General features: G+C 66.8%; 45 protein-coding genes and 1 pseudogene. 30 read left to right on the top strand and 16 right to left on the bottom strand.

Going from position 1 to position 57,671, the window contains the following annotated elements:
* Nucleotides 1-92 precede the first annotated feature (92 nt).
* Nucleotides 93-1,997, bottom strand: coding sequence for a hypothetical protein (locus ACX80I_RS15590; RefSeq protein WP_459346019.1), 1,905 nt, complete (start codon nt 1,995-1,997; stop codon nt 93-95).
* A 139-nt stretch (nt 1,998-2,136) separates the two neighbouring features.
* Nucleotides 2,137-2,340, bottom strand: coding sequence for a hypothetical protein (locus tag ACX80I_RS15585; protein ID WP_459346018.1), 204 nt, complete (start codon nt 2,338-2,340; stop codon nt 2,137-2,139).
* A gap of 195 nt (nt 2,341-2,535) precedes the next feature.
* On the opposite strand from ACX80I_RS15585, the gene ACX80I_RS15580 reads away from it, so the two are divergent.
* From ACX80I_RS15580 to ACX80I_RS15565, 4 genes are read left to right on the top strand one after another with little or no spacing between them, the layout of a single operon-like run.
* A complete protein-coding gene (locus tag ACX80I_RS15580) occupies nt 2,536-3,006 on the top strand; it encodes a hypothetical protein (RefSeq protein WP_459346017.1) in 471 nt (156 codons plus the stop codon).
* Nucleotides 3,003-4,010, top strand: a complete 1,008-nt coding sequence (locus ACX80I_RS15575) for a hypothetical protein (RefSeq protein ID WP_459346016.1) — start codon at nt 3,003-3,005, stop codon at nt 4,008-4,010. The genes ACX80I_RS15580 and ACX80I_RS15575 overlap by 4 nt, the downstream gene beginning before the upstream one ends.
* The gene (locus ACX80I_RS15570) at nt 4,007-5,164 is read left to right on the top strand and encodes an alpha/beta hydrolase family protein (RefSeq protein ID WP_459346015.1); all 1,158 of its coding nucleotides are present in this window, start codon (nt 4,007-4,009) and stop codon (nt 5,162-5,164) included. The genes ACX80I_RS15575 and ACX80I_RS15570 overlap by 4 nt, the downstream gene beginning before the upstream one ends.
* A 2-nt stretch (nt 5,165-5,166) precedes the next feature.
* Nucleotides 5,167-5,598, top strand: coding sequence for a hypothetical protein (locus ACX80I_RS15565; protein ID WP_459346014.1), 432 nt, complete (start codon nt 5,167-5,169; stop codon nt 5,596-5,598).
* Nucleotides 5,599-5,733: 135 nt separating this feature from the next.
* On the opposite strand, the gene ACX80I_RS15560 is transcribed toward ACX80I_RS15565, so the two are convergent.
* The gene (locus ACX80I_RS15560; protein ID WP_459346013.1) at nt 5,734-6,051 is read right to left on the bottom strand and encodes an ArsR/SmtB family transcription factor; all 318 of its coding nucleotides are present in this window, start codon (nt 6,049-6,051) and stop codon (nt 5,734-5,736) included.
* Nucleotides 6,052-6,465: 414 nt separating this feature from the next.
* On the opposite strand from ACX80I_RS15560, the gene ACX80I_RS15555 reads away from it, so the two are divergent.
* The 11 genes from ACX80I_RS15555 to ACX80I_RS15505 all read left to right on the top strand — a co-directional run bounded on the left by ACX80I_RS15555 (nt 6,466) and on the right by ACX80I_RS15505 (nt 18,945).
* A complete protein-coding gene (locus ACX80I_RS15555; RefSeq protein ID WP_459346012.1) occupies nt 6,466-7,566 on the top strand; it encodes a transglycosylase SLT domain-containing protein in 1,101 nt (366 codons plus the stop codon).
* The gene (locus tag ACX80I_RS15550) at nt 7,563-8,198 is read left to right on the top strand and encodes a hypothetical protein (RefSeq protein ID WP_459346070.1); all 636 of its coding nucleotides are present in this window, start codon (nt 7,563-7,565) and stop codon (nt 8,196-8,198) included. The genes ACX80I_RS15555 and ACX80I_RS15550 overlap by 4 nt, the downstream gene beginning before the upstream one ends.
* Before the next feature lie 65 nt (nt 8,199-8,263).
* The gene (locus ACX80I_RS15545; protein ID WP_459346011.1) at nt 8,264-9,814 is read left to right on the top strand and encodes a hypothetical protein; all 1,551 of its coding nucleotides are present in this window, start codon (nt 8,264-8,266) and stop codon (nt 9,812-9,814) included.
* Nucleotides 9,792-10,799 (top strand): DUF6668 family protein, encoded by a 1,008-nt coding sequence (locus ACX80I_RS15540; RefSeq protein WP_459346010.1) that lies wholly within the window; start codon nt 9,792-9,794, stop codon nt 10,797-10,799. Before ACX80I_RS15545 ends, ACX80I_RS15540 begins: the two co-directional genes overlap by 23 nt.
* Nucleotides 10,800-10,815: 16 nt before the next feature.
* A complete protein-coding gene (locus tag ACX80I_RS15535; RefSeq protein WP_459346009.1) occupies nt 10,816-11,121 on the top strand; it encodes a hypothetical protein in 306 nt (101 codons plus the stop codon).
* A gap of 42 nt (nt 11,122-11,163) precedes the next feature.
* Entirely contained in the window at nt 11,164-11,985 is an 822-nt protein-coding gene (locus tag ACX80I_RS15530) for a DUF8175 domain-containg protein (protein ID WP_459346008.1), read from the top strand.
* Nucleotides 11,986-11,993: 8 nt separating this feature from the next.
* On the top strand, nt 11,994-13,769 hold the full coding sequence (locus tag ACX80I_RS15525) for a hypothetical protein (RefSeq protein WP_459346007.1): 1,776 nt from the start codon (nt 11,994-11,996) through the stop codon (nt 13,767-13,769).
* The gene (locus ACX80I_RS15520; protein WP_459346006.1) at nt 13,766-15,298 is read left to right on the top strand and encodes an SCO6880 family protein; all 1,533 of its coding nucleotides are present in this window, start codon (nt 13,766-13,768) and stop codon (nt 15,296-15,298) included. The genes ACX80I_RS15525 and ACX80I_RS15520 overlap by 4 nt, the downstream gene beginning before the upstream one ends.
* Nucleotides 15,298-16,839, top strand: a complete 1,542-nt coding sequence (locus tag ACX80I_RS15515; RefSeq protein WP_459346005.1) for a putative type IV secretion/conjugal transfer ATPase — start codon at nt 15,298-15,300, stop codon at nt 16,837-16,839. The genes ACX80I_RS15520 and ACX80I_RS15515 overlap by 1 nt, the downstream gene beginning before the upstream one ends.
* A 13-nt stretch (nt 16,840-16,852) precedes the next feature.
* Complete coding sequence (locus ACX80I_RS15510; RefSeq protein WP_459346004.1) at nt 16,853-18,550, top strand: type IV secretory system conjugative DNA transfer family protein; 1,698 nt, start codon at nt 16,853-16,855, stop codon at nt 18,548-18,550.
* Nucleotides 18,547-18,945 carry a DUF4913 domain-containing protein gene (locus ACX80I_RS15505; RefSeq protein WP_459346003.1) on the top strand — a complete coding sequence of 133 codons (399 nt, stop codon included), beginning with the start codon at nt 18,547-18,549 and terminating at the stop codon, nt 18,943-18,945. The genes ACX80I_RS15510 and ACX80I_RS15505 overlap by 4 nt, the downstream gene beginning before the upstream one ends.
* A 415-nt stretch (nt 18,946-19,360) precedes the next feature.
* On the opposite strand, the gene ACX80I_RS15500 is transcribed toward ACX80I_RS15505, so the two are convergent.
* The 11 genes and pseudogenes from ACX80I_RS15500 to ACX80I_RS15450 form a co-directional block, all read right to left on the bottom strand.
* Complete coding sequence (locus ACX80I_RS15500) at nt 19,361-22,369, bottom strand: glycosyl hydrolase (protein ID WP_459346002.1); 3,009 nt, start codon at nt 22,367-22,369, stop codon at nt 19,361-19,363.
* A gap of 962 nt (nt 22,370-23,331) precedes the next feature.
* Nucleotides 23,332-24,018, bottom strand: a pseudogene (locus tag ACX80I_RS15495) (3-oxoacid CoA-transferase subunit B); the annotation flags it as partial.
* Nucleotide 24,019: 1 nt separating this feature from the next.
* Nucleotides 24,020-24,706 (bottom strand): 3-oxoacid CoA-transferase subunit A, encoded by a 687-nt coding sequence (locus ACX80I_RS15490; RefSeq protein WP_459346001.1) that lies wholly within the window; start codon nt 24,704-24,706, stop codon nt 24,020-24,022.
* A 3-nt stretch (nt 24,707-24,709) separates the two neighbouring features.
* On the bottom strand, nt 24,710-25,942 hold the full coding sequence (locus tag ACX80I_RS15485) for a thiolase family protein (RefSeq protein ID WP_459346000.1): 1,233 nt from the start codon (nt 25,940-25,942) through the stop codon (nt 24,710-24,712).
* Nucleotides 25,939-26,403, bottom strand: a complete 465-nt coding sequence (gene pcaC / locus ACX80I_RS15480; RefSeq protein WP_459345999.1) for a 4-carboxymuconolactone decarboxylase — start codon at nt 26,401-26,403, stop codon at nt 25,939-25,941. Before pcaC ends, ACX80I_RS15485 begins: the two co-directional genes overlap by 4 nt.
* On the bottom strand, nt 26,400-27,242 hold the full coding sequence (locus ACX80I_RS15475) for an alpha/beta fold hydrolase (RefSeq protein ID WP_459345998.1): 843 nt from the start codon (nt 27,240-27,242) through the stop codon (nt 26,400-26,402). Before ACX80I_RS15475 ends, pcaC begins: the two co-directional genes overlap by 4 nt.
* A complete protein-coding gene (locus ACX80I_RS15470; RefSeq protein ID WP_459346069.1) occupies nt 27,235-28,755 on the bottom strand; it encodes a lyase family protein in 1,521 nt (506 codons plus the stop codon). Before ACX80I_RS15470 ends, ACX80I_RS15475 begins: the two co-directional genes overlap by 8 nt.
* A 29-nt stretch (nt 28,756-28,784) precedes the next feature.
* Nucleotides 28,785-29,351: a protocatechuate 3,4-dioxygenase subunit alpha gene (pcaG, locus tag ACX80I_RS15465; RefSeq protein ID WP_459345997.1), complete on the bottom strand. Its 567-nt coding sequence runs from the start codon at nt 29,349-29,351 to the stop codon at nt 28,785-28,787.
* A 6-nt stretch (nt 29,352-29,357) separates the two neighbouring features.
* Nucleotides 29,358-30,224 (bottom strand): protocatechuate 3,4-dioxygenase subunit beta, encoded by an 867-nt coding sequence (gene pcaH / locus ACX80I_RS15460; RefSeq protein ID WP_459345996.1) that lies wholly within the window; start codon nt 30,222-30,224, stop codon nt 29,358-29,360.
* A gap of 49 nt (nt 30,225-30,273) precedes the next feature.
* Nucleotides 30,274-31,464, bottom strand: a complete 1,191-nt coding sequence (locus ACX80I_RS15455) for a 4-hydroxybenzoate 3-monooxygenase (RefSeq protein WP_459345995.1) — start codon at nt 31,462-31,464, stop codon at nt 30,274-30,276.
* A 468-nt stretch (nt 31,465-31,932) separates the two neighbouring features.
* Complete coding sequence (locus ACX80I_RS15450) at nt 31,933-33,219, bottom strand: glycoside hydrolase family 1 protein (RefSeq protein WP_459345994.1); 1,287 nt, start codon at nt 33,217-33,219, stop codon at nt 31,933-31,935.
* A 219-nt stretch (nt 33,220-33,438) separates the two neighbouring features.
* On the opposite strand from ACX80I_RS15450, the gene ACX80I_RS15445 reads away from it, so the two are divergent.
* The 6 genes from ACX80I_RS15445 to ACX80I_RS15420 are packed head-to-tail and all read left to right on the top strand — an operon-like array spanning nt 33,439 to nt 42,389.
* Nucleotides 33,439-34,995, top strand: coding sequence for an ABC transporter substrate-binding protein (locus ACX80I_RS15445; protein ID WP_459345993.1), 1,557 nt, complete (start codon nt 33,439-33,441; stop codon nt 34,993-34,995).
* Between the two features lie 56 nt (nt 34,996-35,051).
* Nucleotides 35,052-36,005: an ABC transporter permease gene (locus tag ACX80I_RS15440; protein ID WP_459345992.1), complete on the top strand. Its 954-nt coding sequence runs from the start codon at nt 35,052-35,054 to the stop codon at nt 36,003-36,005.
* Complete coding sequence (locus ACX80I_RS15435; protein ID WP_459345991.1) at nt 36,002-38,158, top strand: dipeptide/oligopeptide/nickel ABC transporter permease/ATP-binding protein; 2,157 nt, start codon at nt 36,002-36,004, stop codon at nt 38,156-38,158. The genes ACX80I_RS15440 and ACX80I_RS15435 overlap by 4 nt, the downstream gene beginning before the upstream one ends.
* Entirely contained in the window at nt 38,155-39,165 is a 1,011-nt protein-coding gene (locus ACX80I_RS15430; RefSeq protein WP_459345990.1) for an oligopeptide/dipeptide ABC transporter ATP-binding protein, read from the top strand. Before ACX80I_RS15435 ends, ACX80I_RS15430 begins: the two co-directional genes overlap by 4 nt.
* A gap of 59 nt (nt 39,166-39,224) precedes the next feature.
* Complete coding sequence (locus tag ACX80I_RS15425; protein ID WP_459345989.1) at nt 39,225-41,507, top strand: family 78 glycoside hydrolase catalytic domain; 2,283 nt, start codon at nt 39,225-39,227, stop codon at nt 41,505-41,507.
* Nucleotides 41,508-41,567: 60 nt separating this feature from the next.
* Complete coding sequence (locus tag ACX80I_RS15420; RefSeq protein ID WP_459345988.1) at nt 41,568-42,389, top strand: nucleoside hydrolase; 822 nt, start codon at nt 41,568-41,570, stop codon at nt 42,387-42,389.
* An 11-nt stretch (nt 42,390-42,400) separates the two neighbouring features.
* Here the strand turns inward: ACX80I_RS15420 and ACX80I_RS15415 are convergent, their stop codons facing one another.
* Nucleotides 42,401-43,231: an IclR family transcriptional regulator gene (locus ACX80I_RS15415; RefSeq protein WP_459345987.1), complete on the bottom strand. Its 831-nt coding sequence runs from the start codon at nt 43,229-43,231 to the stop codon at nt 42,401-42,403.
* 136 nt (nt 43,232-43,367) lie between these two features.
* Between ACX80I_RS15415 and ACX80I_RS15410 the strand changes: the two genes are divergently transcribed.
* The 9 genes from ACX80I_RS15410 to ACX80I_RS15370 all read left to right on the top strand — a co-directional run bounded on the left by ACX80I_RS15410 (nt 43,368) and on the right by ACX80I_RS15370 (nt 55,987).
* Nucleotides 43,368-46,088, top strand: coding sequence for an alpha-L-rhamnosidase (locus ACX80I_RS15410; protein ID WP_459345986.1), 2,721 nt, complete (start codon nt 43,368-43,370; stop codon nt 46,086-46,088).
* A complete protein-coding gene (locus ACX80I_RS15405) occupies nt 46,085-47,071 on the top strand; it encodes an alpha/beta hydrolase fold domain-containing protein (RefSeq protein WP_459345985.1) in 987 nt (328 codons plus the stop codon). Before ACX80I_RS15410 ends, ACX80I_RS15405 begins: the two co-directional genes overlap by 4 nt.
* Nucleotides 47,068-48,027, top strand: a complete 960-nt coding sequence (locus ACX80I_RS15400; RefSeq protein ID WP_459345984.1) for an alpha/beta hydrolase — start codon at nt 47,068-47,070, stop codon at nt 48,025-48,027. Before ACX80I_RS15405 ends, ACX80I_RS15400 begins: the two co-directional genes overlap by 4 nt.
* Entirely contained in the window at nt 48,024-49,568 is a 1,545-nt protein-coding gene (locus ACX80I_RS15395; protein ID WP_459345983.1) for a glycoside hydrolase family 43 protein, read from the top strand. The genes ACX80I_RS15400 and ACX80I_RS15395 overlap by 4 nt, the downstream gene beginning before the upstream one ends.
* Before the next feature lie 103 nt (nt 49,569-49,671).
* Nucleotides 49,672-50,583, top strand: a complete 912-nt coding sequence (locus ACX80I_RS15390) for an alpha/beta hydrolase fold domain-containing protein (protein ID WP_459345982.1) — start codon at nt 49,672-49,674, stop codon at nt 50,581-50,583.
* 48 nt (nt 50,584-50,631) lie between these two features.
* Nucleotides 50,632-51,498, top strand: coding sequence for a fumarylacetoacetate hydrolase family protein (locus ACX80I_RS15385; RefSeq protein ID WP_459345981.1), 867 nt, complete (start codon nt 50,632-50,634; stop codon nt 51,496-51,498).
* Nucleotides 51,498-53,225, top strand: coding sequence for an FAD-dependent monooxygenase (locus tag ACX80I_RS15380; RefSeq protein WP_459345980.1), 1,728 nt, complete (start codon nt 51,498-51,500; stop codon nt 53,223-53,225). The genes ACX80I_RS15385 and ACX80I_RS15380 overlap by 1 nt, the downstream gene beginning before the upstream one ends.
* The gene (locus tag ACX80I_RS15375; RefSeq protein ID WP_459345979.1) at nt 53,203-54,447 is read left to right on the top strand and encodes a DUF3500 domain-containing protein; all 1,245 of its coding nucleotides are present in this window, start codon (nt 53,203-53,205) and stop codon (nt 54,445-54,447) included. The genes ACX80I_RS15380 and ACX80I_RS15375 overlap by 23 nt, the downstream gene beginning before the upstream one ends.
* A gap of 7 nt (nt 54,448-54,454) precedes the next feature.
* Nucleotides 54,455-55,987: a carboxylesterase/lipase family protein gene (locus ACX80I_RS15370; protein WP_459345978.1), complete on the top strand. Its 1,533-nt coding sequence runs from the start codon at nt 54,455-54,457 to the stop codon at nt 55,985-55,987.
* Between the two features lie 131 nt (nt 55,988-56,118).
* Here ACX80I_RS15370 and ACX80I_RS15365 read toward each other — a convergent pair whose 3' ends face one another.
* On the bottom strand, nt 56,119-57,189 hold the full coding sequence (locus ACX80I_RS15365) for a quercetin 2,3-dioxygenase (protein ID WP_459345977.1): 1,071 nt from the start codon (nt 57,187-57,189) through the stop codon (nt 56,119-56,121).
* Nucleotides 57,190-57,671 lie beyond the last annotated feature (482 nt).

Below are 57,671 nucleotides of genomic sequence, written 5' to 3'. Positions count from 1 at the left end.
CTCCGTAACTCCGTCGAGACAGAGTCGGGAGCAAGGCGAAGCAGCATCGAGGCGGGCGCTCTCTGCGCGATGCGAAACAATTCTTTGAAGGCTCACGCAGCTTGCCATAGCGAGCGTTGATACTCGTATTCGTGCTCAGTGGGGGGTAACCAGTATTCGTCGGTGTCCTGGTCGTAGAGCTCGTGTTCCTCGAGCTGGGGGAGTAGGTGCCGGTCGAGCCATGCGTGCCAGGCGGCGCGTTGTTTGCGGTAGCGGGTGATCTGTTCCTGGCGGTCATCGGTGGCTCCGAGTCGGTCTGCGAGGTCCAGCAACCCGGTCGTCGTCTGGATTGTCCATCGTCCGTGGTCCCGCCGGATCATCTGCAGGGCCTCCATGCGTGCGAGGTGGTCGATGAGTGCGCGACGCGAGATGCCGGTGGTGTGGACGAGGTCGGTGGTGGTGGGGGAGTGGCGTCCGCGCTCGATGGCCTCGTAGGTAAGGGCTGCGACGTCGCCCAGGACCCGGAATACCGGGCGAATTGCGTGGATCTTGCCCTTACGCCAGGTGAGGTCGCGGGCGAGCTGCTCGAACTCGGCTGGCAGCTGGACGAGGTAGGTGTCTGCGTTGCGCCCGCGGCCCCGGTCGACGCGGGTGAGGATCCCTGCTGATGCTGCCTCGAGGGCCGGCAGGAGGCGGGCGATGGTGACGTGGTCCTTGCCTAGTGCGACGGCGAATGAGCGGCACCCGATATCGAGCATGTTCGTCTGGTTGGTGCGCATGTAGGCCAGCACCGCCCGGATGAGGAACCTCAGGCTGATCCCTGCCCGCCCAAGGGCTTTGAACCTGGGGTCAAGGACTGCGTAGAGGACATTCTCCAGATCGTTCACGAGCTGGTGGATGGCCTGCTGACTGGGGTTTGGTGTGCCCCCCGTGAGTTGAGGACGGCTTGTGTTGTAGTTGTGCGCAGTCTTTCTCCCGTGGCGGGTGGCGGGTTTCGCGGCTGTCCAGGCCTGGGCTTTGGCCCATTCCAGGGGCAGGAGCCGTTCGGCTTTGTCGCCGTACAGGGAGGCGAGGCCGGCATAGGGACCGGTCATGCCGGCCTGGACCTGGTCGGCGGTCCAGTTGCAGGCGGCGAAGTGGTTCAGGACCGCCATGCGGGCCTCTGAGTCGCTGGCGTACTTGGCTGTGTCGTACAGCCCGGTCCGCGCCACTACCCGCAGCGGAGATTCACGACGACCCAGGAGCCCGTCTGGCTGATTCGTTGGTCCGCTGTCGGGCGCTGCGGGATTCTGGAAAGCCACTGCACCGGCTGGTGTTCCGGTTGTTCTGCTGGCTGCTGCGCTGGCTTGTGTGCGGGCCTGGATGCGCCGCTTCTTTTGTTCCAGCCGGTACAACTCGGGTGCGAGGGCTTTCCGCAGGGCGGCCAGTGCCGGAGCAGGGTTGCGACGGGTGAGGATGCCGTAGGCGTCCGTCAGGGGCGTCACCAGTCTCTGGTGGCCGCCGGATTTGTGCGCGGATCCGGGCACGCGGATACACCCGTCGGTGACGTTCTGGTGCGGACTGGGGTCCAGGCTTGGCGCCCGGAGCGTGAGCGCTTCCACCAGCTGGCGTGCCTCGGCCCCCGTAATGGCTTCCTGCAGGGGCACATACAGGTGCCGGCCGCCGCTGGGGGAGGAGTCCTCCACATGGGAGAGGCCCGCCGCACCGAGAATGCCGGCTAGCCGCACAGCATCCTGGTCAACGACCGCTTTGCGGGCCTTGGACGTATCCAGGTCCAGGCACAGGGTGCGGACAGTGCCGTCCACGTCATGGATCAGGACGGCCGCCGGTGCCTTCGGGACAGTGCCGGTGATGCGCAGTGGTGTCCGGGGGCGCGGGTACTGGAATCGATCGCCGATCCAACGACCGGCCCGGTACACGGGCTGGCCCGCGATCAGCGGTGCAAGGACCCATACCGCATCGCAGTGGGAATCGTCACGGCGTGGCGCGGCATTAAGAGCTGGAGGTGCTTGGAGCACGCGGTGTACACTTTCAACTAAGGGTACGACCTGAAAAGGACGCACTCGGTAGAGCTCCTCACCGGTGATCTTGCCGGAACGACGGTGTGGAGCTTGGAAACTTGAATATGAGAAGGCCCGCTACGGCGGGCCTTCTTTTTTACGAGGCTCTACTAAACTGCAGCTCCTCCTGGCTTGTGAGGTCGTCTAGGTCAATGGTTTCGAGGTAACTGTGGACGAGACGAGCGACGAGGTCGCTCCGGTTCTCGTCGGTAGCTGCAACGACGGCAGCGAGCTTTCGAGCATCAGTCATCGGCAGTCGAGCTGTGATGACGTGGCGTTCACCCTTGCTGCGCTGTGCCATGATTCCTCCTCCGGTTGAACCTACAAGACTGATCAAACCTGAATCAGATTGCATTAAGTGGGATGGTTGCGGCGTGTCGGACTCCTGTCTTTGACCCACCGGTACCTATTTTGTCGGCCTGTGCTTCTCCAAGCTACATCATCGGAACATGTTCCGAACTAGACTGGAGATCCCACTACCCGGTAGGAGACGTCTATGAACGGGCACCTGCGCTCCACTGCCTACGGAGCGTTTGAGCACTTGGACCTCCCCACCCACCTGACGATCGACCTCCTCGTCGAACACATCACTACCCTGCGCGGCCGACGGATCGTCATAGTGGAGACTCCGGAGCTGACTGGTAAGAAGATCTGCGGTTTATGGATACCTCGTGATGACGTAGACGTGATCTACCACTCGGCGACTCGAGGTCCGCTCCACAAGCAGCAAATGATTCTGCATGAGCTCTCCCACATGATCTTGCGGCATGACGAACTTGATGGCGCTACTTGGCAAGGAGTCAAGATTTTTCAACAGCTATCCGGGGAGGTGGTTGCGAAAGCACTGGCGCGTGGTGACTTTCGTTCTGAGCTTGAAGCCACTGCTGAGCTCTTGGCGGATTTGCTTGCGTCGGCGCTCCGAGGCTCCAGCGAAGAGATTTTGAACTACGAGGACTACTTCGAATGATTGCCTTTGTGGTGGCCATGTTCATGTGGGCACTGGTTTTCATACTTGCGTTGCGGGCGCGTGCTCGCCCCGACAACACCATGCTTCGAGCAGCAACCCTCATCGCCGCCTCGCTCACAACCAACATCAACGAGGTTTATCTTTGGGCCAATAATCAGCTGCCATGGTCCAATGCCCTCGACTTGACATCCAATCTCCTGCTTATCGGCGGAATCTACTACCTCTCCATTGCAATCACTCGGGGGGCCACTAGGGTAGCCGCGCTACGTGAACGTGGAACCGTCTGGATGCGCAGAGCTGCACAGTCAACGGCCGCCGTGATGGTAGTTAGCTTTGCCCTAATCGACGACCCCCAGCCCTCGACACGCTTCATGCTTGACTATGGCCATCAGCCGTCAGCTGCCATCTACTCGACCGTGCAGTATGCCTACATCTTCTCCGTGATGACCGGAACTCTCCTCACTTGCATCAAGAACGTACCGAGGATGCGTCGTCCACGCTTCCGGATTGGTTTCAGCATCATCGGGACGGGATGTTTCGTCGCGCTTCTCCTGTGTGTGACAGTGATCGCAATGGATGTGGCGAACGTCTTGGGCGCTGCTGGTTTCCTGGAGTCGGTCAGCGCCCTGTACGACGTGCTCTATCTCGCCACGGTCCTACTCCTTTGCGTTGGCCTAGCAATACCTCCAGTAGGGCGCTTGGTGGCCTCGTTGGCTCTCAAAAGACAGCTGAAAGCAATTGAGCCGGAAATTCGCCGTGTGTGGCTCACCACTGTCGCCCGATCACCAGGCGTGAGCCTGGTGGGTACGACTCCGCGAGATGTTGAGGGTCGGAGGAGTGCGGCCGGCCGGCAGAGCGTCGAGACTGTGCACCGCCTTGTCATCGAGATTCATGACTGGCTCAACGTGGAAAATGGTCCAAGTTTTGAGTTGCCCGCGCGACAAAGGAAGATTTTGGAGCGTGCGGAAAAGCTGTGCTTGCGGCAAGGGCGTGCATCTAGATGAAATTCCTACCGACTGTTGCCGCTGCCGCTGCCATCGCGGCTGCAAGCGTAGTGGTAGCTCTACCTTGGCATGTACGCCGCACTGTGACTGATGCCAGAGCCCAGCGCCGTATCGTCAAAATTCTTGAGTGCGGGTCGGACTCTATTGGCGAGTACGTATCGTTTGTCGGCGGAACTTTCGCGGACCACCCAGGGCAGTTGAGCGTGCGTGCCGAATCGGGTGGGCCGTTGGTGATACTGGGGCCACCGATACTCGGTACCAGAACCCGACGGTATGTCACGGCAGGTGACCTCCAAATGATTCGACGGGACCTGCGGGGGCAGTTCTCAGGCTTCCTTGGTGAAGACCCGTCCGATTTCGGCCTAAGCTACCGTGCTGTCGACATTGATGGCCTCCCTGCTTGGGAGATACCACCAGGGACACCGGGGCGTAGCGTATGGGTCATTCATGTACACGGACTTGGAAGCTCGAGGCAACAGTGTCTTCGTGGAGTTGCTGCCTTCGAACGCATGGGATTCACGTCGCTAATTGCTACGTACAGGTCGTCTTTGGACCTCGGCAAGCATGCCGCGACTCGCAGTGACCTGGGCCTTTCCGAGTGGCATGACATTGCTGCAGCCGCCGACTACGCCGTCAGGCACGGGGCGTCATCCGTCATTTTTGTAGGCTGGTCATTGGGCGCGTCGATAGTCCTCCGTGCCGCCAACGAAGCACCCACGATCCCCGTAGTTGGCGCTGTGCTCGTCTCCCCGGCTCTCGATTGGCCAACCATTATTGATGCTGCGCTGCGTCGAAGCGGCGTTCCGAGATGGCTGCGCCGTTGGGCAGTAATGGCCTTCGACCTGTTCAAAGATCCTGCGTCACAAAGGATCAGATGGGAGAACATGCCAGCGACGTCCTCCTTCACCGACCCGCCCTTCCCCACACTTGTATTTCACGGGTCCGCCGACCAGTCAGTGCCTGTCGATTGTTCACGGGGCTACTCAGCAAGGCATAGTCAGAAAGTTCGCTACTACGAGTTTGAAGATGCTCATCACACGTTGGAGTGGAACGCCGCTCCATCCACCTGGGAGCAGGCAGTACAGGACTGGTGCCGTTCCATCGGTCTTGTGCAGGACAATAGACCGACCGTTCATGCTTTGGAGGGGAAGTAAACGTGGCCGATGAAAGCACTGCACAACGAAACCTGAGGGAGTCTCAGGTTCTCAGCAGAAAGATCGACCTGCTGCTGGACGTCGTGGTCACTTCAGAAGGCAAGCCGTTTGAGTTCAGCGACATAGCCGCCCAGCTTGCTAGCCGCGGAGTGAAGTTGTCGCGCACCAGGTGGCACCACATCAAGGCCGGGGACTCAACCGTGAAGCACCCCTCCGAACTCATTACTGCCCTTGCACACTTTTTCCAGGTAGACCCGGATTACCTCTTGAAAGTTGATGGTGAGGTACCGGCACGGATTCAACACGAACTCGAACTGCTCGCTGCGATGCGTCGAGCAAAGGTCAAGGAGTTTGCAACCCGGACGCTAGCCGAGGTGGACAACGAAACGCTTGATGCCATCGCCGCACTGCTTGACGACTCCAAAAAGTACTAGGTTGTGCCATCCGATGCTACGGAACATGTTTGGAACATGTTCCGAAAAGCGCTAGACTGAAGGGACGCAGGGCATCACCCTGACATCGGCTTAGTAAGGACATCGGCGATGCGGTCTCAGTGTACGAGCGACACCTCAATCGCCGCCCGCCACATAAGCAAGACACTGGTCTACAAGCGTGCGCAACTTCCGCAGATTGGCCGCGTACAACACGGTCTTGCCGTGCCGGGCGCCCTTAGCGGGGTCGCCTACGATCAGGCCTACCGCCTCAAGCGACACCAAATGTTTGTTGAGGCTGGGTCGGCTCATTTTGACATGGCCCGACAGCGCGCCAATGGTGCTCGGCCCTTCAATGGCCAGGGCTCGCAGGATAGCCACCTGCGCCCGATTCCCCATGAACGCGACAGTAACCTCAACCTCCTCTGGGAGGTTGGGCTGAATTAGGCGCGGCATGCCTCTATCTTGCCCGATGCCCTCACCTTCGAGCCCATCTCACCACAACACTCTCATTAAGTTATAGAGTTGGATCGAGCGGTATCAGATTTCGGTCTAATACCTTCGCAGCCAACGGAAGAACTCATGTCACAGATGCCAGTTTTCACGGTCGGGCAGCACGACCGGGCCCTCGATCGGCTTCGCCTTAATCGCATGCAGATTTCCTCGTTGTTGTGGTGGCCTTACGGCTTATCGGTTCCCGTATTGCAGGGCGTATCGGCATCGCCTTGGGCAACTACAAATCGTTCCGGGATCCAGTTCACCCTCTCCAAAAGCTCTCGCCCTCACACCCCTGCTGGGTTGAGGCCTGCTGGGCTCGCGACTCGAGAGCAGACTCACCATCACGCAGGAACGGCTCAGGAGGAAATGTAGGTGGACGACGAGCGAAACTCCGGACCCTGGATGATCCTAGCCGTGCTCATTCCAATCCTCGCTGGCTTGCCGCTGTTGGGAATAGGTGCCGCTGCAGCCCTGACCCTGACAAAAGAGAGGTCCACGGCCTGCTCGTCCACGAGGACGGAAGTACTGGCGGGAACACCTGTCATTCCGAATGGGTGGGGTGGCTTGGTGGATGCTGCGGCGAAGACCGCTGGCCTGCCGACGAGCGTGGTTGCAGCGCAGTTGAAGCAGGAATCAAACTGGAACGAAGATGCACGGAGCCCTGCAGGGGCGCAGGGTGTGGCTCAGTTCATTCCCGGCACGTGGGCGTTGTATGGCGAGGGCGGTGATCCGTTCTCGGCGGAGGACGCGATCCCTGCCTACGGCCGCTACATGGCGGCCCTGAAAGAGCAGGTGCAGCCGCTGGCCGCCGATGATGCCGACCTGCTCGTGCGCCTGACCCTCGCGGCCTACAACGCCGGCCCAGGCGCCGTTCAGGACGCGAGGGGAATCCCGGCGTTCACGGAGACCCAGCAGTACGTGGAGAAGGTCCTGGCGTCTGGGCAGGGCGAGTTCTCCGCTGACTGCACGGCCCCGGCGGGGACGGTTGCGTGGGATGGCGACCTGGGTGACGGCGAGTGGACCACCCCGCTGCCGGGCGGGGTTTTCACCTCCGGCTATGGGCACCGCGATGTTCCGGGTCTGCCTGCGTGGGCGCAGGACCACGTGGGGGTGGACCTTTCGACCCCGGGCGCCGGTTACGGCAACGGTGGCCCGGTGATCGCGCCGACTGACCTGCGGGTCACGGGGTTCAACGACAAGGACGGGTGCGTGATTGCCAAGGAGGACGGAGACGATCCTGATTTCGGGTTCGCGTTCTGCCACCTCAACGCCTACAGCGTGGCGGTGGGGGACAGGTTGAAGCGCGGCGACGTCGTCGGCACTGAGGGCAACAGGGCCGGCCTCGGGCTGGTCGCCACGCACCTGCACGTGGAGATTTACAAGCCGGAAGCGCCGGCAGTGGTCTACCCGTACCAGGGCTGGAACCTCGACCCGGAACCGATTCTGAAAGAGAAAGGAGCGTGGGTGCGATGACCTGTCGCTCACGCACACCATTCACCGCGGCTGCGGCCTGCCTGCTGGTGTTCACCGGTTGTGCCGCTGGCGCGCCGGCGTCCGAGGGCGAGGTTGCACCCCTCTCCGCGCCGACCACCATTTACGAAGGCTCCTACACCTCTGCCCCTGCCGAGGACATCCTGGGCGCGAACACGTTCCCCTCACCGGAAGATGCCGACCGGTCCGACGTCGACTCAACCGCGCGGGTCGCGGCGCTGATGCTGCATTCCTGGTACACGACCGTCGATCGGACGGAGACGGCGGCCGCAGTCCGCGCCAAATCTCTGATGTCGGAAGAGTGGGCGGCGGACCAGGTGGAGCCCGAGCGGAACGCGAGCAACGGAGAGTGGCTGGAACCGGCCGAGCATGGCGCCTACAGCGTGCCCCGGGTGGTTCCGGCGATCGGTGACGCCGGCCATGACGTCGCCGCGGACAGGGCCATTCGGGTGCTCGACGTGACGTGGCGCTGGGTCGCCCGGGACGAGACCCCTTTGACAACCGGCGGCCACCGTCAGGTGACCGTGTACCTCGAAAAGACAGAGGACCAATGGGACATCGTCGGGCACCAGACCCGCGACATGACCGCCTCAATCACGGGGGAGGGCAAGTGACTCCGGCAGTTCATTCTTGGCCGGTCATCCGCCTTACGTTCGGGGACGGCGAGATTGTCGCTGATGTGAACGGTGACGTACTGACTTACCCGGTACTCGACGAAGCGTCCGCGGCCGACGTCGCTGCCGACGCGGCAGCCGAAGCGTGCCGCCGTCTTGGTCTGGCGGCCTGCCGGGTGCAGGGCCACACCGAGGGCGGCGAGGTGTACGAGATGGTCGTCGACGCCGACCTCGGCACCCTCGAAGAACGGGAAGAGAGCACCCCTGCCGTTGCTACCGGCACTGGCACTGCCCGTACCGGGTCGAGGACCCGATCCGGTACAAGGCGCCGGACTCCTCCACGCCGGAGGGCGATGCTGTGGGGGAGTGCGGGCGTCCTGGCGGTCACGGTCGGGTTCACTACCGTCTCCACGCTGCAGGACAGCGCGGCCGAACCCGTGGCGACGGTTTTCACGCCTCCTCCCGCGCAGCTGCCGGTCCCGGCTCCTGCCGGGTGGGACACCTACGGGGACTGGACGACGCCGATGACCGGATCCACCGCGAAGGCGATCCTGGACCCCTCGGGGCAGCCGGTGAGCGTGGACGGATCCAAACTGGTCGGCCATGACCCCCGGACGGGTGTGGAGCGATGGACGCGCACCGCACCGTTCACGGTCGCGCAGCTGGCTTTGTTCACCCTCGATGGGCAGTCGCGGGTCGCGGCCGCCGCGGCCCGCGAGCTGGTGCTGTTCGGCGACGGGGCGGCGCCGATCCGCGTCGATGTCCCCACGGACGGGACGGTCGTCCTGGATGGGGGGACGGCTCCGCGGGTGGATCTGCCGGACAAGCGGTCCCTGATCGTCGCGGCCGACGGCAGCCTATCGGCGCGTGTGGTCCCGGCGGCCGCCGAGCCCATGGAAGCCCTCGGGGATGACCTGGTGGCCGCCAATGTGCGAGCCGGACGGATCTGGCGCATCGCACAGGACTCCGCGGCCCTGCCCGCTCCCGCGACACTGCCCAAACCGTCCACGGGAGCCGACCTGATCGCGGTCCTCGGATCTGTGAATGGGCGCGTCGTCGCTGCCTGGAAGAACGGCGACGGGACCACCATTGGCTTCTACGACCTCGGTGATGCCACCGATGCCACGGAAGCCACGCAGGTCGGCCTGGCCGAGCTTGAGGGAACGGACGCCCCCATGTCCGGCATCCAAATCGACCGGGAGCACGCGTTACTGGTGGCCGGCACCGTCCTCGTCGACGTCAACGCAATGCAGGCCCACCGCCTGCCGGGGGCCGGGAAACTCGCCGCCGGCTACGCCTGGGTTGTCACAGGGGACGAGCAACTGAGGATCAACGCACGCGGCGTCACCGAGGCGACCACCGACGCGGCCCGCGCCGCGATCCCCGACGTCATTACCGGTGACGGCAAGGCGATCACCCGGGCCGAAGGCTCCTCCTCGGGCCTGCTGTACGCGCTGACGCAGGTCGCCCCCCGGCCCACGAAGGTACCCACTCCCACACACTCCCCGGGCTCTCCTCCGACTTCTACTGCGACCTCTACTGCGACTTCTACGGAGAGCCCGGGCCCGACTATTTCCCCGAAGGAGAACGCTGATGAAAATGACCGCCGTCATTGATCCGACCGGCACCCTCGAGCTGGATCTGGAGGGCGAGAAGACCACCTCCCCGTACCCCTCGGTCATGGACGCGCGACGCTCCGTGATGAGCGTGGCGACGGAGCTCGCCTCCGAGACGAGCACCGCCACCGAACTGCACATCAAGGACCCCTCCGGCACCCGGACGATCATCGTGCACACCGACGGAGACGTTCTCGAGCAATCAACGACCGAGGTTTTGGGCGGGCAGGACCAGCTTTCCGCCGAGCAGACACCACCGGTGCCGGCGGTCGAACGTGCGGTCGAGCCCGTGATGCAGCCACCCGAGGCTATGACCCCAGCGGCTGCTCCTGCTCCTGCTCGAGTGGTGCCCCAGGGCAATCCTTTCGTCAGGAAACCGGAGGTGCAGCCGGAGGAAGACCCGATCGACGACGATCCGATCCTCGGGCACCACGAGTCGATCAGGGGCCCCCGGAACATCCAGCAAGCCCTCGCCCGCGAGCCAGTCAACCCCCATGTCGACGAACCAGTCATCGAACTCGTTGGCGGGGAAGCCGAAGCTGCTGCACCCGTTCCGGTGACCAGCACGACCCTGTGGCTGGTCGGCGCGTCCGGCGGGGTCGGCACGAGCACGCTGGCGGGCCTGTGTTCGGAGAACGTCGTGGATGCATCCGAACGGCACCCGGCCTGGGCGGGACGAGCCTTGCTGATGTGCTCCAGCAGTGCGTCCTCCCTCGAGGCCGCGCAGCAGCTGGCCCGCAAGTCAGCGTCCGGGCAGCTGCCCTATGCACTGGTCGGACTGGTAATCGTCCACGACCGGCCCAGGAACCGCCTGACGAAACCGACCCGGGACTTCGCCCGCGGGGTTGCCCGGATGTTCCCGGTAGCCATGACGGCACCGTATGAACCGTCCTGGCGCGAGGTCGGCGTCACCCCCCAAGCTTCCGGCACACGACTGAAATGCGTGCTCCGGAAAATCGAAAAGATCGCCCGCTCCGGGCACTGAGAAAGGCAGAAATCCCATGTTCGGAAACACTCTGGCAGCACACACCCTGACCACCATCAACGCCCTCACTCCGGCCCGCGGGGGAGCGGTCCCCGCCCAGACCTTCACCCCGACCCAGCCTCCCGGCACGGAGGGCCTTACCCAGGTCATCGGGTGGGTCCTGTGGGGCGCGGGACTGGTCTTGTTCGTGTTCTTCATCTTCGGCCTCGTCTCAGCCGGCAGGAACCGCCGGCAGGGCAACGAGATCGAGGCACCCATCTGGCCTATGGTCTCAGCCTGCCTGCTGGGCGCATCGGGGGCAGTCTGGACTGCAATCACCTGAGCAGAAAAACACTTACCTACCCGATAGAGAGAAGGACAGACGATGAGCACACAGGACACCACCCCGGGACCGAAGGACCGCCCGAAGTGGTTCGGCGCCGCCGTGATACTGCTGGCCCTGGTGCTGGTCGGCCTCATCGCGTGGGGGGTGCGGGTATTCCTCCTCCCCGACAATGACGAACCGGCTGCGGGGCCGGCCGACCCTGCCCCGCAGACGGCAGTCCCGTCAGCGTCCGCGTCGGCACCCGGGTCAGCGACGGCGGGCCCCGCCGCAAACGCGGATGCAGCGTGGGATTGCCAGGCAGACCTCAATGAGGACACTGCGTCAGTGGCCGACAGTGCACCTACCGTCGATGAATGGGTGGCCGCCGGGTACAACGTGGTCCCGTTCTCGGACTTCGGTGGCTGCCAGAAGCAGCCCTCCGGTCTGCGCGTCGGGTACGCGCACACCGAGGCAGGGTCTCTCATGGCCGCCGCCACATACTCCGTGGCACTGGATCCTTCCGTCAGCGAGGAAGCCGCGCAGGACCTCGAGGTGGCAGTAGCAAAAGGGTCAAACCGCATCCTGCTGGGCGAAAGAGCACAGCGAATCCGGGACGGGCTTGAGCAAAGCGAAGACACCTCTGTCATCACCCGGTTGACCCTGCTCGGTTATATCCAGAACAACTACGCGGATGAAGCAGCGTCCTACCGGCTCGTCTATTCAACCCCCGATGCATCCGGCCTCGAACAGACACTCGTCGCGCAGGTCGATCTAGTGTGGGAGGACGGGGATTGGAAACTTGACCCGGCTTCAGGCAACGATTTCAGCACGTGGGCCCGCTATCAGGGCCAGCCCTACGTGCAGTGGGGGCCCAAGTCGTGATTGGGGACTTGGCAGGAAACCTTCTCGAGGGCGTTGCTGGCAGCGCGATAGAAAAGCTCATCGTGTTCCTGGCGGGGTGGGTGATGCAGGTCCTGACGGAGATGATCAACTTCGTCGGTACCTGGTGGTTGAAGATCGGCGCCCCGTCCATGGGCGCGGGGTCCGCAACTGACCGCATCCAGCAGTCGACGCTGGTCTTCGTCGGCATGGCCGGGGTCATCGGAACAGCTTTCGCGCTCATCAAACTCGCCCGGGATCAGGACCGAGCCTCGACCGAGAACCTCGTAATGGGTATGGTCCGGACCGTCCTGACGACGGCACTGGCCGTTCCGATGGTGGGCCTGCTGTTCGGGGTGACCGACGTGTTGGCTCCGTGGCTGGTGACGACGATCTCGGGTTCCGCCCAGGAGGACGGACTCGGGCAGGCCATGGGCCTGGAAGCCCTTGCGGGGACCACCATGAGCCTGCAGCTGGCCGGGATCGTCCTGTTCGTCGCACCTCTTGCCCTGCTCGGGGCGATCATCAACGCGGTCATCGTGATCTTCTCCTACGGTGCGGCGATCGCCCTGTGCGGGGTCCTGCCGATCTTCGCCGCCGCGTCGCAGACAGAACGCGGCCGGAAATCCTTCGACAAAGCCGTGGGCTGGCTGGCCGCCGTCGTGCTCTTCAAACCCGCCGCCGCCATCCTGTACGGGGCAGGGCTCGCGCTTCTGAAAGGCATCAACGGGACCGCCGAGAACGAGATCGGGAACACCATGATCGGCCTGTTGACCGGGCTCGTCATTATCTCCAGTGCCTGCGTGGCGATGCCCGCCCTGGCGAAGGTCCTCGTGCCCGCGGTCAGCGCCGGACCGCAGGGCATGGGAGCCTCCGGCTTGGCAATGGTCGGTGGTGCCGTCGCACTCGGTGCGGTGACCGGAGGCGTCGGTGCGGCCGCCGGGGCAGCAGCAGCTGGCGGTGGTGGAGCTGGAGCCGCACTCACAGGTGGAGGTGCTGCTGCAACAGGCGGAGGAGCTGCAGCAACAGGTGCAGCGAGTGCTACTGAGGCAGCCGGGACCGCTGGCACAGCAGCTGGGAGTTCTGGCAGTACGACCGGCCTGACCAGCGGAGTCGGCGGCACTGAGACCACCGGCACTGAGACCACCGGCGCTGCAGGTCCGGGCGGTGGCGGTAGCACCGGTGGCGGGGCCAGTAGCTCTGGTCCGACAGGGGCAGAGCAGAGAGCGGAACAGCCTACCGTTCCGGTATCGGATGCGGGTGGCGGGGTACCCGGAGGAACTGGTGGGGGTCCCGGTGGAGGTTCTGGTGGTCCGTCGGGTGCCGAGCAGAGACCGGAACGCTCTGGTGCGCAGACCTCCCCAGTCGTTGATGCCGGTAGTAGTACTGGCGGGAACAGCAGCGCAGGCAGGAACAGTGGGACAGGCTCGAACGGCCCAACGGGTGCGGAGCCCCAAGCAGCACGCACCAGCGCACCCCCGGAGGCACCGGCCGGTTCGGGGGGAGGCACGTCGGCAGCAGGCGGGCCGTCCGGGGCAGAGCCTGCCGCCCTGAGCGACAAAGCGCCGGCGGAAGCACCTGGTGCCGCGCCCTCGATGCCACCCGCAACCTCACCCCCAACCTCACCGTCGATGTCGCTGGCGGCGGAGGGTTACCGGGCTGGTGCGCCGTCTGGTGCAACTCGATCGGCTGATAAGTCGGCCCAGAATCAGCAACGCGTCGAGTACGCGCTGCGGGAAGCAGCAAGGGACATGGAACGCGCAGTGGAAAGTGGAGACGACAGTTGAGCACAGAGCAGACGATCATCCGGCAGTACGGCAACATCGCAGAAGACCGGACGGCCGGCCTGATGGGGTTCTCGATGGCCTCGACCGTCGTCCTGGGCGCGGGCGCGGTCGGGGTGTTCATCTTCATCATGGCCTCGCAGATCTGGGGGGCCGTCGGCATCGCCCTGGTCGCGTTCATCGCCGCCACGATCCTCGGCTCGAAGGACCGTCATGGCCGGTCCAGGCCTGAGCGGTGGCTGGCCCGCAGCCTGCACGCCAGGGGCAGGAAGGCCGGGAAGACCGTCTACAAGGCAGGTCCCGTCTCGCAGATCCCGGACGGATCATTCCGCGCACCGGGCCTGCTGGCCGCAACGGAGCTGATCGACTTCCAGGACCTCTTCGGCAACGAGGGCGTCATGCTGTGGCACCCGAAACTGAAGACCGGGACCGTGTTCTTCTCCACCAACTCCTCGGGCCTGGGCCTGCTGGACCAGGACCGCGTGAACCGGCTCGTCGGGTCATGGGCGGCGTTCCAGCGCGACGCCGGCTCCAATGCACGGGTTGAGCAGATTTCCGTGACGACGCAGTCGACCACCGATCCGGGCGAACGCCTGCCGGACGCTATCGCGGTGGCCCGGCAGCAGGCCGGGTCCCACGAGGTGCCCGCCTTTGCACGTCAGGTGATGGACGACGTGGTGAACGACCTGAACCTCGACGTGCCGAAGCTCGAGCAGTGGGTGGCCCTGACCTTCAGCGGCAAGGCCAACGACGGCGACCGCGCACCGGAACGATCCGCCGAGGAGCTGGTGGCCGATGTGAAGTCCCTCCTGCAGGGCTTCAAGGAAGAACTCGAGGACGTCGGCGCGGGCAGCGTGTCCCTCATGCGGGCCGCCGACCTCACCGACCAGACCTATGTCGCGTTCAACCCGCGCGCCGCGGCCGCGGTCGAACGCGCCCGCCTCTCCGGTGACGGGACGGGCCTCACCTGGCACGAGGTAGGACCCTCGGCCGCCCGGACGGTCGGGTACCCGGGCCGGTACGACCACGCCGGGGTGACGAGCAAGTCGTGGCAGATGTTCCGGCCGCCGGCCGGGACGTTCCGCGAGAACGCCCTGGTGGCCCTGCTGGGCCCGGACGCGAGCATGCTGCAGAAGCGCGTCACCGTGTTCTACCGCCCGCAGCCGCCGGAGAAGTCAGCGCAGCAGGTCGCCCAAGCGCTTACCAATGCGCAGTTCGCTACGAACCAGAAGGGCCGCCGTCCGACCAGCTCGCAGATCATCGCCCTCGAGAAGGCACGCAAGGCCGAGCGGGAGCAGGCCGAAGGGGCGGCGCTGGTGCGCTTCGCGATCGGTGTCACCGCGACGGTCGAAAGCCCGGGACAGTTGCAGGCGGTGGAGGCGAAGATCATGCGGAACGCGGCCACCGGCATCCAGATCCGCATGCGGGCGTGTGACTACAACGACGACGCCGCGTTCTCCTTCAACCTCGGGCTAGGGCTCGTCCCCGAGCACCTGGCCACCATCTCCTCCGACGTCAGGAAGGCCCTCTAATGTCCGCGCTCGACAGACTCGTCGACAAGGTCATGGACCGGCTTCTGGGACGGTCCGAGACGGCAGCCGCCGTCACCGCTGCGTCGTTCCCGCAGCTCACGGAGAAGGGAATGCGGGTCCGTGAGGGTGGGATGGTGACGTGGGTGGAACCGCCGCCGGAGTTCACGGCCACCTCGAACCAGACCGCCGGGCTGTGGCCGTTCTGCGTCGGTACGTCCTCCCCGCTGGTCGGCGCTGTCCTGGGCCGGAACCTGCTCAACGGCTCCGTAGTGTGCGGGGATCCCATCAGCCTGTTCCTGCACGGCATCATCTCCTCACCATCCGGATTCATCCTGGGCCTGAACGGGCGCGGGAAATCATCTGTCGCCGTCCGCATGGCCCTGGCCCTGATCGACCAGGGGTTCCTGATCCTCGTAGCGGGGGACCTCAAACCCGACTTCGCCGGCGTCGTCCTGGAAACCAACGGGCAGGTCGTACAGGTCGCCCCCGGCGTCGGGGCGATCAACCCGCTCGACGCCGGCCCGCTCTGGCGGGAACTCGAACGCCTGCCGGCCCCGATGCAGCGGCAGATGCGTGCCGAGATCCACGCACGGCGCCTGATGACCCTCACCGGGCTCATCGAACTGGTGTTCAAGGAACCGCTGGATGCGAAGAAGCAGGAACAGACTGTGCTGTCCATGGCGATCGCCATGGCCTCCGAGACGGCAGAAGGCGAGGACCGGCAGCCGCTGGTCGGCGACATCGTCGCCGCCATCAAGTCCGCGCCGCCCCAGATCCAATCGGCGCTGCTCATAGAGGAGACAAACGAGTACCTGCCGCAGGTCAAGAATCTCTTGGCGGGTCTGAACGCCCTCGGGGAGCACGGACCGTTCGGGGACGTGTTCTGCCAGCAGACAAGCAAGGAAATGAAGATCGATACCTCCGTCGACTTCGACATATCCCTCATCGACGAGTCCCAGCTGACGCTCCGCGCCGCGGTGCAGACGGTGTGCTGGTCCTACGGGCAGGCCGGCATCTCGGCCGCGAAGACCCTCGCCGATGCCGGGCTGATGGAGGAACGCCACCACCTGATGATCATGGACGAGCTGTGGCAGTCTCTGCGTGCGAGCGAACTGTTGGTGCATCAGATCGACTCCATCACCCGTCTGAACAGGACCAAGGGCCTGGGCCAGCTGATGATCACGCACTCCATGAAGGACCTGCAGCTGTCCACGGACGAGCTGACGAAGATCGCGACCGGCTTTGTGGAACGCTCTTCCGTGAAGATCCTCGGTGGGCTGGCGCAGAACGAGATGGACCTGCTGGAAACGGTGTTCCCCGTCTCGGAGCGGGAGAAGGCGATGCTGGTCGGCTGGTCGGCCGAAGGGTCGATGAACCCCAACACCAATCAGGTCTCACCGCCTCCAGGGCGGGGGCGGTTCATGCTGAAAACCGGGTCCGAACCCGGGGTGCCGTTCCGGGTGAACCTCACCGCCGGCGAACTTAGGGCCCACAACACAAACCAGGCGTGGGCTGCCGCCCAAGCGAAAGTAAGCCGATGAAGGTGACCAGACGTTGAGTGCTTTGAAGACCGAGGAGAACGGCCCCGTCATCGTGTTCTCGAGTGTGGTCGTGGCCGCGTTCGCCGCGGTTGCCCTGATCCATCTCGGGGAAGCGTTCACACCGGTTCCGACCGACCTGTCGTGGAACCCGATCACACTCGCTGTCGGTCTTGCGACGGGGGATCCGTGGCCGGCGGCCGCGAGCTGGTTGCTCGGCGCGGAAGCGGTCGTGGTCATTGCCGCTCTTGCGTGGTGGAGCACCCGCCCGGTGTCCAGGACGGCGGAAGCGTCCCGGCGGATGAGTCCCGGCGGGAGGATGCGGCCGGCGATGCTCGATGCCCGCCTCACCGAAGCGGCCCGCCTGCACCCGACCGCGGAAGGTATTGGTCCGGGCCTGACGATCGGGTACACCGGCGAGACCGGGACGAAAGCCGTGATCCAGGGCTGGAGGGAGTGCTCGACCCATGTGTGGGGGACAGGGCGGGGTAAGACGACAACGCAGGTAGTCCGTCACGCTCTAGAGGCTCCCGGCGCGTACCTCATGACCAGTAACAAGGTCGACGGCGTCGCCGAAGTCCTCGCCGCCCGATCCGACACCGGGACGGTGTGGTTGTTCGACCCGCAGCAGATCTGGCGGAACAGCGACCGTCCCGCCATGGTCTTCAACCCGCTCACCTGCGTCACTGACACGGTGAGCGCCGGCGAAGTTGCGGCGATCTTCGAAACCTCATCCGCGCCGAACGCGGGCCAGGGCAAGGGGGATGCGCAGTTCGACTCACAGGGACGCGACTTCCTCGCCTGGTGCCTCCTCGCCGCCGCCAAGAGTGACGGCACCATGAAGGAGGTCCTGCGGTGGGTGTCCTCCGCGGACTTCATGGAACCGGCCGAACTCCTCGAACGGGCAGGGCACGCGGGTCCGGCGTCGGCGTTGAAGGGCATGAGCGGCCAGCCGGAGGACACCCGAGGGTCCGTGGCCGCCAGCGCGCAGCGCATGGCCTCCGCCCTCGTGCACGACGAGCTGGTGGCGTGGTCGACGCCGACCCCCGGTGTGCCGGTGTTCGATCCGGCCCGGTTCGTCGCCGGCAATGACACGCTGATCCTGCTCTCGCAGGACGCCGCCGGTTCCGGTGCCGCGTTCGTGTCCACCCTGGTCTACGCGGTGTTCACGGCCGCGCAGCAGGCCGCCCGGCGGGCCGGAGGACGCCTGCCGGTGCCGCTGGTCGCTGACCTGGATGAGGTCGGGAATGTCGTCAAGCTCAAGCAGCTCCCCGAATGGTACTCGTTCTTCGGGTCGATGGGCATCGTCGTCAGCGCCTACTTCCAGACCCGCGGGCAGGGCATGGCCATGCTCGAGCGCACCGGGTGGGACACCCTCTGGTCCGCGGCCGCGATCAAGGTCTACGGCGGCGGATCCGACGACACACAGTTCCTCGAATCCCTCTCCAGGACCATCGGCCAGTACGACGCGAAGTTCCGCAGCAGCTCGACCTCGCGGAACGGGTCGTCCCGGTCCGTGCAGACCCAGCGGCGGGACATCATGTCCGTCTCCCAACTCTCCGAACTACCCGTTCACCGGGCATGGGTGAAGACCTCCACAGGTGGTGGGACCATCGTGCGTACCGTGCCCTGGTTCCGCGACAAGGCCATCAGAGCCCGCATCGGCGACACGGTCGAACGCATCAAGACGACGCAGGCAGGACAGCACGCATGACCGAATCAAACGACCCCGGCCCATCGGCCCTTGAACCTAACGGTTACGACGACGGGGGAGAGGACTTCGCCTTCACCCCCGAGGAGCTCGTGGACTGGGTGGAGGGCCTGGTGGCGATGCTCGAGTCCGTGGACCGGTCGCAGAACCAGTACTGGTGCTCGCAGTGGTGGAACCACCCCGAAGCCGTCGACCGCTTTAGGGGACTGTACGAACAATGGCTGGAGGCGCAGGCGAACGGTGGGATGTCGTCGTGGTGGATTGACCACTTCGATCGCCATGCGACAGTCCTCTTCGCCAGACGCGGCCCCTTCGGTGAATGCGGCACATCCCATACAAAGAAGACCGCTCGTCGCATCCTCGCCACCGAACAGCCACCTACTGCTTGGGCGTGGTGAGGGCGAAGGCCTGGCCAGTACTGCAGCGCAGAGCAGTACGCAGTAATGGTCAATCGAGGCCTCAACCTCATTGGTCTCCTGACCGACTGGACTGATTCCGCCGGGAACTTCGCCCTGGCTGCGCATCACACGCTGGCAAACCAGCGGTAACAGCCCGCGTCGCTGACACTCGAACATGACGTGTCCATCAGGGCCCGCTTTTTCGATTTGAGGAGCGACACGGGTTCGTGGTGTCAGCAGGAGTTTGTTCGCGGTCTACCGTTTAATCTTTCCGTGCTTCCGATGAGTCGAGGGGTAATACAGGTATGTGTGATCGTGCGAGTGCTTGGACTTTGGAACGAAGTGGCCCTACCGAAACGCCGGGACCTCCGTTTACAGGGAAATCCCGGCGTTTCAAGCGGACGTTCCTTAAGGGTTAGCGTCCCTTGCCAAGCCAGTCACCTGGCTGCAGGGCCACCTCCTCGTAGGTGTGCACCCCGAGGGGCCCGAACACACCGTAGTCCTGCCGTGCACCGGTCGACGGGGTCGCTGCAGGGCCGGTAATGACGCGCATACGGTTCCGCAGGGTTGTGCCGACCTCGATCGTGACCGAGTTCGTGCCCGGCTTCACGTACTCGGAGAGGTCAGCGACCGGGTTGCGCGGGTTGACCCCGGGGACCCCCGTACCGTTCACCGTGAGGCGGACAGTGTCGTAGACAGCCCCGAGGTCGAGGACGAGCCTGCCCGACTTGGACCAGTTCTTATCGACGTTCAGGGTTCCCTGGTAGGTGCCGATACCCGAGACATCCTCGAGGCCGGGGATTGCGGTCCAGGCTGGAAGCTTTCCATCTGTTCCCAGAGTGAGCGTGCGTTCGGAGCCGACCTTGGCGATGCCGTAAGGATCGGAGCCGCTGGACTGCTGCCAGGACTCGACTGCGAGCTTCCATTCCTTGCCGAGGGTGGCAGCGGGAACCTTCTTCGCCTTCGCCGTCACGATCGCGCCATTGCTAAGGCTGGCGTTCACCGGGCCGTTACGATCAGCGAGCAATGTAATCGTCTTGTCGGTGAACTCGGCACCGCCCGTGGCATCGGTTGTGACGACGCTGGGCAGCTTGTCGAGTTTGTCCGTCGACCATTCGGTGCTGATCGCAATGATCATCGTCTCGTGTCCCTCGAGGTCGACGTCGACTGTGGTGCGACCGTTGGTCTGCGTGTACTCAGCAATGGGAGTGATTTCACCCGTCCATGCATTGAGGGAGTACGGCTTGCCCTCTCCTTCAAACGCGTACTTGGTGGACAGTGGCGTCGTGGAGTTGTTGTAGAGGTAGTAGTAGTCGGCGGATTCGGTGGAGCGCCGCACGGGAACGGCCGTGGTGGGGCCGGCGGCGTCTGCGTCGGGCAGTACGGTCGCGGCTTCAAGCATTGCCGGGACCGAGGCCCGATCAGAGACCTGGAGGGCCGCCGGTGTGGCGAGGATCTTCGCGACGATGCCAGCGACATCGGCGCCGCGCTCTGCGAAGAAGGGCGACTCGGTGGGTACGTCACCGACGAAGACAACCGGCAGTCCGGCTTCGGCTACCTCGAGCAGGTGATTCGCGGCATCGACGGTCAACTTCGTGTTCTGATCGACGATGACGGCACGGTATCCGGCCCCGTCGGCGTCGAGGCGGCCATCTTCCACGGTGAACGATTCGAGGTCGAGCATCGCGGGAGAGACGAAACCGTAGGAGTATCCCGCCGACTGCAGGGCACCTGCGTCGTCGTAGTACTTCGCCGGTGTGGTGCCGCGGACCATGTCGTTGTAGCTGTGCCGGAACACTGCAACGTCCGTGACTTGGCGGCCTTCGCGGAGGACGACCTGCTCACGGCCGAGGTAGTCGGCTACAGGCTCGGCGAGCTCCCATGCGGGCTGCTTGCCGTAGTTCTCGGAGAAGGAGTTCTGGCCGAACCGGATCCAGCCCGGCCAGGTCGCGTCGGGCGACTTGTTATAGGAGTAGCCGTGGAACACGACGTTGTTGACGCCACCGGCGAAGTTCCCCTCGACGATCGGAAGGGTGTCCTGCCAGCCAAAGGCGTTCGTCCTACCAGGAGTCGCACAGCACTCAGTGGAGATGACCGGCTTGTCGGATGCATGAGCCGCAGCGGCCGTGTACCGGTAAGCGTCAATTTCGTTGCCGTTCTGGAACGACTCGGTTTCCGGGACATCGATCTCAAAAACCGCCGCCGACTGCTCCAGTGACTGGCCGTACGAGGGCTGGAACCGCAGCCCGAGATTGTACTGTGCCGCCCATTCGCGCATCGGCACGATGTGGTTCTCCACGTAAAGATCGGTCAGGGTTTGGTAGTAGTCGTTGCGGATCTTCTGGCCAACCCCAGGCGCGTACTCGAATGTACCCAGCTTGGTGTCGGCGTTCGCTCGGCCGACGAAGAAGTTGTTCAGATCCGGCACGAGAATCGTCGGAAGGTACGGTGTGAGGTCGTAGCCACGACGGGCCTTGAACTCCTCGAAGAAGTTATCAGTCCACAGCTGATAAGAGGTCAGGTGCAGCGAATCCTCAAACAGGTTGCCCCCGTTTTCGGCAAGCAGGTCGACCGCTGCCGGATCCGACAGGAGCTCGTTCTCCCACAGATCGGACCACGCTGTAGTGCCAGCAGCGCTGAGGTGATCGACAACATACGACTTCGGCTGAGTGATGTCGGCGACGACGCTCCCGCTTCCGCGGAACCAGTAGCTGGTGAGCACCCAGTCGCCTGCTCCATCGGGAGCCGTGAAGGAGATGGGCTGCGAGGGATCCGTGGGTGCTTCGAGCACGATCGTCGAGGCTTGGTCGAGGGTCACGCTGGTGTAGTTGCGGGTGCCGATCTTGGTGGGGTCGAGGGTCTGGCCCGGAGCGAGTTTCGCGGCGACCACGGCGACGAGTTGCTGGTTCTTAACGTCCGCTGCGGGTGCTTTGATGGGCGACGGCGCTGGAGCGTTGTAGGTGGTTCCTGCCTTCACCTGGACGGCGCCCCACGCGAGTTCTTTCTCGGAGCCGGGGCTGTCCGGCGATACATAGCTTGCCGGCGCCGCGGCGGGGTAATTGGCGCTGACCATGAAGTCGACCTGAAGGCCAATCTCGGGTTCGGCTGCGATTTCCAGCACTTTACGCATCGCCGTGTTCCATGCATCGCTGTCCCACCCGTTGGTCGCAGCCGTCGCACCTTGAACCGGGAAACCGCCGATCTCGACACCGCCGAAGCCCTTGTCCGCGATGTCTGTGAGCGCCCGCCGAAGTTCCGCTTCATCGATCGGGGCCAATGGCATCCACAGGCGCATGACAGCCCGGTTGGAGTTGGACGGGTCCGCGAACTCCTGGGTGAAAAGTGAGGAATCGGCGGGGGCGGTAGGTGGGGCGGCGAGCGTCATTTGCGGGGCCGCCAGGGCCGAGAGGGCAGTTGCGCTCACGAGCGACAACGCTGCCCATCGGGTGTAGCGTCTTTTGCCTTCAGTAGATCTGATAAAGGGATTGGGCACGTTTTCTCCTTATGTCGTCGTTGACAGTCATCTGCGGAGGCTGCTCGTACAGGCCCTATGAGCTGGAGTAGACGAGTGGCTAGGTGCAGCGTGAATCGAAACATCAATTTGAATCGTTTCACTAGGGTGAAGCTATGGAAAAAATCCAGCGATGTCAATAGTTCAGGCGCAGTGCACGAACCTGTCGGTGCGTGCTTCTTGGCGCCAGATGGAGTGGACGCCCTAACACCGGCCACAACCTTCCTGCATCCGTCCAAGCAGCACCAAGTGCGCCAGTCCGAGCCGGCCCACAAGTCTTGGCATCACCTTGTCTCAAAACGCGTCCAATCTCGTTAGCGCCGTGCTCACGCGGGTTCTAATCGCCGACATCCAAGTTCTATAAGCTTGCCCGCTGTGAATCGACGCTCATCCGTTGGTGAGGATTGATCGCAGGGTGGCGTTGAGGAGGGGTTGCTTCGAGGGATTAGTGGCCGTACCGGCGAGAATTATTGGTGGATTTCACGGTCAGGCGCGCGGAAGAGAGCAGCACTCGACCATGGTTTGTCAGCTCGAACAGTTGGCGGTTACCTCGGTCGCGTGCAGGTGATCGCGCAATGAGGTGCTGGCCTTCCAATCCTTTCAAGAGAGCTGGTATGCCCTGGGGCCCTGCAAAGGTAGTGCGCGCAAGGTCTGCTTGAGCCAGGGAGAGGGCTCTCGCAGCTGCTTCTACTCCCGCGCTTTGAATGCCGGTAACCAATGTGATGTCGTCAACGTTGTGCAATACCACTATCGCTGGTGCAAGGTCCGCTTGTGGTGAACTCATCGGTTGAGAACGTGACCCTAACGTCGGCGGGGATGATTTGGCGTTCATCTCCTGCGCTTTCCTGCATTGCAGGTTCAGATGCAATACCGGGTGCTGCCGACAGTGGTACGGGCACGAGGGCCTGCAGCTCCTCGAGGGTGCAGCCGAAGGTCTCGCGTACTGTGACACCGTGGGGTCCGGTGAGGAACACGGCTTTGTCGGTGTAGACCCGGGTCACGCAGGCCACCCCGGTGAGCGGGTAGGTGCAGGACTCGACGATCTTCGAGGCGCCCTCACGGGTCAGCAGGGTCATCATGACTAACACGTCCTTGGCACCGGTGGCCAGGTCCATGGCGCCACCGACGGCGGGGATGGCTCCGGGTGCACCGGTGTGCCAGTTCGCGAGGTCACCGGTGGCGGAGACCTGGAAGGCGCCGAGCACGCAGATGTCCAGGTGTCCTCCACGCATCATGGCGAAGGACTCGGCGTGATGGAAGTAGGACGCACCCGGGAGTTCAGTGACAGGGATCTTCCCGGCGTTGATGAGGTCGCCGTCGATCTCCTCTCCGGAGGCAACGGGCCCCATGCCGAGCATCCCGTTCTCGGTGTGGAGGGTGATGTCCTGTTCCTCGGTGAGGTAGTTGGAGACCAGGGTGGGCTGGCCGATGCCGAGGTTCACGAAGGAGCCGGGGGCGATGTCCGCGGCAACCAGGCGCGCCAGGTCGTTCCGCCCGAGCGGGGTGTCGGAGGTCTGGATGCCGGGGGTCCGGAGGTACTTCTCGTTGGACTGGACGCTCATGTCAGGCCACCTTTTCCGCTGTACCCGCGGTGGTGACGCGGACGATGCTGTTGACGTAGATCCCGGGGGTCACGATGGCCTCCGGGTCCAGTGACCCGACGGGCACGATGTCGGACACCTGGACGATGGTGTGCCGGGCGGCGGCGGCCATGATGGGCCCGAAGTTGCGGGCGGTCTTGCGGTAGACGAGATTGCCCTTCCGGTCGGCGGTGAGGGCCTTGATGAGTGCGACGTCGGCGGAAAGGGGTGTCTCGAACACGTGGCCCCGGCCGTCGATGATGCGGGTCTCCTTGCCCTCGGCCAGCATGGTGCCGTACCCGGTGGGTGTGAAGAACCCCCCGATGCCAGCCCCAGCGGCACGGATGCGTTCGGCGAGGTTGCCCTGCGGCACCAGCTCGAGGTCGATCTCGCCCGCCGTGTATCTCGCGTCGAAGTGCCAGGAGTCGGACTGCCGTGGGAAGGAGCAGATTATCTTTTTCACACGGCCTTCCCGAATGAGCAGCGCCAGGCCCTGGTCGCCTTGGCCTGCGTTGTTGTTCACCACGGTCAGGTCCCGGGCACCGCAGTCCAGCAGTGCGTCGATCAGCTCGAATGGCTGCCCGGCGTTGCCGAACCCGCCGATCATCACGGTGGAACCGTCCTTGATATCGGCGACGGCCGCCTCGACGGTGTCGATGAAGTCCAGCATCGCCTAGGCCTTCCCGGTTCGGTGTGCGGAGGAGGAGGTCACGTTCTCGAGGACGACGGCCAGGCCCTGACCGACGCCGATGCAGATGGCCGCGACCCCCCAGCGTTTCCCAGAGGCCTGCAGGCTGCGGCCGAGGGTGCCCAGGATCCGGGTGCCGGAGGCACCGAGCGGATGGCCCATGGCGATCGCGCCGCCGTGCCGGTTCACGATGGCCGGGTCGATGCCCCACGTGTCGATGCAGGCCAGGGCCTGCGCGGCGAACGCCTCGTTGAGTTCGACGGCGCCGACCTGGTCCCAGCCGATACCCGCCTTCGCGAGGGCCTTGTTCGCCGCTTCCACGGGTGCGTAACCGAAGTACTGCGGGTCGTTGCCGTGCGCTCCGCGTCCGGCGATGCGCGCCAGCGGATCCAGCCCGAGCAGCCCGGCGGCCCTCTCGCTGCCGATCCAGGCGGCGGAGGCGCCGTCGGACAGGGGGGATGCGTTGCCGGCGGTGACCGTTCCGCCCGCCTCGGCGCCCTCGGGGTCGTTGCGGAACACGGTCTTCAGGGCGGCCAGTTTCTCGGCGGTGGACCCGGGCCGGATGCCTTCATCCCGGACCAGATCCGTGCCGGGCACGGCTGCCACGAGGTCGTCGTAGAAGCCCTCCTCCCAGGCCGCGGCGGAGAGGTTGTGGGACTTCGCGGCGAAGTCGTCCTGCGCATGACGGCTCACGCCGTACTTCTCCCGGAGCCGTTCGGTGGCCTCACCCAGGGAGATGGTCCACTGGCTGGGCATCGCCTCGTTGACCAGGCGCCAGCCGAGCGTGGTGGACGCGAGCGTCATGTCGCCGGCGGGGTAGGGCTTGGTGGTCTTGGGCAGCACCCAGGGGGCCCGGCTCATCGACTCGGCACCACCGACGAGCATCAGGTCGGCGTCGCCGGCGTTGATCTGCCGGGAGGCGATGATCGCGGCGTCGAGCGAGGATCCGCACAGGCGGTTCACGGTGGTGCCGGGGACGGACACCGGCAGGCCAGCCAGCAGGGTGCCCATCCGGGCGAGATTGCGGTTCTCCTCGCCGGCGCCGTTGGCGTTGCCGAACACCACCTCGTCGATCCGCTCCACGTCGAGCCCGGGGGCGCGCTTCACCGATTCCCGGATCACGTGCGCCGCGAGGTCGTCCGGACGGACCCCCGCGAGACCGCCACCGTACTTTCCGAAGGGAGTGCGCACCGCGTCGTACACGAAAGCCTGGTTCATGACCTGTTATCCGTCTCTTTGTCCGTCTCTTCCCTGTCCATGTCCCCGAAGACCTGCTGCGCGGTTCGAAAGGCCGTGTTCGCGGAGGGGACCCCGCAGTAGATCGCGGTCTGCAGCAGGATCTCCTTGATCTCGTCCCGGCTCAGGCCGTTGGTGACGGCGGCCCGGATGTGCATCGCCAGTTCGTCCCAATGGCCGTGTGCCACCATGGCCGTGATGGTCACCGCGGAGCGCATCGGCCGGGACAGGCCTGGCCGGGTCCAGATCCCACCCCATGCGATCCGAGTGATCATGTCCTGGAAGTCCTCGGTGAAGGCGTCCTTCGCAGCGTTGGCCCGGTCCACGTGCGCGTCGCCCAGGACCTCGCGCCGGACCGCCATGCCGCCGTCGTAGATGTCCTGGCTGGTGGCTCCGGGCTGGACCACTCCGTTGCCGGAAGGGCCTCCGGTCGTGCTGCTCATGCGCCTGCTTCCTTCGATCCCTGGCGTGATTCCTGCTGCGATTCCGCCCAGGAGATGAGGCTCCGCATCAGTTCTGCGACGTGCGCGGGCGCCTCGGCGGGAGCAAGATGCGCCACTCCCTCCAGCGTCACGGCAGTGGCAGTACCCCCGCCGGCGGTGATCCCTGCGGCTGTCTCTTCGGCCAGCGATGGCGGCGCTACACCGTCCAGGGCACCGGCGATCAGCTGTGTGGGGACGCGGATGCCGCCCAGTTTTCTGCGGACGTCGAAGGCGGCCAGTGCCTCGCAGCAGAAGGCGTAGCTGAAGCGGTCGGCGTCCCGCAGGGCGTGCAGGAGGCGGCTGCCGAGCTCCGGTTCGCGGTCCAGGAAACCCGAGGCGAACCAGCGCTGCGTCGAGCCCTGGATCAGCACCGGTGTGCCCTGGGCGCGCACGGTCCCGGCACGTTCCAGCCAGCTCTCAGCAGTTCCGATCCGGGCCCCGCTGCACTGGACCGACAGGCTCCTGAGCCTGTCGCCGTGCTCGATCCCGAGCTGCAGTCCGGTGGCCCCGCCCAGGGAGACCCCGGCGTAGTGGAAGGAGCGGCCGGGGGCGATGGAGTCCACGAGGTGCACCACGGCGTCGGCCAGGGCGGCGACGTCGAACGCCTCCGCCGCGGCCGGCGAGACCCCGTGCCCGGGCAGGTCCCAGGCCACGACGTCGTAATCGGCGCCCAGCAGGGACGCGGCCCGCTCCCACAGGAGGGACGAGGTGCCGAGGGAAGGCCCCACCACCAGCAGGGGGTGGTCACCCAGGGGCCGCTGGGGCGAGAGCAGAACGGCCTTCAGGGCAGGTTCAGCCACGGTGCGCTCCCTTCGTATCGGCAGCGGGAAAGTCGGACGCTGAGAAGTCGGTCGCCGGGAAGTCGGTCGCGGAGGAGGGGACGGGACCCGGGGAGGCGAAGTCGGGGAAGGCAGCCAGGATACGTTGCGAGATCTCCGCAGCCTGGCCGAGGTAGCCGGCGGGATCCAGGAGATCCTCCAGCTGGAGGTCGGTCAGCAGGTCCGCCGGCACCGCGGCCCGGAGGAGTGCGCGGTAGATGGCGCCCTGTTCTGCCGGCGGCGCCTGCAGCGTCCGATCCACCACGGCCTGGAGCTGCTGCTTGCCGCTACGGCCGTCCTTCTCCTCGAGCAGGGGTGCCACGGCAGCGTGGACGCCTTCGGCCAGCAGCAGCGGACCGGCGAGGTCCAGGTTGCGGCGCATGGCGTCGGGGAAGACCTGCAGGCCTTCCGTGAGCTCCCGGACCTGGCCGGCGGCGCCAAGTGCAAGCGCCAGGAGCTGCCGCAGTGCGGGCCACTCGGCATGCCACGCGCCATCGGGCCGTTCATCGGTGAAGGTGGCGGCCGCGAGGTGCAGCTGGGCGGCCAGGTTCGGTGCCTGCAGGGCGGCGCTGCGCACCAGCACCGACAGGACGGGATTCTGCTTCTGCGGCATCGCCGAGGAGACGCCCCGGCCGCCGGAGCGCGGTTCGGCCAGCTCCGCGACCTCGGGCCTGCCGAGGAACAGCACATCCGCCGCGGTCTTGCCGAGGGCGTCCAGCACTGCCGCCAGAGCATCCCCCAGCGACGTGACCACCAGGCGGCTCGTGTGCCACGGCGCGGGGGTCGCGGCGAGGCCCAGCTGCCGGGCCAGGGCGTCTGCCAGGCCGAACGGCGTGGCGGAGGAACCGGCGGTGAGGGCGGTTCCGGCGGCGAGCGTTCCGGCGGCACCGCCGAACTGGACCGGGAGTTCCAGGCTCTCCAGTTGCCGTTCCGCGGCGGCGACGCCGTGGAACCACTGCGCGGCGCGGAGCCCGAAGGTGTAGGGCAGGGAGTGCTGCGTCAGGCTCCTGGCCACGCACAACGTCTCCCCGTGCTGTTCGGCGAGGGCCGCCAGCGCCGCCGTCGTGCCCTTCAGGTCTTTCAGGAGTGCGTCCACGGTGGTGCGGGCCACCAGCATCAGCGCTGTGTCCAGCACGTCCTGGCTGGTCAGCGAGGCGTGGACCGCCTGTCCGGCGCCGACGCCCGTGGTGTCCAGCGCTGCGACCTGTGCCCGAAGGTCCGCCACGAGGGGGATCACCGGGTTGCCGCCCGCCTGGGCACGGAGCGCAATGTCCGACACGTCGTACCGGTCCGGGTCGGCTGCAGCAGCCACGACGGCGGCGGATCCGGCGGGCACGAGGCCGGCTTCCTCCAGCACGGCGGCCCAGCCCGACTCGACGGCGAGGATGGCTGCGAGCACGGCGGTGTCCCCCGTCAGCCTCGCCACGTCAGGTGATGCGGGGACCGGGCGGAGCAGGCCGACGTCGGCCCCCTGGCCGGAAGGAGCCGCCGGCAGGGCGATGGAATCCGTAATTGGAAGGTCTGTCACTGGAAGTCCAGGAACACTGTCTCGCCCTCGCCCTGGAGACGGACGTCCCAGGTGAGGCCGCCGTCGGTGTCCCGCCGGGCGAGAAGGGTCCTGCGGCGATCGGGCTCGAGCGAGGCCAGCAGCGGGTCCCGGGCCAGTGACGCCTCGTCCTCGGGGAGGTAGATGCGGGTGAAGAGCCGGTTGGTCAGTCCGCGGGCGAAGATGGCGACCGCGATGAATGGTGCGGCCCCGGCGGAGGTGGGCCCTGGATTGACGGTGGTGAAGGTGAACACGCCGCTGTAGCCGACGGAGCTTCGGCCCCAGCCGGTGAAGGTGTAGCCGTCGCGGCGCAATGATCCTGTTCTCTGGACGATCCTGCCGTCGGCGTCCGGCTGCCAGATCTCCAGGATGGCGTCCGGTACGGTCTCTCCGGCGCCGTCGTACACGGTGCCGGAGAGGCGGATGGAGCCGGCCGAGCCGGGGGCGAGGAGTTCGTTGTCCTTCTCGAACGGCAGCGCGTAGCCGTAGAACGGGCCCACGGTCTGGCCGGGGGTGGGGATGAGCTGGGTGGTCGGGTTGCTCATGTCTGCCTATTCGCTGTCGTCGCCTGCGGTACCGAGTGCTTCGTTCTCGGTCCAGGTCCGCTTCGGTCCGGTCAGGACGATGTCCCAGTTGTATCCCAACGCCCACTCGGGCTGGGTCAGGCTGTGGTCGTAGTTCGCCACGAGCCGGTCGCGGGCGTCCTGGTCGACGATGGTCTGGTAGATGGGGTCGAGCGGGAAGAGCTGGTCACCGGGGAAGTACATCTGGGTGATGATGCGTTGGGTGAACTCGGTGCCGAACAGGGAGAAGTGGATGTGGGCCGGCCGCCACGCGTTCAGGTGGTTCTTCCAGGGGTAGGCGCCGGGCTTGATGGTGGTGAACCGGTACGAGCCGTCGGGGCCGGTGATGCAGCGGCCGATGCCGGTGAAGTTGGGATCCAGCGGCGCCGGATGCTGGTCGCGCTTGTGCATGTACCGGCCGGAGGCGTTGGCCTGCCAGATCTCCACCAGCTGGCCGGCCACGGGCCGGCCGTCGCCGTCGAGGACCTTGCCGGCCACGATGATCCGCTCACCCTGGGGTTCCCCGTTGTGCTGGATGGTCAGATCCGCTTCCAGCGCGTGCACGTCCTGGTGGCCGAAGGCGGGTGAGTGCAGCTCGATGGTCTCCGGGTCGGCGTGCTGGAGGCTCTTGGTGGGGTGCCGCAGGATGCTGCTGCGATACGGCGGATAGTCCAGCCGCGGCTGGATCTCGACCGGAGCTCCGTCCTTAAGGGCACGCGCATACGCGTCGGCCAGTCCGTCGATCTCCGTGCTGAGGTCCTGCTGGGTCTCCACGGCTGCGTCCGAGGACGCGTGTCCGGCCGCCGGTCGGGCGGGGACGGCCTCCGCTGTCGTGGGCTTGGTGTCGTGCGGCACGCCGGTTCCTTTCGGGAGTTTTTCGATGGGGTACGGGGAACAGGAGGACCTAGTGCGGATCCGGCCAGCCGGTGTAGGCCTCTGCGAGGTAGGCCATGCCGTGCCGGGAGGAGACGAGCGAGTTGAGTTCGCCGAGCTGGCGGGCGCGGGAGAAGTCGCTGGCGTCGGCCGGCGTATGGAGCAGGGTCGTCATCCAGTAGGAGAACTGCTGGGCCTTCCAAACCCGGTCCAACGCGCGGTCGCTGTAGGTCTCCAGGAGGTGGTCCGACCTGGCGTTGTAGTAGCTGTCGAATCCCTCGAAGAGGACCTGGACGTCGTGGATGGCCAGGTTGAGGCCCTTGGCTCCGGTGGGCGGCACGGTGTGCGCTGCGTCGCCGACCAGGAAGAGATTGCCGTGGCGCATAGGCGTGGAAACGAAGCTGCGGAACGGCAGCACCATCTTGCTGATGATCGGCCCCTCCTTCAATTCGAAGCCGTTCCCGTTCACCCTGCCGCGGAACTCGGCCCAGATCCTGTCGTCGTCCCAGCCGGTCACGTCCTCCCGGGGGTCGCACTGGAAGTACATCCTCTGCACCGTCTCGGTGCGCTGGCTGATCAGGGCAAAGCCGTTGGCGGAATTGGCGTAGATGAGTTCGTCGGAGCTTCTGGGCGCCTCGGCGAGGATGCCGAACCAGGCGAAAGGGTACTCGTGGAAGTACCACGTGCGCCGCGCTTCCGGGACCAGGGGTCGGCAGGAGCTGCGTGAGCCGTCCGCTCCCACTACGAAGTCGGCCCGGATCTCGAACTCTCCGCCCTCGGAGTCGGTGAACCAGACCTTCGGGCTGGCCTCCACGTCGTGCACGCTCGTGTCGGTGACGCCGTAGCGCACGTCGCCGCCGTCGGCCGCCCGCCGCGCGGCGAGATCCAGGAAGACGTCGGTCTGCGGGTAGAGCCACACCGACTCCCCGACCAGGTCCTTGAAGTCGACCCGGTGGCTCTCGCCGTGGAAACGCAGCTCGATGCCGTCGTGCCTGTCGCCCTCGAGCAGCACGCGGTCGGAGACCCCGCTATCCACCAGGAGGTTTACCGTGCCGTGCTCCAGGATGCCCGCACGGACGGTCCCGGCGATGGCCTGGTGGGTGCGGACCTCGATGACGACGGACTCGACTCCGGCACGGGCCAGCAGGTGCGACAGCATCAGCCCCGCCGGGCCGGCACCCAGAATGGCCACCTGGGTGGAGAGGATCTTTCGCGCTGCCATGGTCTGTCTCACTTCGTTGCGGGCCCGCAGGGCGTGCCGGACTGGTACGTCTGCATCCAATCTGCAGCAGGCACGGTGTCCGCCGTAACGCCGATTCCGTTCAATGGAAGGACGCGTCAGGAATAGACCAGGCTACGTACCCCAGCAATACAATGGGCGCTTGACTTGCCATCGACCATCTGGTTGAGCGAGCCTACGCCACGCCATAAGAGCGTCCTGATGGCCGCTTTGCAGCGTCGTCACAAGGGAAGTACCTGCAGCGATACGTCGGCACGCGTGCCCGCCCGCGTAGTACGGCAGCTTTGCGATCCGCGCATCGGTCCAATGAGCGGCGTGTGGGTCCGGGGTTTTACTCAGTAAGGAGTTTTCTTTGAACCGGCCCGCGACGGGGGAAGCTAGTGCATTCTGGGTGGGGTAGCCGGCGCCAACGGCTCGTCGCCAACGATGAGTCGTTGGCCCGCGGCGGTGTTAGGCCGACTGGACGACGTCGGACTGCGGATCCACGCCCGCCCGCGCGGACTGTTCACGTGCCAGGCCGCCCAACCAGCGGGCACTGTCCTTGGGAGTACGCTCCTGGGTGGCGCGGTCCACCCCGATGAGCCCGAACTTAGGCCGGTAGCCGAACACCCATTCGTAGTTGTCGAAGGCCGTCCAGGCGATGTAGCCGCGGACGTCGATGCCGTCGGTTAGGCAGTCGGCCACGCTGTCCACCGCGGCCCGGAGGTAGTCCACCCGCTGCGTGTCGTCTTCCGTGGCGAGCCCGTTCTCCGTGACGATCACCGGTATCCCTGCGATCCGTGCCGCTTCCCGAATGGTCGTCCCGAGGGCCTGCGGGTAGATTTCCTCGCCCATCTGGTTCGTCGCTGCGCCTTCCGGAACTGGCGCGATGCCGTTGGGGCTGTAAACGGTGCGCCCGTAGGTCTGGATGCCCACGAAGTCGTCGCCGCGGGACGCCTCGAGGAAACGTTCGTTGACGTCGCGGCGCACCTGGTCGGCAGTGTCGCTCCCTCCGTCGATGGACTGGATGTCCGAGTTCGCTAGGGTCCACCCCACGGGAAGTTCGGGCCTGCGGGCCTTGATGGCTGCCGTGGCGGCGCGGTGTGCTGCCAATTTCACGTCGAATCCGGCCTCGGTCGACGAGAACTGGAACGGGGCGATTGTGCTGGGGCCGACGCCGAGGCGTTCGGCGGCTGCGGCCCACACGGGCACCGATCCTCGATTCTCGGGGGCTTCGCGGCCGATGCCGAAGGACTTCAGTAGCCAGGGAAGGTTGGGTTCGTTCAGGGTGCAGGCGACGCCGACGAGGTCGCCCAGGTGCGCCATGACGCGGTCGCAGTAGCGGGCGAAGAGTGCGGCTGTGCGGGGGCCCTCCCAGCCTCCGACGGCAAGGAGCCACCGCGGGGACGTGAAGTGGTGGAAGGTGACTACGGGGGTGAGGCCGTGGTCGTGGCAGGCCTCCAGGACACGCCGGTAGTGGTTCAGCTCGGCTTCGGAGAAGAGTCCCTCCTCCGGCTCGATACGCGCCCATTCGAGTGAGAAGCGGTAGCTCGTAAATCCGAGGCTCGCGATCAGGGCGATGTCTTCGCGGTAGCGGTGGTAGTGGTCTAGGGCATCGCCGGACGGCTCGGAGAACATGGTGCCCGGCAGGTGCTCGAGGAACCACGTATCGCTGTTGACGTTGTTACCCTCCACCTGGTGCCCGGCACTGGCGACACCCCAAAGGAAGTCCTGCGGGAAGGGTGATGCGTCGGTCATGTGGATCCTTTCGGTTCAGCGCCCGGAAGGCGCAACGGGCCTCTTTGCCGTCGCTTCCAATCCTTTCCTGCCGCGTGACCGCCGCCACAATACCTTTTCAATGAATGACATTCTCATGTAAGTGCCGAATGGGGGCGGTTGATGCTTTAAGGGAGCCGGCCAGCCGCCAGCCCCGACTGACTCCCTCCGCTGTTCCCTCAAGATGCAAAGGCGCACTCCATGAAACTTCTGAACCCCTCCGTCCGTAGGAGCTCCGCCGTTCTGGCTGGAGCGCTGCTGCTGGGATCATTGACCGCGTGCGGCGGCAGCTCCAACCAGGCGACCGCCGAGGCCGATACCAGCAGCCTGACCCTGGCCATAGATAATGACGTGGCGTCATTCGGTTACGATCCGCTGCGTGTCTCGGCAGCCCAGCGTCAGTTCTTCGAGGGCCTGTACGAGAGCCTGATGACGCTCCAGCCGGACGGCTCGGCAGGTCCAGGCTTGGCGGAGAAGTTCAGCTACAACGCGGACAACACGGTCCTGACGCTGACGCTCAGGGACGATGTCACGTTCACCGACGGGTCGAAGCTCGACGCCGAGCTGGTCAAGGCGAATCTCGACCGCCGGTCCGATCCTGAGCTGAGTGCCTACTCCGCGGTCGCCAAGGGCGGGGCGCAGGAGATCACCTCCGTCGACGTCGTCAGCCCCACCCAGGTGGCCCTTACCTTCGCCACACCACAGCCCGGATTCGAGCAGAACCTCACTTCCACCACCGGCATGATCGTCGGCGAGGAAGGCGTTGAAGACACCGCGAGCCTTGCCGCGACCCCGGACGGCTCCGGCCCTTACACCTTGGACCCAAGCACCGTAAAGGGCAGCAAATATGTCTTCGTGAAGAACGAGGAGAGTGCGGAGGCCTCGGACTTCGCCTTCGACAAGGTCGTCTTCAGTGTCGTCCTTGACCCGCAAGCCCGGGCGAACGCCCTGGTGTCCGGCCAGGCTGATGTCGCCCAGCTGACCTCGTCCACCGTCGACTTCGCAAAATCCAAGGGCGCGGGAGTCTCCCAGATCGGCGGCACCGTCAACACCATGATCTCCTTCGACAAGATCGGCAAGACGGCACCCGCGTTCGCGGAGGAGAAGGTCCGACAGGCAATCCAGTACGCCATCAACCGGCAGGCCCTGGTGGACGCGCTCCACAAGGGTGACATCCCCGCATGGAACGCCCTGCCAAAGGACTCCGCCGGCTTCACGGAGGACCTTGACACCAAGTTCGCCTATGATCCGGAAAAGGCCAAGAGCCTGCTGGCGGAGGCGGGCTACCCGGACGGATTCGACTTCACCATCATCGCCAGCGCGCAGACGCAGACGGACCTGCAGGCAGTCCAGAAGGACCTCGCCGCCGTCGGGATCACCATGAACGTCAAGATGGCCGCCTCCACCGATGAAGCCTTCGCCGCCGTCGCCACCACACCGCTGGGGTACAGCCCCCTAAACTGGGACAACCCTGTCGGCGTAATGTACGGAGCCATCCTCAACGGCTTCACCAATGTGCAGAAGGCCACCGATGAAGAGTTGAGCGCAGCTACCGCCGAGCTGGCTGCCGCCAAGGACGACGCCGCTATCAAGGCAGCAGCCACCAAGCTGAACACCCGCCTAGTGGAATCCGGCTGGATGATCCCCCTGTATGAAGCCCTTGTGAACCAGGGCTACAACACCGAGAAGGTGGCACCGGTGGAGTTCGCCGGTACCAACGCCTACCCGCTCCTCTCGTCCTACAAGCCGGCCAGCTAATACCCGACCCGGCCGGGCGGACTCACCCAAAGAGCCCGCCCGGCCGGTTCCGACCGATGGAGGTCACCATGGCACTATTCATCGCCAAGCGCCTGCTGATGGCACTGGCCACAGTTCTGGTGGTCGCCGTGCTGGCATTCCTGCTGGTGCACGCCATGCCGGGCAGCCCGGGGGCTGTGTCTCTCGGGGCCGGCGCTACACAGGAAGCCATCGACGAAGTAAACCAGCGTCTGGGCTGGAACGATCCCCTTCCCGTCCAGTTCTTCAGCTGGCTCGGTGCAGCGGTCCAGGGTGACTTCGGGATCTCCCTCATCGACGGCCGGTCGGTCAGTGCGGACCTGGCCGGCAGGCTCCCGGTCACCGCATCGCTGGCTGCAGGTGCCACCGTGCTCAGCGCCGTCCTCGGTATCGCTCTGGGCGTGACCGCAGCAGTCCGCGGGGGTGTCGTGGACCGCATCATCGGGGGCGTCGCCGGCATGGCAGTAGCCCTACCAGCCTTCTGGATCGGCATCATCTTCGTCTACCTCCTGGCGGTGCAGTCCCCGGTCTTTCCGGCGACCGGTTATGTCCCGTTCGAGGTCTCTCCGCGGGACTGGGCGCTGTCCCTGGCGTTGCCGGTGATCACCCTGGCCGTGGGCGGGGCGGCGTTCATCGCCCGCCAAACCCGGGCCTCCATGCTCGAGGCGCTACAGCAGGAACACATCCGGACCCTCCGGGCCACCGCGACTCCTACCTGGAAGATCCTGTACGTCCACGCGCTGCGCTACGCCAGCCTTCCCATCGTGGCCGGCATCGCACTGCAGTTCATCCAGCTCTTCGGCGGGTCCGTCATCGCCGAGCAGTTGTTCGCTATGCCGGGTCTGGGCCAGGCCGTCCAGAACTCCGTCAGCACCCATGACGCCCCGTCCGTGCAGGGCGTGGTGGTGATCGCCACCGTCGTGGTGGTCGCCGTGAACCTGGTGCTGGAACTCGCCACCAAGTTCCTCGACCCGAAGTTGCGTGCCTCATGATTCCGAACGTCGCCCCTGCCCCTGCGGACTCTCCGGAGCCGACGTCGGCCGCGCTCCTTCCTCCGGCTCCCGCAAGGGCCGGCCGGCGGTTCTCCGCCTCCAAGCTGTTCGCCTCACCCGCCAGCACAGCCGGCGTCATCTGGCTGGCCGCGATCGTGCTCGCTTCCCTGACTGCGCCCCTCTGGCTGCCTTTCAAGACCGAGGACCAGGACTTCACCGCCGTCCTCTCCGGACCCAGCGCGGCCCACTGGCTCGGGACGGACGAACTGGGCCGGGACCTCCTGAGCCGCATCTTCGCCTCCGCCGCCGGCACCCTAGGCACATCCATGATCACCGTGATCGTCGCCGTGGGGCTGGGCACCCTCCTAGCGATGCTGGCAGCATCCGCCGGTGAACGCGTGGAGGCCGTCATCAGCCGCGTCACGGAGATCATGATGTCCCTGCCCGGCACGGTGATCATCCTGGCCGTCATCGGCGCCGTGGGAACCAATATCCCGCTGGTCATGGCCATCCTCGGCGTGCTGATCTCGGCGGGTATCTACCGGGTGATGCTGGGCCAGGCCAAGTCGCTGCAGTCCCAGCTCTATGTGGACGCAGCCAAGGTGGACGGCGTCAGCGCCGTGGGCATCAGCCTCCGCCATGTGCTGCCCGGCCTGACGAACACCATCGTGGTCCAGGCGGCCCTGATCTTCGCCGTCGGCATGCTCATCCAGGCCGGACTGGCCTTCATCGGCTTCGGACCGCCCATCCCCGAGCCCAGCTGGGGCGGGATGATCCAGAGCGCATCCCAGCACGTCTACGACGCCCCATGGCTCATGGTCCCCACCGGGGCCGTGCTCGCGCTGACGGTCCTCGCCGCCAACGCGATCGGCAACGCACTCGGCAAGGCACCCAACACGACCGCCTCCCACCTGCCCTCCGCCGCCGCCCGCCGACAGCGGGCCAGAGCCGTCGCCGCCATCGCTGCCGCCACCCCCGCCGCTCCGGAAGGCAAGGGTGAGGCCGGGACAAAGGACGCGCCAAAGAATACGCTAAGCGTGCGCAACCTCTCCGTAGGCGTGGACCCTGCAGGTACAGGTGCGGGCGATGGTGTCCGCCTGGTCACGGACGTCTCCTTCGACGTCGAACCGGGCACCGTCCTGGGCCTGGTGGGCGAATCAGGGTGCGGCAAGACCATGACGGCACTGTCACTGCTGGGCCTGCTGCCGTCCGGGGTCTCGGTGACTGGAGGCCAGATCCTCTGGAACGACAGGAACCTCGCCGCGGCGACCGACAAGGACATGGAAGGCATCCGCGGACGCGAGATCGCCCTCATCTCGCAGGAACCGATGCGTGCCCTGGACCCCATGTTCACCGTGGGCTACCAGCTCACGGCCGCCATCCGGCGGCTGCGCAGGACCGGCAGGGCCGAAGCGAAGACCGAAGCGCTGACCCTGCTGGAGAAGGTGGGCATCGTGGATGCCGCCCGCATCCTCACGGTCTACCCGCACCAGATCAGCGGCGGCATGGCCCAGCGCGTAGCCATCGCCTTAGCGCTCTCCGGCCGGCCCCGCCTGCTCGTCGCGGACGAACCCACCACGGCACTGGACGTCACCGTGCAGGCCGAGATCCTCTCACTGCTCCGCAGCCTGGCGAAGGAAACCGGGATGTCCGTGGTCATGGTCACCCATGACCTCGGCGTCGTAGCCGACCTGTGCGACCGGGTTGCCGTGATGTACGCCGGCCAGGTCGTGGAGAACGGCCGGACGGACAGCATCCTGGACAACCCACGCCACCCCTACACCCTCGCACTGCTGGCCGCGGACCCGCACGCCACCAGTGCCGCGGACATGCCCGAACGGCTGGCCACAATCAGCGGGCAAGTCCCGCAGCCCAAGGACTGGCCCAGCACGTGCCGCTTCGCCGCCCGCTGCCAGTTCGCCGGGTCCGCCTGCATGGTCCCCATCCCGCTGCTACCGTCCGGCACCGGTGACGGGACGGTCCGCTGCGTCAAAGCCGACGAACTGGCCGTCGAAGGCCTGGACTGGGTGGCCACCGATGTACCGACCCACCGCCTGCTGGACCTTGTCGAAGCACAACCTGCCGAAACACGACTGGCCGAAGCCAGGACCGCTCACCTAGAAGCACGACCCGCTGAAGAGGATTCCGCATGAGCACTTCGACCTCGATTCGCCCGGAACCGGCGTCACCCGCGCCCGTCCAGCCCCTGCTAGAAGTCAGGGACCTCGTGGTGCGGTACGGCCGCGGCCGCAAGGCAGCGGCTGCTCCGGCCGCCGTGGACGGCGTGAGCTTCAGCATCGCCCCCGGAGAGACCGTAGGCCTGGTCGGGGAATCCGGGTCCGGCAAATCGACCATCGGCAAGGCAATCCTGGGCCTGCAGAAGGTCTCCACCGGGTCCATCACCTACCAGGGCAAGGACATAACCTCCGCCGGTGCCGCCCAGCGCCGGGCCCTAGGCGGGGAACTTCGGGCAGTCTTCCAGGACCCCAACTCCTCGCTCAACCCCCGCAACACCGTCGGCTCCTCGCTCGCCGAACCGCTCCGACTCCGCGGCGTGAACCAGACCGAGGCCCGCCGGCGCGCCGAGGACATGCTGGAACGGGTCGGGCTACCCCGGGACGCCGTGGACCGGTACCCGAGCCAGTTCTCCGGCGGCCAGCGGCAGCGCATCTCCGTGGCCCGCGCCCTCATCTGTGATCCCAAGCTCGTGGTCTGCGACGAGGCCGTGAGCGCACTGGACCTCTCCACGCAGGCGCAGGTACTGAACCTGCTGGCGGACCTGCGCGACGAGCGCGGCCTGGGCTACCTGTTCATCGCCCACGACATCGCCGTGGTCCAGTTCCTGGCACAGCGCGTGGTAGTGCTCTACCGAGGGCAGGTCATGGAGACCGGCCCCGCCGCGGCCGTCACGGAGGATCCGAAGCACCCCTTCACCCAGACCCTCGTCGCGGCGTCCCCCGTGCCCCGGCCCGCCGAGCAGGCGGCCCGCAGACAAGCCCGGGAATCCCTCGGCGTCCGGACCGGCGCGGCAGCCACCCCCGCCCCCGGCGGGTGCCCCTTCCGGCTCCGCTGCCCACTGGCCACCGACCTGTGCCGGGACGAGCGGCCCGCACTCCGGCGGGTCGGCGCGTCCGACGTCGCCTGCCATTACGCGGCCTGACCGCCACCCCCTGACCTTCCCCGCCGTCACGTGCTGACGGCTAAGCAGAACGGATCCCGATGACCCAGGCACCCTGGCACGCCGCCATGATCTCACCCGACGAGGACTTCGACGGAGCCCCGCTGCTCCGCAAGGAGTTCCGGCTCGAGGAGGGCCACGGTGCCGTGCTCACGGCGACGCTGCGGGCCACCGCCTACGGTGTCTACGAGGCGCTGATCAACGGTGTCCCGGTGGGCGAGGACGTCCTCAGCCCGGGCTGGAGCTCCTACGAATGGCGGCTCCGCTACCGCAGCTACGACGTGACCGCCCTCGTGCGGCCGTCCACCGTGCTCGGCGTGGAACTCGGCAACGGCTGGTACCGCGGGCGCCTTGCTTGGCACGGCATGTCGAACCTGTACGGCAGCGAACTGGGCTTCTTTGGGCAGCTGGACATCGAGTTCTCGGACGGCCATGTCCAGTCCGTCGCCTCCGACACCACCTGGCAGTCCGGCCCCTCCGCCACCACCGCCAACGACCTCTACGACGGTCAAACCATCGACGCCCGCAGGATTGAGGCCGGGTGGGCGGAGCCGGGCTTCGACGCCGGCGCCTGGGCCGGGACCCACACCGTGGACTTCGACGTCGACCGGCTGGCGGAACCGGTGGGTCCACCGGTGGTGCGCGCCAGCGTCGTCCGGCCCGTGGAAATCTTCACCTCGCCCACCGGCAGGACGCTGGTGGACTTCGGCCAGAACCTCGTGGGGTGGCTCCGTTTCCGGATCCAGGGCGAGGAAGGGCACACCATCACGGTGCGCCACGCGGAGGTGCTGGAGGACGGCGAGCTGGGTATGCGTCCCCTGCGGTCCGCCGAGGCCACGGACACCTTCGTCCTGTCCGGGGGCGAGGACTTCTTCGAGCCGACCAGGACCTTCCATGGCTTCCGCTACGCCGAGATCACCGGCTGGCCCGGGACACTTACAGAGGAGTCCCTCGAGGCAATAGTGGTCCACTCCGAACTCGAGCGCATTGGTACCTTCGAGTGCTCCAACGAGCTGGTCAACCAGCTGCACCGCAACATCGTCTGGGGGCTGCGGGGCAATTTCCTGGACCTGCCCACCGACTGCCCGCAGCGCGACGAGCGCCTCGGCTGGACCGGCGACCTCGCGGTCTTCGCACCCACCGCAGCGTTCCTCTACGACGTCAAGGGCTTCCTCCAGGACTGGCTGCTGGACCTCGCCGCCGAGCAGAAGGCGGCGGACGGACTCGTGCCCATCACCGTCCCGGACGCCCTCAAGTACTGCCCCCAGCCCCCGGACTTCCCGGCACCGGAATCCTCGGCCCTGTGGAGCGAGGCCTCGGTCTGGGTGCCGTGGGCGCTGTGGGAAGCGTACGGCGATGTGAGCGTTCTGAGGAACCAGTACGAATCGATGACCTCGCACACCCGGCGGGTGGAGGGACTGCTGTCTCCCACCGGGCTCTGGGACTCGGGCTTCCAGTTCGGCGACTGGCTGGACCCGGATGCGGATCCGGACAAGCCCTGGGACGCCAAGGCGGACACCGGCGTCGTCGCCACGGTCTGCATGTTCCGCACGGCCACCATCACGGCCAGGACTGCCCGGCTTCTGGATCACCAGGACGACGCCGAGTACTTCGAGCAGCTGGCGGGACGGGTCCAGGCCTCCTTCCTGGAGCACTACGTAGCCACCGACGGCACCATCCGCAGCGACTGCACCACGGTCTACGCCCTCGCGATCGCCTTCGGCATCCTGCCCAGCGCCGAGCACCGCGACTTCGCCGGGGAACGCCTCGCCGAACTGGTCCGGAAGAACGGCTACCGCGTCTCCACCGGTTTCGCCGGCACCCCGTTCATCACCGGAGCCCTCGCGGACACGGGCCACAGCGAGGACGCCTACCGCCTGCTCCTGGAACAAGGCTGCCCGTCCTGGCTGTATCCCGTGACCATGGGCGCCACGACCGTGTGGGAACGCTGGGACTCGATGCTCCCCGACGGCACCATCAATTCCGGTGAGATGACCAGCTTCAACCACTACGCCCTGGGCGCCGTCGCCGACTGGCTGCACAAGGGAATCGGCGGCATCAGCCCCCTCGCACCCGGGTACAGCAGGGTCCGGGTCGCACCCGTACCCGGCGACGGCATCGACTGGGCCACAACGTCCCTCAAGACCCCGCACGGAACAATCCGCGTGGAATGGCGACTCGACGACGGCGCCCTCTCCCTCGAGGCGACGGTCCCCGAGGGGGTGGAGGCCGATGTCGAGCTTCCCGGCGGGGAACGCTTCAGTGTCCAGGTCGGCACCCATTGCTTCACCTCGCCGGCCGCGCTGATGTCCTTCGGGGTTTAGGCAGGGTTTGATGTATGTACCCCTCTCCGTGATCCGGCGCGTCTCCTTCGGGGCCTGCGCGTGACAGCAGGCAAGGCATCCCGGGAACTGCTCGTCGTGGACAACGATTTCGGTGGTGACCCTGACGGGCTCGTCGCCCTCGCGCACATCCTCCTGCGCTGCAACCCGGGGGCGACGGTCCTGGTGGCGACGTCGCCCCTAAACGCAGGACTGGCCGGAGCAGCAGGTATCGACCCGACGACTACGACCGGCCGCGGCCATCACCTCGCCAAGCGCCTCGTGCAGCTCCTCGGGCTGACGGACGTGCGGGTGGTTCCGGGTGCTGAGGCCACCGGGACCACCACGGGCGAGCTCAGCGCCGCGGCGCACGCGATCGTGCAGACGTCCGCTCGCTTCGAACGGACCACCGTTCTCTGCGGGGGACCACTGACCAACGTCGCTGATGCGCTCCGACTGGACGTGTCGCTCACGGACAGGGCAGCGCTGGTCTGGGTGGGCGGCACCAGAACCGAGGCGGGCCGGGGAGAGTACAACGCCGATACCGACCTCGGAGCGGCAAACCAGGTCCTGGCGTCAGGGATGACCCTTGAGCGGATCCCCTACGAGGAGTACACGCAGATGACCGTTGCGGTCGATGCGGTGAAGAACGAGCTCGCTGCCGCATCACCGGTAGGCTCCTGGCTGGCGGAGCGCCTGCTCAACGTCCCACCCTTCGTGGAGCTGGGCAGCACGCTTACCCTCGGCGACAGCGTTCTGGTGCCGTTCGTCCCGGTCCCCCATACGCCGGGACGGCAGACTGCCCCAGGAACGGCGCCCGGCCACCAGGTCGACAGCATGGCGCTGTGGGACGACCTGATCCGCCGCCTCGTGGTGCACGGGTAGGCGTCCCCGCGTCAGCCCTGCGAGTGGGTCCACACGTCGGAGCTGACCTCCGCCTGGTGGCCCAGGTTCCGGGAAACTGCCCGGGCGGCGGAACGCACCGCCGGGGCCAAGACGTTCGGGGGCGTGGAACCATCCGGGACCACGATGGACAGCGCGGCCGCCACGGCGCCCTGGGCGTCGAAGATGGGCGAGGCGACGGAGACTGTCCGAGAGGGCGCGGTGCGACGGATTATCGCGATGCCGGTGCGCCGCACGTCCGACAGCGTGCGCCGGACCTGGCCTTCGGGCAGGGTGGCTACTCCGGGCTCATCCTCCGGGGGTTTCCGCAGGATGGTCTCCTGGAACTGGTGGTCGGCACCGGCCAGCAGCACCAGTCCGACGGCGGTGGACCGCAGCGGCGCGCGGCCGCCCACCCGGTAGGCCACCTCGGTGGCGTCTCTGGAGGAGAGCCGCTCGATCAACACCGCCTGCTCGTTGTCCCGGACGGCCAGCAGGACGTGGTGGCGGGTGACCTCGAACAGGTCCTCGAGGTATGGCAGTGCGATCTCCCGGACGCCATGCCCGCGTGGAGAGAGGGAGGCGACTTCCCAGAGACGGACCCCGACGACGTACCGTCCGTCGTCGAGCCTCTCCAGGGCGCCCCACGCGACCAGCCGTGCGATGAGCCGCAGCGCGGTGGGGGCGGGCATGTCGGCGTGCCGGGCCAGTTCCGACAGGGTCAATGCCCGGCGCCGGTCGGAGAAGACAGCGAGCAGGCTCAGCGCGCGGTCCACCACCGGCTCGCCCTGCTTGGGCCGCTTCCCGCGAACGGGAGGGGCGTCGGTCTCCGGAGGGATGGTCATGCAGAAGGTCCTAGTGCCGAAGGGCTGTCGATATTGATGTTCCAATGCTATTCCATCCAATGAAAGAGCACTGTGGGGGCGGCCTGCGGGAAAGGAAGCTTGAACCGTAGCCACCCCACGTTCAGGAGCCTGCCGTATGACCTCCACCGTTCTCGACACCGGCGTCGAGGCATCCCGCCTGATCGCCCCCACGCGGCTGCGGGTCGACTACCTGCGGGAGGCCCTCGGGATCACCTCCGTCGCACCGCGGCTCGGCTGGACGCCGCCCGCCGGAACGATCCGCCAGACGGCCTATCAGATCACCGCTACCAACGGCTGGGACACCGGCAGGCTCCCCGCCGCCGGGCCTGGGCCGGTGCCCTATTCGGGCCCGGAACTCACGTCCCGCAGCCGGTTCGCCTGGCGCGTCCGCACCTGGAACACCGGGACCGACGGCGCCGAGACGGTGAGCGCCTGGTCCGAGTCGATGGCCGTGGAGCTGGGGCTCCTGCATCCCTCGGATTGGACCGCACAGTGGATCGGGCCGGACGAGTCGACCGTCCCCGTGCCCGGTGAGCGTCCCGGTCATGCGCTGCACACGACCTTCACCCTGGCCGCCGTCCCGGACTCCGCCCGCGCCTACGCCACCGCCCACGGCATCTACGAGCTGTTCCTTAACGGACGGCGGGTCGGGGACCAGCAGCTCACCCCCGGCTCGACCAGCTACTCCACCACCCTGCAGGTCCAGACGTTCGACGTCACGGCCCTCCTGCTCCCGGGCCCCAACACCCTCCGTGCCGTCCTCACCGACGGCTGGTACCGCGGCACCTTCGGGTACACGCGCGACGCCGACATGTACGGCGAGCAGACGGCATTCCTGGCCCAGCTGGAACTGGGATCCGGATCGGGCCGGACGATTCTCGGCACCGACGCATCCTGGCTCGCCTCACCCACCGAAATCCTCGGCGCGGACCTGATGGCGGGCCAGCGCGTCGACTTCCGGATCCTGGCCTCCTCCGGGGCCAGGCACGCCGTCGTCCGCGCCTGTAGCTTTGACACGCTGGTCGGTCCGACCGCACCACCCACCCGCGTGGTGCAGGAACTCGCCCCGGTGTCCATCACCCGCCTCCCGAACGGCCACCAGGTGGTGGATTTCGGTCAAAACATCCACGGCTGGGTGCGGCTCGGGAAGCTCGGCGCGGCAGGTGAGGCGGTCACCCTGGAGTACGGCGAGGCGCTGGACGGCGCTCCAGGCAGGGGCGACGTCACCCGGGACCACCTGCGCCCGCATGACTTCCGCACCCCCGGCACATTCCTGGACGCAGGGCAGGTGGACTCCGTCATCTCCTCGGGCGCCTCCGGGGAGGTGTTCGAGCCCCGACACACGACGCACGGCTTCCGATACGTCTCGGTCCAGGGACTCGCGCCGGACCTGGAACGGGCGGACATCACCGGCTGCCTAGTCCAGTCCGACCTGGAACGAATCGGGACCTTCACCTGCAGCGATGAGCGGCTGAACAGGCTGCACGAGATCGTGGAGTGGAGCTTCCGGGACAACTCGTGCGAGGTCCCCACCGACTGCCCGCAGCGGGAAAAGGCGGGCTGGACGGGGGACTGGCAGTTGTTCGTCCCAACCGCCGCGTATCTGTTCGACGTCGCCGGGTTCTCGCGGAAGTGGCTGAACGACGTCCGCGCCGACCAGTGGGACAGCGGGGTCATCGCTAACATCTCGCCCTCACCCGGACCGGAGGCCACCTCCGCGGACTTCATGGGCTTCGTGAACGGCTCGTCGGGCTGGGGCGATGCGATCGTGATGGTGCCGTGGGAGCTGTACCTCGCCACAGGGGACGCTGGCATCCTCGAGGAGAACTGGGCTGCGATGAACCGATGGCTGGGCTTCGTCCGGACGACCGCGGAGTCGCAACGGCACCCTTCCCGTGCTGCCGCCGGCCCTGTTCCGGCGCCGCACGAGAAGTACCTGTGGGATACGGGCTTCCATTGGGGAGAATGGATGGAACCGGACGGCCCGGAACCGGACCTCTTCGCCGCCCGTACCGCCGATTCCGGCGTCGTCGCCACCGCCTACTACCGGAACACCACCTCGCTGATGGCACGCATCGCCTCCGTCCTCGGGCAGGTGGAGGACGCGAAGGCACTGGCGGAGCTCTCGGAGCGTATCCGGGAGGCCTGGGAGATTGAATACCTCGATTCCACGGGGCAGGTCACCCCTGCGAGTCAGGCCACCTGCGTCCGCGCCCTGGCCTTCGACCTGGTCAGTGCGGAGCACCGCAGCACGGTCACCGCCCAACTGGCCTCTCTGATCCGCGACGCGGACACCCACCTGGGAACAGGCTTCCTGTCCACGCCCTACCTGCTGCCCGTGCTGGCGGACAACGGCGACCTGCAGCTGGCCTACGAGCTCCTCATGCAGGACTCCGAGCCGTCCTGGCTGGTGATGGTGGATCGCGGCGCCACCACCATGTGGGAGCTGTGGAACGGGGTGGACGCCGACAGCACCCCGCACCAGTCGCTCAACCACTACAGCAAGGGCGCCGTGGTGTCCTTCCTCCACCGCTACACCGCCGGACTACGCCAGGCCCCGGACAGCGCCGGCTACGAGCGGATCATCATCGAGCCGCGCCCCGGTGCCGGTCTGACCTCTGCGCGCACGTCCCACCGGGGCCCGAGGGGCCTCATCGAGGTGCAGTGGACACTGCACGACGGCATGCTGGCGCTCACCGCCACCGTGCCCGCCGGCACCAGCGCCGAGATACGGCTGCCCGGCAGGCCGCCCACCGTCGTCGGACCCGGCACCCATTCCTTCCTGGCCAGCGGCGGGGGAGCCCAGGAACCAGAACCAGCAAGGAGCACCTCATGACAGTTGATGAAGCTGCACTCAATCCCGCCCGGCCCGATCCTGCCCGGCCGGGCGGGGTGGACGTCCCGCCCTTTCCCGTCTTCGACGGCCCCGGGACGCCGGAGCAGGTCTCGGACGTCTCCCTGGTGCACCGCGAACTCACCTATGCGCGGGCTCTCGGCTTCCGGCCGCTGAAGCTGGACGTCTGGCTTCCACGCCAGGCTCCGGCACCGGTCCCGCTGGTCCTCTGGGTCCATGGCGGCGCCTTCCAGCTGGGGGACCGGCGCGAGTTGCCGCCCACCTTCGCACCGGACTCCGTCTTCCGCCTGCTCAACGAGGCCGGGGTCGCGTGTGCCACCGTGGACTACCGTCATGCCCTGGAGGCGCCCTTCCCGGCGCAGCTGCACGACCTCAAGGCTGCCGTCCGTTACTTGCGCGAATTCGCGGAGGACCTGGGCGTCGACCCGGGCCGGTTCGGGGCCTGGGGTGAGTCTGCAGGCGGTCACCTCGTGGCGATGCTGGGACTGACCGGGGACCGGGAAGACCTTCACGGCGGTCTCGGTGCGCAGGGGCACTCAAGCGCCATCAGCGCCGTCGTCGACTTCTACGGTGTCTCCTCCCTGGTCGACATTCCCCTTCTGGACATGCCGGACGGTCTGTTCCCCGCTGCCCTGACGGCGGGTGTCCCGGACGGGATGTCGCTGCAGCCCGAGCACATGCTGGTGGGCGGCTCCGACGACCCCGCACTCCTGGCCGCCGCCAGCCCCGTCAGCCACGTACACGCCGGGGCGCCGCCCTTCCTGCTCATCCACGGCGACAGGGACGGCCTGGTGCCGCATTCCCAGACAGACCTTCTTGCAGCAGCACTCGCGGATGCGGGCGTGGAGCATGAGGTGGTGACCATCGAAGGTGGCGATCACTGCTTCTTCGGGGCGGAGGACCAGCTGGACACCATCCTCGCCACCGCCGTCTCCTACTTCTCGCGGAAGCTGGGGAGCTCGTGACGTCCCGCCGGACGGGACCCTTCGCTCCCGGAGCTCCCGCAGCAGGCAGCGGCCCGGATGCCGGCTTCGCCGAGTACCTGGCCTCCCCGGAAGGGCCACGCGTCCTCAACGCGGACGCCGTCCGGTCCCCGGGGCCTGACGTCCCCGTCCGCACCGTCTCCGCCGAGGGCCGACACGGCCCGGTAAGGATACGGATCTACGGCGAACCGGCGTCGCCCGGCAGCGCCGCGCTGGTGTGGCTGCACGGCGGGGGGTTCGTCAGTGGCGGCCTGGACATGCTGGAATCGGACTACCTCGCCCGTGTGCTAGCCGACGCCGGGACACCGGTGCTCTCCGTCGACTACCGGCTGGCCCGGAATGGAGTGTGCTTCCCGGTGCCCCACGAGGACGCCCTCACCGGCTGGTTCTGGGCACGGAAGAACGCGGAGTCCCTAGGGCTGGACCCGGACCTGCTGTGCCTGGGCGGGGCGGGCGCCGGCGGCAACCTTGCGGTGGGCGCAGCGCTCTACCTGATCGATGCCGGGAAGCCGGTGCCGGCGAAGCTCCTGCTGGCCTATCCCTTCCTGTATGCGGAACTGCCGCCACCGGCCCAAGGCCTCGACGACGAGGTGATGGCCCGACTGCCCCGACATCTGCGGTTCACCCCGGAGGACTGTGTCCGGCAGGCGGAGAACTACGTGGGCGGCCCGGTGAGCATGGCGTCGTCGTACGCAATGCCCGGCTACGCCGACCCGACAGGGCTTCCGCCCACTGCGCTGCTCGCGTGTGAGTACGACGACGCGCGCGGCTCGTCCGAGCTGTTCGCCTCGACCCTCCAACAGGCCGGCGTGCCGCTGACGTACTTCCTCGCGGAGGGGGCATTCCACGGGCACCTGAACCACACCGCCGGGCTGCCCGAAGGGCAGGCGGCCCTGGACTTCCTGGCACGGGAACTGGCTGCGGTGCGCGAGCAGTGAAGAGCTCGACGCCCGTCATCCCGGGGTTCTTTCCCGACCCCACCATCTGCAGGGTGGGCGAGGACTTCTACCTGGCCACCTCCAGCTTCGAATACTTCCCCGGAGCGCCGATCTTCCATAGCCGCGACCTCGTGCAGTGGGAGCAGATCGGAAACATCCTGACCCGGCGAACCCAGTTCGCCGCGGGAGACGGGCGCGCGTCCGGAGGGATCTTCGGCTCCACCCTCCGCCACCACGAAGGGGAGTTCTGGTTCGTCACCACGAACATGAGCGACTTCGGTGGGGGACACCTGCTGTTCCGGGCGGACGATCCTGCGGGACCGTGGAGCGAACCCTGGCAGATCGCCGGGACTCTCGGCATCGACCCGGATATCGCCTGGGACCGGGACGGGACCTGCTACCTCACGTGGGTCGGGTTCGGCCCCGGCGAGGACGCCTCGGGCATCGTCCAGGCACGTCTTGATCCGTCGACCGGGAAACTGCTGGAGGCACCGAGGAAGCTCTGGCAGGGATCGGGCCTTGCCTACCCGGAAGGCCCGCACCTGTATTCCGCGAACGGCTGGTGGTATCTGATGCTCGCCGAAGGCGGCACCGACCGGGGCCACGTCGTGTCCATCAGCCGCGGCACCTCGCCGTCCGGGCCCTTCGAGCCGTGCCCCCACAATCCGGTCTTCACCCACCGGAGTCTGGCCACGCCGGTACAGAATGCGGGGCACGCGGACCTGGTGGAGGGCGCGGACGGGACGTGGGCGGCCGTCTACCTCGCCGTGCGGAGCCGCGGTTCCACACCGGGCTACCACGTGCTGGGGCGCGAGACGTTCCTGGCAGGCATCACCTGGGAGGACGGCTGGCCCCGATTCGACGACGACCGGTACCCGGTGCTGGCAGCGGACACCTCGTTCACGGACGACTTCACCTCGCCGGAGCTGCACCTGCGCTGGATATCGCCCGGCGCGGAACCGGCGTCGTTCACCCGGCCCGCCGGTCCCGGCCACCTGGGGGCACCGGGAGGACTGGTCCTGACCCCGAACGGGCAGGAGGAGTCCCCGCTCCTGGCCACGCGCATCCGGAACGAGGCCTGGACCGCGACGGCCACCGTGAGTTCGGTGGAAGGGACAGCGCGACTGGTGCTCAGGATCGACGGATCCCACTGGTACGCGGTCCAGGTCCACGGGGACACCGTGCGGGCAGTCGCCAGGATCGGACCGCTGGAGCAGGACGTGGGGAAGGCACAGCGTCACGGAGCGAGACCCCTGCAACTTGAGATCAGCGCATCCCCGTCGGGGCAGCAGCCGGGCGTGAACTCCGGGCCGGACGACGTGGTCCTCGGCTTCCGCATGGCGGGGCAGTTCACGGAACTCGCCCGGCTCGACGGCCGCTACCTCTCCACCGAGGTAGCCGGCGGATTCACCGGCAGGGTCATCGGCGTGTCAGCAGTTGGCGGCAGGACGGTGCTGGAGCGCTTCGAGTACGCGCAACGGACCCCGTCACCCCGCGCTGATCCAGCCGGTGGCCTGATCAAAGGACCCGGGCAGACGTGACCGAAGCCACACGAACTTTCCATTCAGTGAAACCGGCCGCGCACATGGGCGGCCCGATGCCCGACAGTTGACTCAGGACGCGGTTCGAACGACAGAACGGCGCATGGCGGAGAACCACGGGAAGAACGGCGCGGTACACATGGAGTCGACGATGACGGCAGGGCCGATCCTTCAAGGGATCGAGTTCGCACACCCCGAGGGTTCGGCCCCGTTGCTGCTGGATCTCTACCGGCCCCCCGGCGCATCCGCCGGTACCACCTTCCCCGCTGTCGTCCACTTCCATGGCGGTGGATGGCGAACCGGTACGCGGTCCTCCCTGGGACCTACGGTCGACGGGTTCGGCCTCAGCCCGATCGAGCAGCTGGTGGACGCGGGCTTCGTGGTTGCGTCCGCCGACTACCGCCTGAGCGGGGTGGCCACCTTCCCGGCCCAGGTGCTGGACGCCAAGGCAGCGGTGCGGTGGCTGCGGGCACACTCCGCCGACTACGGGGTGGACCCGGACCGCATCTACGCGTGGGGTGATTCAGCCGGTGGGCACCTCGCCAGCCTGGTCGGCCTGACCGGCGGGGTGGAGCAGTTCGGGGAACCAGCCACCACCGAGGACGCCGTCGCGGCGGTCGCTGCCTGGTATCCGCCCACCGACCTGGTGCGGATGGGCGTCCAGGCCCGGCCGGACGCCGTGGCCCGCGCCGATGACCCAAAATCACGGGAGGCGCTCCTTCTTGGCGCCCAGCCGTCGGAGGCACCGGACAAGGCCGCCGCAGCTAGCCCCGTCACGTACGTGCATGCCGGCGCTCCGCCCTTCTTCCTGGCTCATGGCACCGCCGACCGCTTCGTACCTGCACCCCAGTCCGCCGTGCTCGCCGAGGCGCTGAAAGGCGCAGGTGCCGCCGTCGAACTCCTCCTGATCGAGGAGGCAGACCACATGTGGGCGCAGCCCGACGGTGGTACCACGGCCGCTGCGCAGGCGACCGCCGCGACCATCGATTTCTTCCGCCGGCAGGCCGGCTCCTGAGTCGGATCCTGCCCTGCACCATGCCCTGACACACTTGAAAGGCTTTTCATGCAGTTCATCGGAATCCTCCACGTCGGCCAACCATGGGCAGCGGCCCTGGTGGACTCGCGTGTCTTCCCGCTCGCGCCCGTTCCCGACTTCTGGGCCGACCCGGACGGCTGGCAGGACAAGTCCACCTCGCTGGTAGCGGACGCTTCCGGCGCCGCCAGGTCCGTGGAGCGCGGCAGCGTTCCCGAAGTGCCGCTCGTCCCCGCCTCGGCGCGGGTCATCTGCGTGGGGCTGAACTATCGGGCCCATGCCGCCGAGGGCAGTTTCAAGAACCAGGAACTCCCGCCGTACCCGACCCTGTTCGGCCGCTGGACGGCCTCCCTCTCCGTGGGCGACGTCCCCGTCCCCGTGCCTGCCGGCGAGGCGGGCCTGGACTGGGAAGGCGAAGTGGCGGCCTACATCGGCCGACGCGTGGAATCGGCGGACGAGGCGACCGCGGCCGAGGCCGTCTTCGGCTACTCGACCTTCAACGACATCACCTCCCGCAAGGCCCAGAAGCTCACCTCGCAGTGGACGCTGGGCAAGAACGGGGACTTCAGCGGGCCGCTGGGCCCGCTCGTGTCCCGCGACGAGGTGGGTGACCTCCGCGACGGACTGCAGGTCCGGACCCGCGTGAACGGCATCGAGGCGCAGAACGGCAACACGCGGGACATGATCTTCTCCGTGCCCGCGATCATCTCGCTGATCAGCGAGACCTTCACCCTCCACCCGGGCGACATCATCGCCACCGGCACCCCGGAGGGCGTCGGCTACGCGCGCACACCGCAGTGGCTGCTCCAGCCCGGCGACACCGTCGAGGTGGAGATCGAGAAGCTCGGCACCCTGACCACCCCCGTCGGCGAACCATCACTCCGGAGCCGGGCCTGATGGCAGCCCTCCCTGCCTTTCCCGCAGCCGAGTTACCGGAACAGGCAGAGGTCCTGATCTCCGGCGGCGGCCCCAGTGGACTGTTCCTGGCGCTGGATCTGGCGACGCGCGGCATCCCCAGCACCGTCATCGAGCCCCGGGCCGCCGTGGACCCCACCCGACCGCGGGCCAAGACCACGAATGCACGGACCATGACGCACCTGCGCCGGCTGGGACTGGCCGACGCGCTGCGTGCCGCCTCGCCGCTCCCGGTCGCCTACGCGCAGGACGTCATCTTCTGCACCGGCCTCACCGGGGAGGCCGCCCACGAGCTGCGCCGGTTCCGGAACGCCTTCCAGCTGGTCCCCGGACGCTACGGCCCCCAGCCGGAATGCGGCCAGCAGGTTCCGCAGCCGGTCCTGGAGGAGACCCTCCGCGCCGCCGTCGCGGAGAACCCGCTCGTCACCTTCGCGACGGGCTGGAGCGTGGCCGAGATCCACGGGGCGGAGGCACCCCACGGCGTCGTCATCTCCGACGCGTCCGGCGCCACCCGGACCATCACCGCGGACTTCGTGATCGGGGCCGACGGCGGATCATCCGTCGTCCGGCGCAGCCTGGGCATCCGCCTCGAAGGAGGGTCCGCGGCGCTGTCCAACATCAGCATCCTCTTCCGCTCGGCGGACCTCGCCTCGGCGGTCGCCCTCGACCCTGCCGTCCAGTACTGGGTGGTGGGATCGGACACGGCAGGCATGGTAGGACCCCTGGACGGCACGGACACCTGGTGGGCCATTATCCAGGGCGTGGATCCCGACGCGGTGGTCAGCACCGAGGATGCCGGCGCATTGGTCCGCTCGCTGGTCGGCTCGGACGTGGACGTCGACGTGCTGGCCACGGACCCCTGGACGGCCCGCATGCTGCTGGCCCCCGAGTACAGCCGCGGCAGCATCTTCCTGGTGGGCGACGCCGCACACCTGAACCCGCCCTGGGGCGGTCATGGCTTCAACACGTGTATCGGCGATGCGGCCAACCTTGCCTGGAAACTCGCCGCCGCCATTGACGGCTGGGGCGGGCCCGCGCTTTTGGCCAGCTACGGCGAGGAACGTCGGCCCGTCGCCGCCCGCACCATCCGCGATGCCGCAGCCAATGGCAAGGCTCTGGCCTACCACTTCGCCGATCCCGACCTGGCCGCCGCAGATGCCACCGGGGACACCGCGCGGCAGGCAGCGTACGAAGCACTCGCCGTGAAGCAGAGCGAGTTCGACTCCCTGGGCCTGGTGCTCGGTTACGCCTACGGAGATTCCCCCCTGATAGTGCGGGACGGCTCACCCGTGCCGGCCGAGGACCCCATCGGCTATGTCCCCTCCGCCAGCCCCGGGTCCCTGCTCCCGCACACCTGGCTGGAGGACGGGACCTCCGTGTACGACCGCCTTGGCCAGGGCTTCACGCTGCTCGCCGACGCCGGCGCGCTCGGCGGAGTGCCCGCAGAGCAGCTCTTCGCCGCCGTACTGGACGCTGGCCGCCGACAGGGGATTCCGGTAACCGTCGTCGCTGTCGGGCCGTCCGAGGACGGCATCGCTCTCTCTGAGGCATGGGGAGCTCGAGCCCTGCTCGTCCGCCCCGACCAGCACGTGGCATGGCGGGGCAACTTCACCGGCCCCGCCGCCAAAGCCTTGTCCGTCGCAGTCGGCTGGACGCAGACCTCCGCCGACGAACCCAGGAGCACCCGTGCCGACGCCGTCATTTCGTAACTTCCTCTTCGCCCCGGACCACCCCCGCATCGCAGAAATCCGCGGCCTGAACGCCCGTGAGTACGCCAAGGCTGCCACCACCGACTCCTTCGCCGGCCCCATGATCAAAGGCTGGAAAAAGCTCTACCCCCAGCCGTTCACCGGAATCACCAGCGACGGGAACCGCCGCAAGGGGTTATATCCGATCACGCTCGCACAAAGCGGCGAAGAGGCACCGACAGCGGACATGATCACCGCCGCCGGCAAGCTCCTCAGTACGCTCACCCCAGGGCAGGAACGGAAACTTCGGTATGCGGTGGACGCGCCCGAATGGCAGAGCTGGGCAAACCCCGAGTTCCTGCAGCATGACACAGGACTCCGGCTGGACGAACTAAACCGTGCCGCGCGCGACGCTGTGCTGGCCGTCGTCGAGGCGAGCCTGAGCACCGAGGGCTTCGAACTGGTCCGGAATCTCATGCGCATCAACGGTTTTCTAGGCGATTTGGTGGACCTGCCGCTGCTTCTGAACGAGTTCAGCTACAACTTCGCACTGTACGGCGAGCCATCGGAGTCCGAGCCCTGGGGCTGGCAGCTCTTCGGCCACCACGCGGCGCTGAACTGCCTCGTCGTCGGGACGCAGCTGGTCGTCTCGCCCGTGTTCCTCGGTGCCGAACCGGACAGGATCGACGACGGACCCTACAGGGGCGTTACGGTGTTCAAGGAACGCATCCGCCTGGCCCGGCAACTGATGGGGGCCCTCCCCGGGACCCTGCGGGCCGAAGCCACGGTCTACGAGGCGATGGTGGACCCGGCCATGCCGGAAGGCCGGATCCACCCCGGCGACGAACGACACCTAGGTGGCTGTTTCCAGGACAACCGGGTCATCCCGTACGAGGGCATCCGCGTTCCGGACATGCCCGCCGAGGCGCGCGGGGTGCTGGATGCCCTGGTCGAGGACTTCATCGCGTACCTGCCCCAGGGTCCGCGTGCCGCCCGCCGCCGGGAGATCCAGGAGAACTACAGCGAGACTTTCTTCAGCTGGATCGGCGGCTGGAAGGACGAGGAACCGTTCTACTTCAGGCTGCAGAGCCCAGTGGTGGTGCTGGAGCTGGACCACCACACCGGCGTCTTCCTCAGCAATGACGAGCCCGCGCCCTTCCACATGCACACCGTGGTGCGCACCCCCAACGGGAACGACTACGGACGGGAACTGGTAAAGCAGTACCCGGCGGTCGCCCCGTGACGCCGGCATGACCCTGGCCACCACGTCCGCAGGAATCGTCCGCGGCACCGCAGCACGAGTGGACGGCCGACGCGTCAGGTCCTTCCACGGCATCCCATATGCGGGCTCTCCCGCAGGAGAGCACCGGTTCCTCCCTCCGGTCCCCGCCGTCGGCTGGACCGGCATCCGGGACTGCACGGTCCCGGGGCCCGCGGCGCCACAGAATCCGGAGATCCCCGCTCCGCCCGGCCGAAAGCCCCGGACCTGGAGCGAAAGCGGCTGCCTGAACCTGAACGTCTGGACGCCGGACAGCGGGTCCCGACTGCCGGTTCTGGTGTGGATCCATGGCGGTGCGTACCTGTCCGGTTCCGGCAGCGATGCCCTGTACAACGGCGCCCGCCTCGCGGCTGCAACCGGCACAGTCGTGGTCACCATCAACTACCGGCTGGGTGTGCTGGGCTTCCTCCATCTGGGGGAGCGGCTGGGCGCTGACTATGCCGACTCCTCCAACCTCGCTCTTCTCGACCAGCTCGAGGCACTGCGCTGGGTCAGCAGAAACATCGAGGCCTTCGGCGGGGACCCCGGCAACATGACGGTCTTCGGTGAGTCCGCCGGTGCTGCTGCGGTGGGCACATTGCTGGGGATGCCTGCCTCCCGCGGGCTGTTCCGGCGGGCGATCATGCAGAGTGGCACGGCTGAGAGGTACCGCAGCGCGGAGGACTCCTCGCGCATCACCCTCGAGTTCCTCGAGCTGTGTGGGCTGGACCGCGCTCACGCTGCGGAGCTGCTGACGGTTCCAGTGGAGCACCTGCTCGAGGCCCAAGAGAAGCTGGTACAGCGCGCCGGGGCACGGACGTTCGCCGTTCCGCTGCCGTTCCAGCCCACCGTCGGAACGCCGTCGCTTCCGGCGCCGCCGTTGGAGTCGGTACAGAATGGCACCAACTCCGACGTCGACCTGCTGATCGGGACGAACCTGAACGAGGGATCGTTCGCTGTGCAGATGCGCCCGGCAAATCCGTTGGACCCGTCCTACGCGGAGCGCGCTGCAGCCGTGCTGGCGGACGGCGGGGCTGACCCGGGACGGGAGGAGGAGTACGCCCGGGCGCTGCAATCCGCAGTTGGCTCCGTCCCCAGCGGCACGGAACTCCTGGAAGCGGCCATCTCCGACGCCGTATACCGGCAGCCCAGCAACTGTCTCCTGAACGCCCGGCACGGCTCCTCGGGGCAGACCTTCTCCTACCTGTTCAGCTGGCGCAGCCCTGCCATGGGCGGGAGGCTGGGCGCCTGCCACGCCCTCGACGTTCCGTTCGTGTTCCGGCAGCTGGGCTCGCCCGAGGCGGCGTTCCTTACCGGAGAGGCCCCTCCGCACGGGCTGAGCGCCATGATGAGCGCAGCATGGGCTGCATTCGCGCGCACCGGCCGGCCCGCCGCGGAAGAGCTGCCCGCCTGGCCGCCCTACGCGCCGGGACGCAGGACGATGGTCCTGGACGAGGTGCCACGCGTGGCAGATGACCCACGCCGGGAACTCCGCGAGTTCTGGGACGTGCCGCCGGCAGGGTGATTCCCGGCGGTTGCGCCGTAACACCCGGTCGAGGCTCGGGAAGGCATTTCGGAACGGCCCGCAGGGAGGGCCCGGACGTCCTCTCGGAGGCCCGGCCCCTTCGCTGTCGGTCAGAAGCTGGCTGCCTGCCGTCAGGAGATGTCGAGTGCCGCCCGGCGCTGCGGCGGGGGACCGACGACGGTGAGGTCCATCTCGGCCTGGGCGCGGCCGAAGCCTTCCATGTCCATGAAGGGCTGCCCGCCCTCCGTGTACATGTAGTCCTCGGTGGGCTTGTTGAAGTACTCGAAGAACCCATTGAAGACCGACGGCGTCAGGAAACCCACCATCTGGGTATTGTGCGCATCGAAGGCGAACGAGTGGATCGTGCCCGCCGGGGCGTGGACGAAATCACCCTTGGTCAGCAGCATCTCCCGGCCGTTGGCGTAGAGCCACATCCGGCCCTCCGTGCACAGGAAGTTTTCCGTGTGCTGCGAGTGGAAGTGCAGCGGGATGTAGGGCGACTTGGCGCCCTTGGTGTGGACAGCGAAGTAGTTGGAGCCGGTGTTCGCGGGCCGGGACAGGTAGGTGAACATGGTCTGGTAGCTCACCAGGCGCTCGCCCTCGCCCGCACTGAGGAAGTAGGGGCTCTGCACAGGAGGCAGGCCGGCGTCGTGCCGGAAGGAGGGCGCCACGCGCTCGACATCCGGGAACGAGATGCCGAATTCAGCGCCCACCGCGGCCTGCTCCTCGAGGCTGGGCTTGCGGCCGGCACGGACCGGCGGCACGTGGGAGTCGATGGGGGTGCCGACACGCTCGTAGTAGGCTTCCGCACCGCCGGGTGTCATCCAGTTCAGGAAGCGGGTGTAGTGGCTGGCCATGCGGTAGGCATGCGGGGTGTTCGGCGGGATGACGACCGAATCGCCCGGAGTGAGGATCCGGCTCTCGCCCGGCAGCCAGACGTGCAGGATGCCGTCGAAGACGTAAAGGGTCTTGTGTTCCACCGTGTGGGTGACGAACGGCGACTCGGCTCCCATGCCCCCGGAGATGTAGGCAGCACTGAAGATTCCCCCGGTGTCGGCGGCACGCGCGATGACCGTCATCAGCTGGCCGTCGAGCTCGTAGCGGGCGCCCTCGCCCGAGGCCATGTAATAGGGAACAGCCTCACCGGGCAGCACATTGGCAAGCGGGAGCTGCGTGTTCATTTCCTCAACGCTGAGGGACATAGTTTCCTTCTTTCCAAACGGCTGGCTGCACTACGGTGTGATCCTAATCCTCAGCTGGCACAGGGGCTCCTGAACATCCATTTCCATTAGTTGAAAGCAATTTGTTAACCCACGACGTTGGCACCGCAATGGGGGCCGCCTTCCTGCATGGCGTTAGGTCAGGCGGAAAACCAAGCGGACCAGGTCCACCTGCTTCAGCAGGTCAGGAGGCCGGTGCCGCAGCGAGGTTGCGTAGGTGCCTAGACAACGCGGACCGTCCCAGTGAGGAGCACCCTCGCCGGTGCAGCTGCTGGACCTTCACGGCACCATGTATAGGCAGCCCCTGTCTTAGAGCAACTTTGCGCCGCCGATAATTGACCTTATGTCAACCTGAACAGTGATTATTGCATGTGATGCAATACCCCCTCCCCGGCTTCGGCCCCTTGGCGGCGGGACTTCGTGGACCGGCAAAAGAGTCGCTGAGCTGCAGAAATGCTTCCCTG

The organism is Arthrobacter rhamnosi, assembly GCF_054510855.1.
The sequence above is the reverse complement of the archived record's forward strand: the minus strand, read 5'-3'. Positions and strand labels throughout refer to the sequence as shown.

What these genes read in the sequence shown, in the direction of transcription:
- ACX80I_RS15380 (WP_459345980.1), top strand. Translation starts at nt 51,498, where the DNA reads ATGGCAGCCCTCCCTGCCTTTCCCGCAGCCGAGTTACCGGAACAGGCA.
- ACX80I_RS15540 (WP_459346010.1), top strand. Translation starts at nt 9,792, where the DNA reads ATGAAAATGACCGCCGTCATTGATCCGACCGGCACCCTCGAGCTGGAT.
- ACX80I_RS15455 (WP_459345995.1), bottom strand. Translation starts at nt 31,464, where the DNA reads ATGGCAGCGCGAAAGATCCTCTCCACCCAGGTGGCCATTCTGGGTGCC.
- ACX80I_RS15415 (WP_459345987.1), bottom strand. Translation starts at nt 43,231, where the DNA reads ATGACCATCCCTCCGGAGACCGACGCCCCTCCCGTTCGCGGGAAGCGG.
- ACX80I_RS15450 (WP_459345994.1), bottom strand. Translation starts at nt 33,219, where the DNA reads ATGACCGACGCATCACCCTTCCCGCAGGACTTCCTTTGGGGTGTCGCC.
- ACX80I_RS15575 (WP_459346016.1), top strand. Translation starts at nt 3,003, where the DNA reads ATGATTGCCTTTGTGGTGGCCATGTTCATGTGGGCACTGGTTTTCATA.
- ACX80I_RS15515 (WP_459346005.1), top strand. Translation starts at nt 15,298, where the DNA reads ATGTCCGCGCTCGACAGACTCGTCGACAAGGTCATGGACCGGCTTCTG.
- ACX80I_RS15505 (WP_459346003.1), top strand. Translation starts at nt 18,547, where the DNA reads ATGACCGAATCAAACGACCCCGGCCCATCGGCCCTTGAACCTAACGGT.
- ACX80I_RS15425 (WP_459345989.1), top strand. Translation starts at nt 39,225, where the DNA reads ATGACCCAGGCACCCTGGCACGCCGCCATGATCTCACCCGACGAGGAC.
- ACX80I_RS15440 (WP_459345992.1), top strand. Translation starts at nt 35,052, where the DNA reads ATGGAGGTCACCATGGCACTATTCATCGCCAAGCGCCTGCTGATGGCA.
- ACX80I_RS15490 (WP_459346001.1), bottom strand. Translation starts at nt 24,706, where the DNA reads ATGCTGGACTTCATCGACACCGTCGAGGCGGCCGTCGCCGATATCAAG.
- ACX80I_RS15435 (WP_459345991.1), top strand. Translation starts at nt 36,002, where the DNA reads ATGATTCCGAACGTCGCCCCTGCCCCTGCGGACTCTCCGGAGCCGACG.
- ACX80I_RS15530 (WP_459346008.1), top strand. Translation starts at nt 11,164, where the DNA reads ATGAGCACACAGGACACCACCCCGGGACCGAAGGACCGCCCGAAGTGG.
- ACX80I_RS15485 (WP_459346000.1), bottom strand. Translation starts at nt 25,942, where the DNA reads ATGAACCAGGCTTTCGTGTACGACGCGGTGCGCACTCCCTTCGGAAAG.
- ACX80I_RS15430 (WP_459345990.1), top strand. Translation starts at nt 38,155, where the DNA reads ATGAGCACTTCGACCTCGATTCGCCCGGAACCGGCGTCACCCGCGCCC.
- ACX80I_RS15410 (WP_459345986.1), top strand. Translation starts at nt 43,368, where the DNA reads ATGACCTCCACCGTTCTCGACACCGGCGTCGAGGCATCCCGCCTGATC.
- ACX80I_RS15550 (WP_459346070.1), top strand. Translation starts at nt 7,563, where the DNA reads ATGACCTGTCGCTCACGCACACCATTCACCGCGGCTGCGGCCTGCCTG.
- ACX80I_RS15570 (WP_459346015.1), top strand. Translation starts at nt 4,007, where the DNA reads ATGAAATTCCTACCGACTGTTGCCGCTGCCGCTGCCATCGCGGCTGCA.
- ACX80I_RS15405 (WP_459345985.1), top strand. Translation starts at nt 46,085, where the DNA reads ATGACAGTTGATGAAGCTGCACTCAATCCCGCCCGGCCCGATCCTGCC.
- ACX80I_RS15585 (WP_459346018.1), bottom strand. Translation starts at nt 2,340, where the DNA reads ATGGCACAGCGCAGCAAGGGTGAACGCCACGTCATCACAGCTCGACTG.
- ACX80I_RS15535 (WP_459346009.1), top strand. Translation starts at nt 10,816, where the DNA reads ATGTTCGGAAACACTCTGGCAGCACACACCCTGACCACCATCAACGCC.
- ACX80I_RS15580 (WP_459346017.1), top strand. Translation starts at nt 2,536, where the DNA reads ATGAACGGGCACCTGCGCTCCACTGCCTACGGAGCGTTTGAGCACTTG.
- pcaG (WP_459345997.1), bottom strand. Translation starts at nt 29,351, where the DNA reads ATGAGCAACCCGACCACCCAGCTCATCCCCACCCCCGGCCAGACCGTG.
- ACX80I_RS15365 (WP_459345977.1), bottom strand. Translation starts at nt 57,189, where the DNA reads ATGTCCCTCAGCGTTGAGGAAATGAACACGCAGCTCCCGCTTGCCAAT.
- ACX80I_RS15370 (WP_459345978.1), top strand. Translation starts at nt 54,455, where the DNA reads ATGACCCTGGCCACCACGTCCGCAGGAATCGTCCGCGGCACCGCAGCA.
- ACX80I_RS15560 (WP_459346013.1), bottom strand. Translation starts at nt 6,051, where the DNA reads ATGCCGCGCCTAATTCAGCCCAACCTCCCAGAGGAGGTTGAGGTTACT.
- ACX80I_RS15390 (WP_459345982.1), top strand. Translation starts at nt 49,672, where the DNA reads ATGGCGGAGAACCACGGGAAGAACGGCGCGGTACACATGGAGTCGACG.
- pcaC (WP_459345999.1), bottom strand. Translation starts at nt 26,403, where the DNA reads ATGAGCAGCACGACCGGAGGCCCTTCCGGCAACGGAGTGGTCCAGCCC.
- ACX80I_RS15445 (WP_459345993.1), top strand. Translation starts at nt 33,439, where the DNA reads ATGAAACTTCTGAACCCCTCCGTCCGTAGGAGCTCCGCCGTTCTGGCT.
- ACX80I_RS15385 (WP_459345981.1), top strand. Translation starts at nt 50,632, where the DNA reads ATGCAGTTCATCGGAATCCTCCACGTCGGCCAACCATGGGCAGCGGCC.